Source organism: Rhodanobacter denitrificans, assembly GCF_000230695.2.
GTDB lineage: Bacteria > Pseudomonadota > Gammaproteobacteria > Xanthomonadales > Rhodanobacteraceae > Rhodanobacter > Rhodanobacter denitrificans.
On sequence record NC_020541.1, the window covers coordinates 341,703 to 396,144 of the forward strand.

Below are 54,442 nucleotides of genomic sequence, written 5' to 3' on the forward strand. Positions count from 1 at the left end.
ACGACAAGCGCCGGGGCCTTATCTTGAGACTGCGGGGACATGGGCTGCACCGAGGGGGTTAGCCCTTATTATAGCGGGCTACGTCCCGTCGTCCGGCCCTGCCGGACGGCACACACCGTTTCCGGAACCCGCCCCATGGCCGACCACTTCCAGCTCCGTCTCCTCGACAGCCGCATGCTCGCGCCCGCGGTGCGCCACATGGTGTTCGAGCGCGTCGACGGCCAGCCATTGGTGTTCCAGCCCGGGCAGTTCCTGCAGGTGCATTTCCACTACGACGACGGCACGGCAACCAAGCGCAGCTATTCGATCGCCACCACCGGTGACGGCAGCTCGCCGGGCGCGTCCGTGACCGTCGGGCGCATCGAGATCGCGGTGAGCTACGTCGACGGCGGCGCCGCCACCAAGCTGCTCGGCGAGCTGCCGGTCGGCGGGGTGATCGATGCCAGCGGCCCTTACGGCCGCTTCTGCCTGCAGGAGGCCGACACCCACCCGCGCTACCTGCTGCTGGCCACCGGCACCGGCGTCACCCCCTACCGCGCCATGCTGCCGCAGATCGAGAAGCTGCTGGCGCAGGGCGGCCGCGACGTGGTGCTGCTGTACGGCGCGCGCAACGAGGGCGAGCTGCTCTACGGCGAGGAGTTCGAGGCGTTCGCCAGCACCCACCCCGGCTTCGCCTTCCATGCCTGCCTCAGCCGCGAGGCCCGCGTGCTGCCCCGCCCCACCGATCGCTACGGCTACGTGCAGAACGTGCTGACCGAACTGGCCCCGCATGCCGAGCGCGACATCGCCTACCTGTGCGGCAACCCCAACATGGTCGACGCCGCCTTCAACACGTTGAAGGAGTTCGGCCTGCCGGTGCCGCAGATCCGCCGCGAGAAGTACGTTTCCTCGCGCTGATAAAGCTGGCCGCTTTCACGCCGATATGACATCTGGCCACGCCTCACGCCATGAGGGGCGGGCCGATGACGGTGTTTCCCGCGCGCGTCATCTCACGCGCAGCTCACGCGGGTAGGGGTAAATCGACGGTTCGACAGGTGGCTGCGGCGAAGTTCGGCCCCGACCCGCCATTAACGTGACGTCCGTCACGTTTTCCGGCATCGGCGGGCTCAAGCCGGTAAAGCTCGGGCGGAGCGCGCCGAAAGCCACTCAAGGAACCCCGTCATGGCCGGGGCACCTGGAGAGGTGAACGGAATGAAATGGTCAGTCGGTTTGTGGGCGGGGCGTCGCCTTTGCCGGGAAGCCATCCATCGCGCATTCGGTCGCGGAGGACAGGCTGGCGGGTTGGCGCTGGTCCCGATGCTGCTTTCCGCTTTTATGGCAGTCATCGCCCTGGTCTCGTTTCCTTCCGTCGCTGGTCAAGCTACGGCCAGTTTCCGGATCTCGGTGACCGTGGTGGCCTCGTGCAGCGTGCAAACCCAGCCGCTGACCCTGGCGCCCTACACCACTGGCGGTGCGGCCACGGGCACGGCATCGCCTGGCTCCATTGATGTGACGTGTGCGCGGGGTACGCCCGCAGCCGTCTATCTCGAGGGCGACCGCACCATGCGCAGCCAGTCCGGCGTCCGCATGGCTTACGAACTGCGCGCCAACGGCAACCTCTGGCCGGCTGGCGAGGCGATCCATGTCAAGGGGCTTGGCCCCACGGCAATTCACCTGGCCGTTTCGGGCTCGGTGCCCGCTGGGCAGAAGGTCCCGTTGGGCGATTACGAGGATACGGCGGTGGTACGCGTGGTCTATTGATAAGCGCGAATGAGATTTGCCGAGTATCCGTCAGTAGTAAACGTACACTGTGACGGCGTCGAAATAGTCGCCAGGCGTCGCCGAGCCTTGACCTGGCGGAATCTTGCCGCACACGGTAAACATCTGCGACGGCTGGGTGCCGGTTTGCGTATCGGTGCCGTCGGTATTACCCCACTTCGTACTGCAGTTTCCGTGGTACAGCTGGTACGGAACGTAGTCGCTGTGCGTGGGGCCACCGCGCATGCGTCGGGTGGTGCCATCCCAATTCTTGCCATTGTCCAGGCCGACACGATAGCCGGTCTCGTTCACGCAACTGACCGTAAGCGTGGTGGTGGCGGCTGCATTGCTGGGGTCACCGTCGAGTCCGCCGAAGTCCAGGGGATTGGTGGCGACTTGGCAAGTCGGAACCAAGTTGGCCAATACCTGAAAACCGCTGATAGTGCCTCCACCCGAAGCGTTGTTGCAGCCAGTGTTCGCCGGTCCCGTGTCGAAGGCTACGTCGCCGTTGCCGTAAGTAGCGCTGTATGGGCCGGTCTTGTTCGTTGTCCAGCTGATACCTTGGCTACTGTCGATGGCGGCGTAGATCGGTAGCGTGATGGGAGCTGATGTGCCATTGGCAGGCACTGCCACGGTGCCGATGTAAGGCGTGCCCCATTTGCCTGGCGTGTTGTACTTGCTGCCCCAGGCTTGGGTATTGCCGGCATCTTTGTAGAGTTGATAATCGAGCGAGCCGTTTTTCGGTCCGCCCATGGATCGCTGACTGGAACCCCCGGGATTGCCGATACTTATGCACACGTCGATGTTTTGCGGAGCCGATGAGGTGTTCGTGCAGTAGTAGGTCAGGAAACCCGTGGTATTCAGGTTGACGTCGCTGTTGAAGTTACGAAAGTAGGTAAGTCCGGCGGTCGGGTCGGCGTTGCCGAAATTGATGCTGGTCGTGATCGCAGTGCAAGTGATGCCGGGCACGCTGGCCTGTGCGGTGCGCAATGGCGCCATGCTGGCGGGAGCCAGCCACTGGCAGGCGACGAACAGCGCGCCCAACCACAGGTAGATATGGATACGACGGTTCATGGCGCCCCCTTTTTGGCGCAGGTAAGCGGCCCGATCTGCGGGATGCCATCACCCTGCCTACGATAGTCGAATCCGGTGTTGCAGGTGCCGCCTTCGGGCAAGCTGACCTCCAGCACGTTGTGCTTGTCCAGCGTGTCCAGGTATACCGCGCCATCGAAGCCGACCAGCGCCGGGTCGCCGGGCTGGCCGCGCTGGCGCACCTGGCTGCCCAGCGGCAGCGGCTTGCCCGCGTCGTCGCGCAGCAGCACCGAGGCAGCGCGCACCGGGGTGATGCCGAAGTTCACCAGGGTGCCGGCGCGGTCGACGGGGGTGGCGTTGGTGTCCACGTGGCCGATGCGCACGTCGGCCGGCAACTGCATCGGGTCGATGCTGAGTTTGTTGTTCTGGTATGCATTGAGCGGTGTCACCAGCAGCAGGCCATGCCGGTCGGTATGGCCGACCAGATTGTTCTCCAGCTTCACTGGCACGTCGGGGATGCCATCGGTGGAGACCAGCGCGAAGCCGTTGTAGATGCTGCGCGCAGCGAACGCGTGGCCGTCCATCAGCACCAGCGCGCCGCTGGCGCCGGCGTAGGCGCTGCTGTTCCCGCCGAAGTTCACGAGACCGACCTGCGTCTGACCGTAGCGGCCCAGGTAATCCAGTTCGGCCAGGCCGCCATGGCTGCCGTCGCCCTGTTGCGTTTGTGTGCGCCAGCCGAACCCGTCGTCGGTGGGCAGCGAGCGGGAAATGCTGGCATCGAACAGGTTGCGGTTGCCTTGACGCTGCACGCCGGCGCTCATGTAGGTCCGCGCATCGAAGGTCAGGCTGAAGCTCAGGAAGACGCTGCGGTCGCGCGACACGTCCAGGTTCTGGTTGAGGTTCAGGCTGATCGAAGCGCTGCGACCGAGCGACTTGTACCAGTAGCCGCTGGCGTAGCGGCTGGTCTGTTCCAGGTAGCGCAGGTGCACATAGCTGACGCCGAAGTTGCCGAAACCATCGGTGCTCATGCCGGCCTGCGCGCTGGCGCTCAACCGCGGCGACGGACTGCCGTACAGCGCGGCCACGTCGCGGTAGCCGCTGCTGCTGCGGGTACCCTGCACGCCGAAGTTGAAGCGGCTGTTGATCCACTGATAGCCGAGACTCAGCTGCGAGCCGTCGAGCCCGTCATGCTGGCTGCGTGCCATCGAGCCGGACACGATGCCTGCATGGCCGAGCAGCCAATCGCCGCCGACACCGGCGTTGGCCAAGCCTTGCGTGACCTCGGCGTGGGCGCTGGCGGTGAACTGGTCGGTGAGGCCGAGGCGCCAGCTGCCGCTGGCCATCGGGTCGCGGCTGTACGAGAACGACCGCAGGCCGTAATCCTCGCGCACGAAGCCAAACCCGGCCGACCAGTCGGTCAGCCCTTTCTGCAGCAGCTGCTGGGTGTTGTACAGCGAGAAGTCCACCGTGGAGACGCGGCCCAGCGCGTCAGTCAACACCAGCTGGGCATTGCCGGCGCCGCTGATGCCCGGTACCGCGTTGAGCTGGAACGGGCCGACCGGCACCTGGCCGCTGTACTGCTTCATGCCGTTGATGTAGAGCTCCACCTGCGAGGGCAGCGTGGCCTGGCCGAGGAATTGCGGCAGCGGCGCGGTGACGCGATAGGGCTGCAGCGCGAAGTTGGTGCCGAACTGCACGCCGCCGATGCGAGTCGGACGCGACCACGCGGTGGCGCCGGTCAGCGTGTCGCCCACATCCATGGTGAGCATCCGTTCGGGGAACGACATGCTCCAGGTCGTATCCAGGCGAACCGAGCGGCCATGCCAGTCGCCACTCGTACGGCTGGTCTGCGAAAGCCCGGTGCTGCTCAGCGTGCCGGGGCCGCCGAACACACGCAGTTCCGTGTACGCGCTCGCGCTGGCGCCTCCCTGGGTGTCGCGCGTGGCGTAGATGTCGTAGTTGAGCAGCGCGCCGGGCGAGGCGTTGGCGTGGGGAACCGAGGCGCTCTGTGCGTTGAGCACGCTGGTGGACAGATGCAACAGCTTCAGCGGCACGGTCAAGGTCGCAGACTGCTGTTCAGCGTCGTAGCGCACCTGTACGCCCGGCAAGCTGTCCAGGCGGACGGGATCGGGGCTGTCCGTCGGCAGCATGAAACCCAGCTGCTGCAGCGTCGCCCGCGTGGCCCACAGCGTGCCGTCGCGGTAGCCGAGATGCACCAGCCCCCGCTCGGTGCCGTTGATGATCAGGTCGAGGTACAGATCGGTGGCGTCGATGGTGGCCATCGCACCTACCGGATCGGCCGCCAGGGCCGAGCCGTCCCCGCTGTCGGGGCTGCGGACCGCGTCTGCCGCCGTCGCGCGCGTGGCGATGGTCAGCAGGCAGGGCAGCAGTAGCGACTCAGCGAGCGCGATCGGCCAGCGAGAGCGTTTGCGTGGCCTGCGCGCCATTGATCGCTGCCTCCAACGTGCCGTTTTCAGCGAAGACCGAAGCCGGCTGCTTGAGCGGCCAGTGCATGGTGGCGCCGGGAAGGACATAGCCCAGCAGGCCGCCGGCGATGGTCGTGCGCTTGCCCTTGTCACTTACGTAGATGAGTTCGGCCAGCTGCGCGTGGCCGGTGCCGGCGTTGGACACCACCAGTGTCATGCGGTCGCCATCACGCTGCAGCTGCCAGTGCAAGTTGACCGTTGCGGCCGCCTCGCCCTGGGGCTCGACGAACACCGGCACCGAATAATGCAACACGAACTGCAAGCCGCGCTTGCCCGGTGTGTGCACCGGCAGTTCATCGATGGCCAGACGATAGGCAGCTTCCACGGCGCCGTTGCCGGAGGGCGGCGCACCGATCCGGATTACCCGGATCAGCTGCCGGCCGCCCGGCTGAATACCAAGCATCGGTGGGCTGATCACCAGCTCCTGCGAGGGAGTCAGCTGGTCCGCACCATTGACCTGTGTCCAGCGATACACGCGCACCTGCGCGTGTATCTGGTCGGTGCCGGTATTGCTGAGCCACAGTCCGTCGGCATGCTGCGCGGGCTGCAAGGTCAGCGAAACCGGCGCAACCTGCAGGCCACTGGCCCACGCGCCAGCACCGACCAAGGCCAGGCCGGCGCACAGCAGCAGCCTGCACAGCGGGCGATTGATCATCGACTCAGTAAGCCACGCTGACAGTGACGGTGTCGGTGTAGGTATCGGGCTGGACGTTCAGGTTGGTGCCCAGCACCTTGCCGTAAACGGTGTAGTTCTGCGCCGTGCCGTTGCCGACGACGAGGCCGTTGGTGGCGCTCAGCGTGTTGGCGCCGTTGCCCCAGGCGGTGGTGTCGCCGCTGTCCTGATACAGCGCGTAGGCGATGGTGTCGGCGTTGCCAACGATGCCGCCCTTCATGGAACCTGTGCCGTCAGCGCTGTTGGAAGTCGGCGTCAGGTCGACGCTGTAGGCGGTCTTCTTCGAGCAGGTGACGTTGATATTGCTGGCGGACGTGGTGAGGTTGCCGGTCGAGTTGGCGTCGGTGCTGCCGAAGTCCAGCGCGGCACCCGTGGAAACGGTGCAGGCCTTGTTGATCTTCAGCTTGACCTGGAAGGTGCTGGTGGCCGGATTGGTGGCGGCACCGGCGGGGAAGACAAAACCGCCCAGAGCGAATACGGCGGCGGCAAGCAGGGTTTTCTTGAACATCATGACGATTCTCTCCGGGTGGATTTGAGGAACTGGCGCAGGGCCATAAGCAAACGGCATGCCAACATCAACATGTAAACGGTTACGTCAGACACCAGGCCGCTCGCGAGAAGGCGGGATTTGAGGCTGGGCAAGGATTTCCTGTGTTTTGTCAGTCTTCCATGACAAAAATCGGCACTTCAAACTGCGAACTATGTCACTTATTCAATACGCAGTCATCATCCCGTTTTCACATTTCGCGACCGTTTGCGCACCGGCTGGGGCCGTCTTGTAAAGCGTCCTTGACATTTGCCGGGAAGGTTGTCTAACCTGCAATTGTCAAGCTCGCTTGACATGACAGGGGGGATCGCCAGGCGCGCAGGGGCGCCGGCGGTCATCTGGAATCACTGGTGAGGACGGCGGCATGACGCGTTTTACCGAAGGGCGCTACCGGAGCCGGGTAGCACTGGCGATGGTGCTGTATGTCGTGGTGCTGCTGCTGGCGTGGCCGCTCGTTCGCGGCGCCGCCAGCCTGCCGCTGCGGGTCGTGCTGGCACTGCTGCCGACGCTGCCGGTGTTCTACGTGATCTGGCAGATGGCGCAGCGGGTGCGGCACGGCGACGAGCTGGAGCAGCGCACGCACCTGATCGCGCTGGGGGCATCCACGGCCGTCGTGGGCGTGGCCAGCCTGGTCGGCGGCTTCCTGGCGGCGGCGGGCGTCGTGCCGCTGGATGGCTCGATCCTGCTCTGGGTATTTCCGCTCATGGTGGTCGGCTATCAAGTGGCGCGATGGTGGGTGGTGCGCCACTACGGCAACGAACCGGCCTGCGCCGGCGACGAGGCTGGCATCGCGCTGCGCTGGCGCATCCTGCTGGTGGCCGGGCTGATCGCCGTGGTGGGCTGGCTTGCCTGGCGCCGCCACGATGCCTTCGACACCGGATTGTTCGTGGGCATGGCGGCAGCGGCGGTGCTGGTCGTGCTGGTGCAGGGCATCCTCCATTGGCGGCGCCGCCGCGCCGCCGGCGGGCAGCCCCGTGACGCCTGAGCCCTTGTCCGCCGCCACCACGGGAGCCTGCCATGCGCGCCGTCCATAAACGCTACCTGCGCGAATTCCTCCCGGCGATGCTGGCCTACGTGGTGCTGATCGTGCTGTCGGGCTTGCTGCTGTTGGCGGATGTCGGTTCGCAGGTGCGCGGTGGGGCAGTGGCGATCTGGGTGATGCCGTGCCTGTTCGCCACGTTTGGCCTCGCCAGGCTGCTGGTCGTCCGGCGCTACCGCCGCCATGGATAACCACGTACGCGAGCTGCGCAGCGAGCACGGCTGGTCGCAGGCCGATCTGGCCGAGCAACTGGATGTGTCGCGGCAGACCGTCAACGCGATCGAGACCGGCAAGTACGACCCCAGCCTGCCGCTGGCGTTCAGGATCGCGAAATTGTTTGGACGTCCGATTGAATCGATTTTTGACCCAGGGAGCAGCAGGTGAGCATGAAACCCGGAGCACGCATCGGTGCGGCGGTCGCCATCGCGGTGGCGATCTTCGTGGCCAGCCAGAGCGCTCGGCATCGCGAACAGAACAAGGATCAGGGGCCGCCGGCAGCCGCGAGCGCGGCTTCGCCGGCTGTCGCCGTGAAGGTGACGCCGGCCACGCCGGCCACCTGGCAACTGGGTGCCGTCACCCTGGCGGCATGCGAACTGGTGCAGCCGAACAGCGGGCTCAGCACGGCGGCGTGGTGCGCCGAGTTTCCGGTGCCGGAGAACCGCGCCGATCCGCACAGCCGCACGATCAGGCTGAAGCTGGCGGTGCTGCGCTCGCGCGCGCAGGTGGCCAGCCCGGACATGCTGGCCTTCCTCGCCGGCGGCCCCGGCCAGGCGGCGACCGACTCGGCCGGCCTGGTGGCGTCGGTGCTCAAGCCGCTGCTGGCGCATCGCCACGTGCTGCTGCTGGACCAGCGCGGCACCGGCGGCTCGAATGCGCTGGACTGCAAGGCGTCCGCCGAGGCGGCGACGCCCGCCGACGACAGCACGTTCGACGCCGGCAAGCTGCGCGCCGCCGCCGCCGAGTGCCTGAAGCAGCTGGCCGGTCACGCCGATCCGCGCTACTACACCACCACGGTCGCCGCGCAGGACCTGGAGGACGTGCGCCAGGCGCTCGGCGCGCCGCCGCTCGACCTGCTCGGCGTGTCGTACGGCACGCGGATGGCGCAGCAGTACCTCAGGCGCTTCCCGGACGCGGTGCGCAGCGCGGTGCTGGACAGCGCGGTGCCGAACGCGCTGGCGCTGGGCGAGGATTTCGCGCGCAACCTGGACGACGCGCTGAAGGCGCAGTTCGCCCGCTGCACCGCCGAGCCGGCCTGCAAGAAGCAGTTCGGCGACCCGGACCAGACCTTGTACCAGTTGCGTGATGCGCTGCGCGCGAACCCGCACCAGGTCAGCTTTCGCGACCCGCAGAGCTACCAGACGGTGAAGCGGATGCTGGACGAGGACTCGCTGGCCAGCGTCGTGCGCATGTTCGCCTATACGCCGGCCACCGCCGCCTTGCTGCCGCTGTCGATCGACGCGGCCGCCCGCGGCGACGTCGGCCCGCTGCTGGGCCAGGCCAAGCTGCTGTCCGGCGAGCTGTCCGAACTGATGGGCAGCGGCATGCAGTACTCGGTCATCTGCAGCGAGGATGCCGACCTGCTGACGACGCGCCCGCAGGATGCGCAGACCATCCTGGGCACGCGCATGGTCGATGCGCTGAAGGCGGTCTGCTCGGTGTGGCCCAAGGGCACGCGGCCGGCCGATTTCCATGCGCCGCTGAAGACCGCCAAGCCGGTGCTGCTGCTGGCCGGCCAGTACGACCCGGTGACCCCGCCGCGCTACGCCGAGGCGGTGGCGAAAGGCCTGCCGAACGCGCGCGTGCTGACGCTCAAGGGCCAGGCGCACAGCGTGATGGCGGCCGGCTGCACGCCGCAGCTGATCCAGCGTTTCGTCGAGAAACTCGAGCCGAAGACGCTGGACGCGAGCTGCCTGGACCGGCTGCAGCCCACGCCGATCTTCATCGACTTCAATGGAGCCACCCCATGAAAAGACGCTACGTGCTGGCGAACTCCGTGCTGTGGGCTGCGGCCATTCTCGCTGCCGCCCTGCTCAAGGCGCCGAATTTCTATTCCCTTGTCCTGCTTCCGACGCTGGCCACACTGTCGCTGTTCACCGTCGGCCGGGATGCATGTCTCAACCGGAGTGACGTCTCGTGATCGAAGTCAGGGATCTGCACAAGGCCTTCGGCACGGTGAAAGCCGTCGACGGCGTCAGCTTCAGCGCCCGCGACGGCGAGATCACCGGCCTGCTCGGCCCCAACGGCGCCGGCAAGACCACCACGCTGCGCATGCTCTATACGCTGATGACGCCCGACCGCGGCCAGGTGCTGGTGGACGGCATCGACGCGGCCGTCGATCCGCTGGGCGTGCGCCGTCGGCTCGGCGTGCTGCCGGATGCGCGCGGCCTGTACAAGCGGCTCAGCGCACGCGAGAACATCGACTACTTCGGCCGCCTGCACGGCCTGCCGGAGGAGCTGCTGGCGAGCCGGCGCGAGGCGCTGGTGAAGGCACTGGAGATGGACGACATCGCCGACCGCCGCACCGAGGGCTTCTCGCAGGGCCAGCGGGTGAAGACCGCGATTGCCCGCGCGCTGGTACACGACCCGCGCAACGTGATCCTCGACGAGCCGACCAACGGCCTCGACGTGATGGCCACCCGCGCGCTGCGCCAGTTCATGCGGCGGCTGAAGGACGAGGGCCGCTGCGTGCTGTTCTCCAGCCACATCATGCAGGAGGTCGCCGCGCTGTGCGACCGCATCGTGGTGATCGCGCACGGCCGCGTGGTGGCCGACGAATCGCCCGACGCGCTGCGCGCACAAACCGGCGAGAGCAATCTCGAAGATGCTTTCGTGAAGATCATCGGCAGCGAAGAGGGACTGGCGGCATGAGCACGAACCCATCGAAAACCCGGCGTGGCGGCGCCTTCCTCAGCGTGTTCCTCAAGGAAGTGAAGGAGAACCTGCGCGACCGCCGCACCCTGATGAGCGCGTTCCTCACCGGCCCGCTGCTGGGGCCGCTGCTGTTCGTGATGCTGATCAACCTCACCCTGAACCGCGAACTGGACAAGGCCGAGAAGCCGTTGTCGGTGCCGGTGATCGGCGCCGAGTACGCACCGAACCTGCTCGGTGCCCTGAAGGCCGGCGGCGTGCTGCCGGGCGCGCCGGTGGCCGACCCCGCGCGGGCGGTGCGCCAGCAGGACGCCGACGTGGTGCTGCGCATCGCCGCCGATTACGGCAAGGCCTGGCGCAAGGGCGAGCCGGTGCAGGTGGAGCTGTTCTACGACTCCTCGCAGCGCGACGCGAGCGGCTCGGTGGAGCGGGTGAGCCAGCTGGTGGAAAGCTACGCGCGGCAGCAGGGTGCGATGCGGCTGGTCGCACGCGGGATGTCGCCGGGCACGGCGTGGCCGCTGCAGGTGGCCCGGCGCGACCAGGCCACGCCGCAGTCGCGCGCGGTGCTGATGTTCGCGATGCTGCCGTACTTTTTCGTCATCACCATCTTCATGGGCGGCATGTACCTGGCGATCGACCTGACCGCCGGCGAGCGCGAGCGGCAATCGCTGGAGCCGCTGTTCGCCAACCCGGTGGCACGCTGGAAGATCCTGTGCGGCAAGCTGGCGGCGATCTGCGCGTTCTCCGTCGCCAGCCTGCTGATCACCCTGCTCGCGTTCGCCGTGGTGGGGGAGTTCATTCCGGCCGGCAAGATCGGCATGGAGCTGGATCTCGGCCTGCATTTCGCGACTTACGTGCTGCTGCTGATGCTGCCGCTGGTGCTGCTGCTGGCGGCGCTGCAGTCGATGGTGGCGGCGTTTGCCAAGAGCTACCGCGAGGCGCAGACCTATATCTCGCTGCTGATGCTGGTGCCGATCATTCCCAGCCTGCTGCTGTCGTTCATGCCGATCAAGGCACAGGCGTGGATGTACGCGGTGCCGCTCTTGGGCCAGAACCTCGGCATCATGCAACTGCTTCGCGGCGACGGCGTCAGCGCCGCGCAACTCGGCCTGTGCTTCGCCGGCACGCTGGCGGCGGCACTGCTCGCGGTGCTGGCGACGGCGCAGCTGTACCGCTCGGAGAAGCTGGCGATTTCGGCCTGACGCGCAGCTTGTCCCCCGGCCCGAGGCCTGTGCAGGAGCGCACCCTGTGCGCGGTGCTTTCCGTCACGTGATGAAGCACATCGCGTACAGGGTACGCTCCTGCGTCTTTTCCAGGGGTGTCAACGTGGCGGCGCGGTCAGTTCGCGGGCGTCGAGGAAGCCGTCGCGTTTGCGGTCGAGCTGGTGGAACTGCCGGCGCAGGTTGTCCTGGTATTCCATGAGCGTGATCGGCGGGCCGCGGCCACCCGGCAATTCGTCGGTTTCGAGAATGCCGTCGCCGTTGCGGTCCATCGCCTGGAAGCCGCGGCCCATGTACGCCAGGTACTCGGCTTCGCTGACCCGGCCATCGCCGTCGCGGTCGAACATCTGCAGATAGGCCGCCCGGGTGTCTTGGGCCAGCGCCGCCATCGATGCCAGCAGCAGGGCCGCGGCAGCAGCCAGCCGCACGTTCAGCGGTGGCCGCCGTGGATGCCGATGAACTGCAGGAACTCGGCGCGGGTGCGCGCGTCGTCGCGGAAGGTGCCGAGCATCTGGCTGGTCACCATCGACACGCCGCGCTTGTGCACGCCGCGGGTGGTCATGCATTCGTGGCTGGCGTCCACCACCACCGCCACGCCGGCCGGCTGCAGGGTTTCCTGGATGCACTGCGCGATCTGCGCAGTGAGCTTTTCCTGCACCTGGAAGCGGCGTGCGAAGCCGTCCACCACGCGGGCCAGCTTGCTGATGCCGACCACCCGATTGGTCGGCAGGTAGCCGACGTGGGCGCGGCCGATGATCGGCGCCATGTGGTGCTCGCAGTGGCTCTCGAACTCGATGTCGCGCAGCACCACCATCTCGTCATAGCCGTTCACCTCCTTGAAGGTGCGGCGCAGGTAGTCGCCCGGATCGGAGTCGTAGCCGGCGAACCAGTCGCGGTACGCCTTCACCACCCGCTTGGGCGTGTCCAGCAGGCCTTCGCGCGAAGGGTCCTCGCCGGCCCAGCGCAGCAGCGTGCGCACGGCTTCCTCGGCCTGTTCCTGGCTGACGTCGTTCGGGTGGCGCTGCTCGCTCATAAGGGGATCTCGGGTGGCGGGTGGGCCAGTTTAGCGCCCGCGTCGAGGCGACGCAGGTGCAGGCGGGACGGGGGAATCACGCTTCCGCGTCGTCGTTTTCGTCCGGCGCGGGCACGTCGTCGTCCAGCAACTGCCGAGAGACTTCGCCCGGCGCGGTCTCCACGCCGCGCAACCTGCGTTCGATCGCGCGGGTGCGCGCGCCGGTCGCATCGATCTGGTTGCTGGCCTGGTCGAGATTCTTCTTGACCTTGTCCAGTACCGCGCCGAACTTGCCGAACTCGGTCTTGACCGCCCCCAGCAGCTGCCATACCTCGCTGCTGCGTTTCTCGATCGCCAGCGTGCGGAAGCCGGCCTTGAGGCTGGTCAGGATTGCCGCCAGCGTGGTCGGCCCGGCGATCGTGATGTGGTGGTCGCGCTGCAGCGACTCGAACAGGCCCGGCCGCCGCAGCACTTCGGCGAACAGGCCTTCGGTCGGCAGGAACAGGATGGCGAAGTCCACCGTGTGCGGCGGCACCACGTATTTGCTGCGGATGCGCTTGGCCTCCTCGCGCACGCGCCGCTCCAGCGCGTTGGCGGCGTCCGTGGCGGCGGTGGCGTTGGCGTTCTCGTGGGCTTCCTGCAGGCGCTGGTAGTCCTCCAGCGGAAACTTCGCGTCGATCGGCAGCCACAGTGCGGCGCCGTCGATGCCGTTGGGCATGTGGATGGCGTATTCCACCCGCGCGTCGGAGTTGGGCACCACGGCCACGTTGGCGGCGTACTGGTCGGGCGTCAGCAACTGTTCGAGCAGCGCGCCGAGCTGGGTTTCGCCCAGTACGCCGCGCGTCTTCACGTTGCCGAGCACGCGCTTGAGGTCGCCCACGCCGGTGGCCAGGCTCTGCATCTCGCCCAGGCCGCGCTGCACCGCTTCCAGCCGTTCGGAGACCAGCTGGAACGACTGGCCCAACCGCACCTCCAGTGTGCTCTGCAGCTTTTCGTCGACGGTGGCGCGCATCTGTTCCAACTTGGCTGCGTTGTCCTGCTGGATTGCGCCGAGCTTGGCCTCCAGCGTGGCGCGCACCTCGCCCATGCGCTTCTCGTGCTCGGCGCTGAGCGCGCTGAAGCGCTGCTGCTGCTGCTCGCCGAAACGGTTGAGCGCAAGCGTGGTTTCCTCGCGGCTCTTGCGCGCGTCCTCGGCCAGTTGCTGCGCCAGCGTCTGCAGGCCCTGGCTGGTGCCGTCGGTGAGTGCGGCGAGGCGCTGGCCGAAGCCGTCGATGCGCTCAGCCTGCTGCCGCGACATGCCGCCGAGCTGTTCGCCCACGTGGCCGCGGAAGCGGTCGAAGCCCTGCTGCAGTTCCTCGCGGCCGGCGCGCTGTTCCTCGCGCAGGGTGCGCTCGACGCGGGCGCTGTCGTCCTTCAGGGCGTCCAGCTTCGCGCCCAGGCCAGGGTCGCCGCGGCCGCGCAGCAGCGATGCGACCTGCGACAGCAGCATCAGCGCGGCCAGGATGACCAGGGTGATCAGCAGGATTTCGGCAAGCGACATGGAACGTTTCCCCGGGATGATGCGTCCAGTGTACGTCCAGCCGTCTCACCGGCTGCGCCCCTTTCACGCTATCGCTGCCGCAGCGGTGCATCATGGGCCGATCCGTCGGCCCGGGAGAGAAGACATGGAACACATCCACGATTACCTGATCATCGGTGGCGGCATGGCCGCCGATGCGGCCGCCAAGGCGATCCGCGAGGTCGATGCGGCGGCGAACGTCGGCCTCGTCGGCGCCGAGGCGCCGCCGCCGTACCAGCGGCCGCCGCTGTCGAAGGCGCTGTGGAAGGGCGACAAGCAAGTGGCCGACATCGACCTGGCCACCGCGCAAAGCGGCGCGACGCTGCATTCGGGCCGGCGCATCGAATCGCTGGACCGGGTGGCGCGCACGGCGCGCGACGACCGCGGCGACAGCTACCGCTACCGCCGCCTGCTGCTGGCCACGGGAGCCACGCCGCGGCGGCTGCCGTTCGAGGGCGGTGAACGGATCATCCATTTCCGCACGCTGGACGATTACCAGGCCTTGCGCCGCTACGCCCAGCCCGGCGCCTTCATCGCGGTGATCGGCGGCGGCTTCATCGGCGCCGAACTGGCAGCGTCGCTGTGCAGCCTCGGCTGCAAGGTGACCTTGCTGTTTCCCGGCGAGCACCTTGGCGCGGGGCGTTACCCCGATGGCCTGGCGCACTACCTCGACGACTATTACCGCAGCCGCGGCGTGGACGTGCGCAGCGGCGTGCGCGTGCTGGGCAGCAACCCCACCGACGGCGGCGTGGAGCTGATGCTGTCCGACGGCAGCCTGCTACGCGTGGAAGCGGTGGTGGCCGGCCTCGGCGTGACGCCCGACACCGCGCTGGCCGAGCAGGCCGGGCTCACGGTCGACGACGGCATCGTGGTCGACGCCCACCTGCGCAGCAGCGATGCGGACATCTGGGCCGCCGGCGACGTCGCCAACTTCCACAGCCCGGCACTGGGCCGGCGCCTGCGGGTGGAGCACGAGGACGCGGCGGTCAGCATGGGCCGCCATGCCGGCCGCGCGATGGCCGGCGTGGCCGGCGACTACACCACGCTGCCGTTCTTCTATTCCGACCTGTTCGACCTCGGCTACGAGGCGGTCGGCCTGCTCGACACGCGGCTCTCCGTGGTCGAGGACTGGCGCGAGCCGAACCGCGAGGGCGTGGTGTATTACCTCGACGGCGGCCGCGTGCGCGGCGTGCTGCTGTGGAACACCTGGGACCAGGTCGACGCCGCGCGCGCGCTGATCGCCGAGCCCGGCCCGTTCGATGCCGCCTCGCTGCGAGGGCGTTTGCCGCGCACCACCTGAAACATGCGGTGTGCCGCAGGCGCATCCACTTGATTGCGTCAGGTGTGTTCTGTCTGAAACATGGCTAAGGTCGTTTGTACGATCCGATCCCGTGCCAGAAGGTCTGTGGTTGAGTGCACCCCGCCTGGAACCACGACAAGTCGCAGGTTGCCGAGCACACCCGCAGCTCGCAAAGTCGAGAGCGGAGTCTCGCTATCCGCTGTCCCCTGGAATATGACGGCCGGCATATCGTGCGTGCTCGACAGTGCCTCAGCGAGCGAGTAGTCATGCGCAACGAGCTTTGATACCGGCAACCGAGCCAAGGGCGCCAGATACCACCGTGCGTTTAACCTGAGGCGTATCGCCGACGAGAACGAGGGTGCAGTGCTCTCGAGGATGAGCCCGGTGGGATGAGATTTTCCGGCGGCATAAGCGGCGACCATGGAACCCAGGGAGCGGCCATAGACCACGACTCGGTGATGCGGGCAAGTGGCTTTGGCATAAGCAATTACCCGAGTGGCGAGTTCCATAATCTCGGGCAGATGAGGTTTGCCGGGAGCGCCATTCTGCCCCGGGTAGGCGACGGCCAGAACGCCGATACCTTGGGCAGAAAACGCAGGGAAAAGATTCTGCTCGTATACGGGAATGATGCCGTGCTGGCCGGGAAAGAAAACGACGCAACCCACCCTTGCGGCTCCGTAGCGTCGGACCAACATGGCATTGCCGTCGTCACCGCTGATGCGCAGGAACTGTGGTGCATTCGGCTGCGCTGAGGAATCAAAGTGTTGCAGCACCAATGGCTCAAGTCCGAACCGCAACAAACTTGCCCCCGCACCGAAGTAGACAGGTATGCATGCTGCAACCGTGATGAGAAGCGTGCGGATCCACATGGCCTGGCGTGTATCTGATCCCTCGATGAAACTGTTGGGATATCTGCCGCGGTGCGGATTCACTCCACCCGGCAGAACACCGCCTTCAGGTAGCGCCCTTCCGGCACGTCGGTGCGGAACGGGTGGTCGGCGCCGGCGCCGCGCACTTCCAGCACCTGGATTTCGCGGCCGGCGTTGAGCGCCACCCGGCGCAGCATCTCCAGGAACTCGCCTTCGCCGACCAGGCCGGTGCACGAGCAGGTCAGCAGCAGGCCGCCGGGCGGGATGATGTCCAGCGCCATGCGGTTCATCGCGAAGTATTTCTTCAGCGCGTCCATCACCTTGCTGCGGTCGCGGGTGAGCTTGGCCGGGTCGAGGATCACCGCGTCGTAGCGCTCGCCGCGGGCCACCGCCGCGCGCACCCAGTCGAAGATGTCGGACTGCTCGAAGCTGACCTCGACGCCGTTGGCGGCGGCGTTGGCACGGGCGACTTCCAGGATGCCCGCATCCAGATCCACGCCGACCGCCTCGCGCGCACCGGCCGCCATCGCGTGCACGGCAAAGCCGCCGGCGTTGCAGCACAGGTCGAGCACGCGGCGGCCCTTGGCGAGTTCCGCGAAGCGCCTGCGGTTGTCGCGCTGGTCGGCGAAGAAGCCGGTCTTGTGGCCCAGTCCGGGCGCGGCGTGGAAGCGCAGCCCGTGCTCATGCACCTCGAACGGTGCGGGCACCTCGGGGCTGCGGCAGTCGAACGACTCCTGCTTCTGCACGTGCGATTCGGCGAACCAGTACAGCTGCGCGCCGGGGAAGTGGGTGAGCAGGGCGGCGTGGATCGCCTCGCGGAAACGCCACATGCCGGCGGCGAAGTATTCGATGACGAGGACGTCGGCGTAGCGGTCCACGATCAGGCCGGAGAGATCGTCGCCCTCGCTGTGCACCACGCGCCAGGCGTCGCTGACGGCGTCGAGCTGCAGCCAGTCGCGACGCAGCTGCACCGCGCGGGCGATCCGCGCGGCGATCCAGCCGGCGTCGATGTCGGCATCCGGATGCGTATCCAGCAGCCGCAACGCGATGCGCGCGTGGCCGTTCCAGAATGCGCGACCGACGAAGCGGCCCCTCGCGTCGTGCACCTCGACCAGGCTGCCCGGCGGCAACTTCGCCTCCGGCTTGTGCACTTGTGCCGACCACACCCACGGATGACCGGGGCTGCGATCGGATTTCAGGCGGACGATGGGCAGCGCGGCAGGTGTATTCATCCGTGCATGATAGCTGCTGCCCTGCGCCTCCCCCGCGAGGCAGGGGGCGGGAAGGGCGGCTCGGGCTGGCGGAGAAGATCAGGAGCCCTCCGCCCCGACCCTCTCCTGCGTTGCCCCAAAGGGACTTCCTTCAGTCGCAGGGGAGGGAGCAGATAGCGTCAGCGCAGGCGCAGGACCAGCCAGGAGAGCAGCGCGAGCAGGTTGATGCCCAGGCGCGACACGGACGGGCCGGCGACCGCGAGCACGAAACCCTGGCTGCCGAAGTGCCAGTCCAGGCCCAGCCGCGGCGCGGCCTGCAGCGTGGCGAACACGTTGACGAAGGCGCCACAGTGCAGGCCGTAGCTGAACACCGGCAGCGCGATCAACGGCAGCTGCAGCAGCTGTGCCCAGCGCGACATGCGCACGCCGTGTTCGCTGCCGGCGACCAGCTGGATCCCCGCGGCCAGCACGAAGCCGTACAGCGCCAGGCCGAGCAGCGCGAGCAGGCTGTCGTGCGCGCCGAACGGCAGCAGCCGGTGCAGCATCGTCGCCACGCCGTAGAAGCCGCCGGCGATTTCGAGGACGCCGATCAGGCGGAACAGGATGGTGCGCATGCGAGGCCTTGTGCGGGAAAAGACGCAAGCTTAGCCGAGCCGTGCCGGAGCGGTTTGCGCGGAGTCGCGGTTTTCCGCGCAGGCGTGCGGCTCAGGCGATCAGCACGCCGCGCGCTTCCTCAATGATCGCATGCGGCACGAAGCGGGCGCTGTCCTGGGTGATCAGCGAGCGGTCCTCGCGGATGCCGATGCCGCATGCGCGGTCGCCGACCACCCAGCTGCCGATCAGCGGATGGTGGCCGTCGAAATCGGGCAGCGGATGGCAGGCCTGGCGGATGCACGGGCCGTGGTAGGGGCCGTCGGTGGCGAGCTCGCGGTCGTCGTCCAGGTGCATCGCGATGTTGGCGCCCTCGCGCGAGTGCAACGGCTTGCGCACCCAGCCGCGCGGCAACTCACCGCCGGTGTTGAACTCGGCCGGCAGCAGGTTCGGGTGGCCTGGGTGCGCTTCCCACAACAGCGGCAGGATGCCCTTGTTGCTCAGCAGCGCCTTCCACGGCGGCTCGATCAGCTGCAACCCGGCACGCGGCAGGTAACTGCCGAACGATTCGCGGAACAGGTCTTCCAGCGGGTACAGCTTGAACAGGCAGCCGATCACCTGGTCGTCGAGGTCGGTGAAGCGACCGTCCTCGGAGAGGCCGATGTCCTCGATCGCCAGCAGGGCACCGTCGATGCCGGCCTGCAGCGCGCAGTCGCGCAGGTAGGCCACGGTGCCCTGATCCTCGGCCGAGTCGCGCACGGCGGCGAAGTGGAACGGCCGCGCGATGCGCCGCGCGATCGTGCCGAACGCCTCCACCAGCGACTCCTGGATCGAGTTGAACTGGTCGCTGCCGGCCGGCAGCTGGCCGCGTGCGAGCTGGTCCTCCAGCCACTGCCACTGGAAGAACGCGGCCTCGAACAGCGAGGTCGGCGTGTCGTAGTTCAATTCGTAGAGCTTGGCCGGGCCGCTGCCGTCGTAGGCGAAGTCCATGCGACCGTACAGGTGCGGCTGGCGCTCGCGCCAGCTCTGCGCGATCCAGTCGCGGTACGGCTCCGGGATCGCCAACTGCTGCATGTGCCGTTCGCTGCCGACGATGCGATCGACCATCTCCAGCGCCATCGCGTGCAGCTCTTCGCTGGGCGCCTCGAGGTCCTGCTCGATCTCGCGCAGGGTGAACGCGTAGTACGCCGACTCGTCCCAGTACGGCGCATCGTCGATGGTGTGGAAGCCGAAGCCGCACTCGGCGGCCTTGGCGCGCCAGTCGGGGCGCGCGGCCGTGGCGACGCGGCGCATCAGCCGCCGAAACTGCGGCTGCTGCCGGACGTGCCGAAGCCGGAACGGCTGACCGTGACCGCGCGGTTCGGTGTGGCGTTGACCGGCACCATCGCGGTACCGGCGCCGCCGCGGTAGACGCCGCCGGTGCCGGTGGCCGGGCGCTGCCAGCCGCCGTTGCTGTCGCGGAACGCCGGTGCGCTGTTGAAGCCGTTCGCGGCCACGCCGTTGCGCATCATCTGCGACAGGAAGAAGCCGGTCATCAGCGGGCCGAAGAACGAATGGCTGGCGCCGTCATTGCGTTCGGCGCACTTTTCCTTGCCGTAGCTGGCTTCGCATTCCTCGCGGTTGGCGAAGCGCGGCGCGGTGGCCACCGCGTCCTGTTGCGCCTTGGCGAATGCCTGCTGGCAGGTGTTGCTGTCGTTGGTCTGCGCCACGCAGGCCTCGACCGAGGTGTACAGGCCTTCGCGCGACGCGCTTTCGCTGCGGTCGCAGGCGGTCAGCAACAACGGGGCCGTGCTCATCAGCAGCAGGGCGGCGGTCTTGGATCGCTTCATGGAATGCTCGGTCGAGGGTATCCGGCCAAGCATGCCTGCTTGCGTGCGCGGAAGAAAGTTCTTGCGGCCGCCTGCCGCGGCGGGTCTTCATTCCAGCGCGTCGGCCAGCTCATGCAGGTCGGCGACGTGCTGTTCCCACCAGCGCGGTTCGGCGGCGAACGGGAACGCGGCGGGGAAGGCCGGGTCGTGCCAGCGCGCGGCGATCCAGCCGGCGTAGTGCAGCTGGCGCATCGCGCGCAGTGCGGGAATCAGCGCCAGCTCGGCGTGGTCGAAGTCGCGGAACTGCCGGTAGCCCTCGAGCACGGCGTCCAGCGCGCGCTCGTCGTTGGCGAGCATCCACAGATCCTGCACGGCGGGGCCGCTGCGCGCATCATCGAAATCGACGAAGTGCGGGCCGGCGTCGGTCCACAGCACGTTGCCCGGATGGCAGTCGCCGTGCAGGCGCAGCTGGCGCAGCGGGCCGAGCGCTTCCAGCCGGGCAGCAATCGCTTCGTCCAGCCGCGTCGCGGCGGCGCGGTAGTTCGTCTGCAGCGCGGTCGGCAACAGCGACGAGGCGAGCACCGCAAGCATCGGCTGCTGCACCATCGTGTCGCGGTCGAGCCTGCCGCGATGGACGAACGGCGCACGCGCGCCGATCAGGTGCAGGCGCGCGATCAGCCGGCCCAGCCACTGCAGTTGATCAATCGCTTCCAGCTCCGGCGCGCGGCCGCCGCGACGCGGCGTCAACGCGTAGCGGAAGCCGCCGTGGTGCAGCAGGGTGCGGCCATCGAAGGCGAGCGGCGCCACCACCGGCAGCTCGGCGTCGGCCAGTTCCTGGGTGAACGCGTGCTCCTCGACGATCGCCGCGTCGCTCCAGCGGCCGGGCCGGTAGAACTTCGCGATCACCGGGGTGGCCGGCTCCAATCCATCACGTTCCAGACCCACCTGCCACACCCGGTTCTCGTAGCTGTTCAGCGCCAGCAGCCGGCCGTCCGGCCACAGGCCGCAGGCGCTCACCGCGTCGAGCACCAGGTCGGGGCTGAGGCTGGCGTACGGCGCGGCGTTCAACGCACGCCCATGCCGCGCGCCGGGATCACCGCCATGGTCAGGCGTGCGATGCACACCAGCGCGCCCTGCTCGCTCTCGATGCGGATCTCCCACACCTGGGTGGTGCGGCCGAGATGCAGCGCCTTCGCGGTGCCGGTGACGCTGCCCTCGCGCACGCCGCGCACATGGTTGGCGTTGATGTCCAGGCCCACCGCCAGTTCCTTCGCCGGGTCCAGCGTGAGCATCGCTGCGGTGCTGCCCAGGGTCTCGGCCAGTGCCACCGAGGCGCCGCCGTGCAGCAGGCCGTAGGGCTGGTGGGTGCGCGCGTCCACCGGCATGCTGCCTTGCAGCCAGTCGTCGCCGACCGCGGTGATGCGGATGCCCAGCGCCTCCATCAGGGTGTTGGTGCTCCAGCCGTTGAGGCGGGCCAGGTCGGTGGGTTGTTTCCAGAGGCTCATCGTTGATTCCCGTAAAGCGGGTCCGCATTGTTGTCTGCCGCGTTCGCCGCGACAATGCACCCGGTGCCCATCGTTACCCTGAAATCCTCCGGCCGCCAGTTCCCCGTGGCCATCGGCGAGACCGTGCTGGAAGCGGCGCAGCGCGCGGGCGTGGCATTGCCGTATTCCTGTCGCGCCGGCGTCTGCGGCAGCTGCAAGGCGACCCTGCTGGAAGGGCGCTGCGAGTATCCGCGCAATCCGCCGCTGGCGCTGGATGCCGGCGCGCTGGCGCATCACGCGGTGCTGCCGTGCCAGGCGGTGCCGTGCGGCGACCTGCTGCTGGAGGCGCGCGAGGTGGCCTCGGTGGAGGACATCGCGCGGCGCCAGCTCGGCGTGGTGGTGGCCGCCAAGTGGCGGCTGGCGGCGGACGTGATCGGCCTGCGCCTGCTGCCGGATCGCGGCGAACGCCGGCTGCGGCGGCTGCCGGGGCAGTACCTGGACGTGCTGCTGGAGGACGGCCGGCGCCGGCCGTTCTCGATCGCCAACGGTCCGCAGCGGGACGGTTCGATCGAACTGCACGTGCGCCACGTCGCCGGTGGCGGCTTCACCTCGTGGGTCAGCGACGTGCTCGAGGTCGGCGACCGCCTGCGCGTGGAGGGGCCGCTGGGCACCTTCGTGCCGCGCGAGGATTCCGAGCGGCCGATGATCTTCATGGCCGGCGGCACCGGCTTCGCCCCGGTCAAGGCGATCGTCGAGCACTTCATCGCGCTGGGCACACGCCGGCCGATGCGGCTGTACTGGGGCGCGCGCAGCGCGGCCGACCTGTACCTGCGCGCACTGGCCGAGCAATGGGCGCGCGAGGTGCCGAACCTGGCGTTCCACGCGGTGGTCTCCCACCCCGCACTGGCCGAAGGCCTGCGCACGGGGCTGGTGCACGAGGCGGTGCTGGCGGACCAGCCCGACCTCGCCGGCCACGACCTCTACATGAGCGGCCCGCCGGCGATGATCGACGCCGCGCATCCTGGGTTCCTCGCCGCCGGGCTGCCGGAGGAGCGGCTGTACTACGACTCGTTCGAGTACGCGCCGGACGTGCTGGCGGCGATCATCGCCGGGCGCGCCGGCATCCACGATGACTGATGCATCGATACGGCGAAGAGCGGGTGCGTTCCTACTTGTTGCCCTTGGCCACCGGCAATTGCGCCGCGTGCCAGGCCAGCACGCCGCCACCCAGCGTGTAGACTTTGCCGAAGCCGGCCTTGACCAGGCGCTGCGACGCCTTCAGCGAATGGCCGCGGCCGTCCTTGTCCATCACCACCACCGGCAGTTCCTTCGCCTTGGCCAGGTCCTTGTGTTCGGGGTCGAACTGGCTCATCGCCACGTGGCGGGCGCCGGGCACGTGCATCTTCTCGAACTCGGCGATCGCCGACAGGTCGATCAGCAGCGGGTTCTCGCGGTTGATCAGCAGGGTCAGCCCGGCCGGGCTGAGCTCCTTGATCTTGCTGAACAGCGTGCTCACCTGGATCACGATCAGCGCCAGCAGCAGGATCACGAACAGGGCCGACAAGGCGGCATGGTTGCCGACAAATTCGGGCAGCTTGTGCAGGAAATCGTTCATCGTCAGTCCACAGGTGCCTTGGCCGCACCAGTTCGGGTAAACCGGCGATTATACGGATATGTCGCGGTGTGCGCGGCTCAGTCCTGGGTGATGTCCGGCAGGCCGCTGGTCAGCCACCAGCGCTTGGTCTTCTCGTCGTAGTGCCAGCTCTGGTGATCGACCACGCTGCGCTCGGACTGGGTGTGGACATTGACCAGGTTGATCAGCACGGTCTGCTGCACGTCGAAGTCGCCGCTCGGCACCGGGCCGGCGCCGTCGTCGTACTCGCTCACCCGCACCTGCCGGTAGCGCGCCAGCTGCAGCGGGGTCAACGGGTGGGCGGCGCGCACCGCCGGATCGATGAACTGCGCCGCGCTCTGGAAATCGCCCCAGCGCAGCGTGCTGCCGTAGGCCTTCAGCGTGGTGGTCAACGCGTCGCTGCGGGCCTTGGTGGCGCAGCCGGTCAGCAGCAGCACGGACAGCACGACGAGAATGCTCAGGATGCGGCGCATGGATGACTCCTCCCCGATGGATACCTGCCCATTCTGCCTCAAGCGGGTGCGCGCCACTTCAGCCGCGGCGCTTGGCGACGAAGCGCGCGCTCAGGGTGCAGGCCGGCGCGCCGTGCTGGTCGGGGACCACGCAATCGACGCCGATGCGCGCCTTGCCGCGAGCCTCGAGTGTGCTGAAGAACGTGGCCCAGTCGGCCTCGGCGGCCAGTCGTGCCTCGCTGCGGAAGTCCTGCCACAGCGGAACCAGGTAGCGCACGCTCGACTCGGCGACGAATACGTCGCAGTCGAGGCTGCGCCGGCGCAGCGCCAGCTCCACCAGCGCCCAGCCGCTCAGCGTCATCAGGCTGACCAGGCTGCCGCCGAACGCGCAGCCCTTGTCGTTGACGTTCGGCGCCAAGGGCGCGCGCAGACTCAGGCGGTCGTCGCTGCAATCGGCCAGCTGCAGGTCCATCGCCCGGGCCAGCGGGATTTCGTCGCGGATGAAGCGGATCAGCTGCTGCGCGTGCAGCGTGGCGTCGTTGGTGGTACTCACGCGGTCGGCGGTTGCTGGGGAAGGAAAGCCAGACAGTGTAGGGCCGCCGCTACACTGGGGCCATGACAGTGGCCGGACGCGGTGCGCAGATGCAGCGACAACCCTCCCGAGACCAGCCGAACCTGCGCGGCCGCATCGTGGTGATCACCCGCCCGGCCGGCACCGCGTCGGCGCTGGCGCGCCGGGTGCGCGCGCTCGGCGGCGCGCCGCTGCTGCTGCCAGGCCTGAGCCTGCGCAGCGTGGCGGATACCGTGGCCGCGCGCCGTGACCTGCGCGTGGCGCTGGCGGCGGAGCTGATCGTCTTCACCAGCCCGGCCGCGGTGCGCCACGCCGCCGCCCTGTTGCCGCTGCGGACCAAGGCCGCGGTGCTGGCGGTGGGCCAGGGCACCGCGCGGGCCTTGCGCCGGCACGGCATCGCCACGCCGCTGGCGCCGCAGCGGCAGGACAGCGAGGGCCTGCTCGACCATCCCGGATTGCGCGAACTGCACGGTCGCCGGGTGGCGCTGATCGGCGCGCCCGGCGGCCGCGGCGTGCTGCGCGAACAGCTCGCCGCACGCGGTGCGCAATTGCAGGAAGTGCATGTCTACCGGCGGCTGCCGCCGCGGCTGGACCGGCGTCATGTCGAGGCGTTGCTGCGGTTGCCGAGTTCGGCGCGGGTGCTGCTGTCCAGCGCCGAGGCGCTGCACCACCTGCAGCAGTCGCTGCCGGCGGCGGCGTGGACGCGGCTGTGCGCGGCGATCGCGGTGGCCAGCAGCGAGCGGCTGGCGACGGCGGCGCGCGCGGCCGGCTTCGCCCGCATCGTGCCGGCTGCGTCGGCGCTTTCCGCCGACCTGCTCGATGCGGCGGCCCGCGCGGGCTGAGCCGTTCACGCCGGCGTGCTACGAACGCGCCGGTACGGGCTGCTAGCATGCGCGCATGAGCAACGTCGACCAGCCGAACGCGTCCGCCGCGCCCGAGGGCGCCCGTCCCGATCCCGCCGCCACCGGCGCGCTGCCGGTCGATCCACCCATGCGCGCCTCCCGTGCGGCTCCGGCGCGACCCGCGCCGCGTCGCGGCGGCGGCAGCGTGGCGCTGGCGGTGCTGCTGGCGCTGCTCGCGGTGGCAGCCGCCGGCTACGTCGGCTGGCGCCAGTGGCAGCAGGCGCAGGGCGGCGCCGCCGAGCAGCGGAACGTCGCCAGCCTGCAGCAGCGCGTGGCCACGCTGGAAACCACGCTGACCGCGCTGGATGACCAGCGCGGCAGCCTGAACCAGCGGCTGGACGACGCGGCCCAGGTCAACCGTTCGCTGCGCGAGGAGCTGCTCGGCCAGGCCGAGCGCACGCGTCATCTCGAGGACGCGTTGGCCAAGCTCGCCGAGAAGAGCCTGAGCGGCCGCGACGGCATGCTGCTGGACGAGGCCGAATCGCTGCTGCGCATGGCCGGCGAACGCTACACGCTGTTCCATGACGCGCAGGGTGCCGCCGCGGCGTATACGCTGGCCGACCAGACCCTGGCCGCGGTCAACGACGGCGCGTTCAGCGGCCTGCGCCAGAGCGTCAACGCCGAGCGCGAGGCGCTGGTGAAGAGCCAGCCGGCCAGCCAGGCCGGTGCGCTGCAGCAGCTGGTGGCGCTGCGCGGGGCACTCGCCACGCTGCCGCTGAAGCCGCTCGACAGCGGCGCGACCGAGGCCACCGACGCCTGGTCGCGCATCCGCCGCGCGCTCGCCGGCGTGGTCAGCGTGCAGCGCGACGACGGCGCGCCGCTGGCGGTCGCCGATGCGCGCTTCGCGCGCGAACTGGCCGCGCTCGATCTGGCGCAGGCGCAGGCCGCGTTGCTGGCTTATGACGCCAAGGGCTATGCGGCCGCGTTGCAGCGCGTCGATGCCGCGCTGGCCAGCCAGTTCGACGGCCACGCGCCAGCGGTGCAGCAGGCACGTGAGGCCTTGCGGCAGCTCGCCAGCCAGTTGCCGGCGAACGCGCCGGTGCAACTGGGCGCCGCGCTGGGCGAACTGCGCAACCTGCGCGCGGTGCACGCGCTCAGTCCCGCCCCGGGCGGCTCCGCGCCGAGCGGCGGAGCCCGGCCATGAGGCTGTGGTACGCCATCGGCCTGCTGGTCGTCGCCGCCGCGCTGGCCGCGTTCGGCTGGCACTGGGTGGCCGAGGATCCGGGCTACGTGCTGCTGCGCCTGCGCGGCTGGCGGGTGGAAACCACGGTGGTGGCGGCGCTCGTTATCCTGCTGCTGGCATGGGCGCTGCTCACCGTGTTGTGGCGGCTGGCACGTTGGCCGTTTGGCGCGTTCTCGCGGCGGCACCGGCGGCTGAGCCAGCGGCGTCTGGGCGCCGGCCTGATCGCCCTGATGGAAGGCCGCCATGGCGACGCCGAGCGCGACCTCAACCGCGCCGCGCGGCTGGACAGCCTGCGCGGCCCGGCCCTGCTGGCCGCGGCCGAGGCCGCCGCGCGCCGCGGCGAGCATGGCCGCGCGCTGGAAGCCTTGAACCAGGCCGCGCAATCCGCACCGCAGGCGGCCCGCGTGCTGCGCGCCCGCGTGCTGCGCCGCGAGGGTCGGCCGGCCGAGGCGCTGGCGCTGCTCGCGCCTGAATCGGACAAGGGCACGCTGACCCCGGGCGGCTGGCGCGAGTTGGTGCAGGCGGCGCTGGCGAGCGGCGATGTCCGGCGCGCGCGCGAGGGCCTGGCGCCCCTGCAGAAGAGCGGCGCGCTGGGCAACCGCGCCTATGCCGCGCTGGAAGTGCAGGTGCTGGTTGCCACCCTCAACGCCGCTGCGGATGGCGCCGGCCTCAACACCTTGTGGTCGCAACTGCCGAAGACGCAGCGCCGCGTGCCCGCGGTGATCGACGCCTACGCCCGTCGCGCCGCCGCGTTCGGCCTGACCCTGCCGGCGATGGACGAAGTGGAATCCGCGCTGCGCCGCGAATGGTCGCCGCTCTTGATCGAAACCTACGGCACCCTGGCCGGCGACGACGTCGAGGCGCGCCTGCGCCGTGCCGAAGGCTGGCTCGACGCGCACCCGAACGACGCGAACCTGCTGCTCACGCTCGGCCGCATGTGCGTGCGGTTGAAGCTGTGGGGCAAGGCGCGGCAGTACCTGCAGCGCTCGCTCGCCCTGGCGCCGAGTGCCGGTGCGTGGGAAACACTCGGCGACGCCTCGGCCGGGCAAGGCGATGCCGAACAGTCGCAGCGCTGCTATCGCAACGCGTTTGCCATGATGCGCGGTGAAACCGTGCGCCCACCGTCAGGCCAGGCCAGTGGCGTGATCGACACCACTGCCATCGCGTTGGAGGAGCGCGACGAGCATGGGGTGCCGCGGATGCGTGAGTAAGCGAGATGCTTGGTTTCGCGTGATTCCCATGAGGGATGCCGACCCTTGCTCGGCTGTCGGGAGCTCGAACCGTCGCGGGTCGCAGGAAGCACTGCCGCCGTAAGGACCGCGAACTTCCATCCGCCATGCCGGTCCCATGCCCGACCTCCACCGGAGCAGCGCATGGAACACGTACGGATCGGACGCCTGGGCACGGTCTTCCTGGCCGGCCTGTTGATCGCTACTTCCGCCATGGCCGAGTCGTCCGCGCCGCCGACCACGCCAGACAACTACGCCAGGCCGGGCCAGCGTGTCGCCATCGGCCAGAAACGCCATCTCGACCTGCGCTGCAGCGGCAGCGGGCCGGTGACGGTATTGCTGGAGTCCGGCTCGCATGCCGACTCGCAGAGCTGGTTCCGCGTACAGCCGCTGCTGGCGGCGCACGCGCGCGTGTGTTCCTACGACCGCGCGGGCTACGGTTTCAGCGACGCTGGCCCGCTGCCGCGCGGTCTCGACGCCGACGTGGCCGACCTGCACGCGCTGATCCGCGCGGTAGGCCTGCAGGCGCCGCTGGTGCTGGTGGGGCATTCGCTGGGCAGCAACATCGTGCGCCGCTACGCCAGCGAGTATGCCGGCGAGGTCGCCGGCATGGTGCTGGTCGATCCGCCCGCGCAGGACCTGGGCCGTTTCATGCCGGCGCAGTGGCTGAAGGATGATGCGACGCTGAACCGGCAGCGCGATGCGTTCATCGCCAGCTGCGAGCAGGGCGCCGAGCGGGGCGCCCTGGCCAAACCGGTACCGGCGCTGGCGCCGTGCATCGGCGCGCCGGCGCCATGGGAAAGCCCCGCCGTGGCGGCGGCCAATCACGCGCACAAGCTGCAGCCGGCGTTCTGGCACACCCTGCGTTCGGAGCTGGCGCAGAACGTGTCGGTGTTCGCGCCGCCGGTGCCGGCGAGCGAATCGCACGGCGACATCCCGCTGGTGGTGCTGCAGGCCGCGGGCACCTATGCCGACGCGCCGGCGGGCATGCGCAAGTCGCTGGAGGCAGCGCGCGATGCGACCCAGCAGCGCATCGTGGCGAGTTCGACCCGCGGCGAACTGCGCAAGGTGGCCGATACCTCGCACGACATCGAGCTGGACCGGCCGCAAGCCGTGGCGGATGCGGTCACGCGGGTGCAGCAGCTCGCGGCGAAGCGCGGCTGACGGCTACAGCGGCGTGAGGTTCGCGTAGGCGGCCACCAGCCACTTGCTGCCGGCGCCTTCGAAGTTCACCTGCAGCCGCGTGTGCGCGCCGCTGCCTTCGGCGCTGATCACCACGCCTTCGCCGAAGCTGGGGTGGCTGACGCGCTGGCCGAGTTTCACCGGCAGCGCTTCCTCCAGCGACGGCGCGACCTCGTGCGGCCGGCCGGTGTACAGCGGGCGGGTGACGTGGACGCGCGGGCGCACCTCGTCGATCAGCTCGGCGGGCATTTCGCCGAGGAAGCGCGATGGCCGCGCCAGCATCTCGGTGCCGTGCATGCGGCGCGATTCGGCGTGGGTGACGATGAGTTTCTCGCGGGCGCGGGTGATGCCGACGTAGGCGAGCCGGCGTTCCTCTTCCAGCCGGCCTTCGTCGTCGACCGAGCGCTGGCTGGGGAACAGGCCTTCCTCCATGCCGACCAGGAACACCACCGGAAATTCCAGCCCCTTGGCCGAGTGCAGCGTCATCAGCTGCACGCAATCGTCCCACGCCTCGCCCTGGTTCTCGCCCGCTTCCAGGGTGGCATGCGACAGGAACGCGGAGAGTTCGCCGAGCCCCGCGTCGATGTCCTCGGCGGTGCGCTCGAAGCGGCTGGCCACGTTGATCAGCTCGTCCAGGTTCTCCACCCGCGACTCGGCGTTGCCGCGCGAATCTTTCTCATAGAAATCGCGCAGGCCGGTGTGGGTGATCGCGTGGTCGATCTGTTCGGCCAGGGTGAGCGCGTCCTTTTCGCCATTGGGCGTGGACGGCTGGAAAGCATGGGCCATGGCGTCGATCATGCCGAGGAACGCCTTCACCGCGTTCTTCGCGCGGCCGGCCAGCTCGCTGCCGCCGGCCAGTTCGCCGAGTGCCGCTTCCCACAGCGAGGTGTTCTCGCCGCGGGCGCGGCGGCGCAGCACGTCCAGCGTGCGCTCGCCGATGCCGCGCGGCGGCGTGTTCACCGCGCGCTCGAACGCGGTGTCGTCGTGGCGATTGGCGGTGAGCCGCAGGTAGGCCAGCGCGTCCTTGACTTCGGCGCGCTCGAAGAAGCGCTGGCCGCCGTAGACGCGATACTTGATGTTGCGCTGGGCCAGCTGTTCCTCGAAATTGCGCGACTGCGCATTCGAGCGGTATAGGATCGCGCAGTCCTTCGCCGAGCCCTGCTCGTCGATGTACTCGCGGATGCGCTCCACCACGAAGCGCGCCTCGTCCTGCTCGTTGTAGGCGGCGTACAGCGCGATGCGCTCGCCGTCGTCGCCGGCCGTCCACAACTGCTTGCCGAGGCGGCTGCCGTTGCGCTGGATCACGCTGTTGGCGGCCTTCAGGATGGTCGAGGTGGAGCGGTAGTTCTGTTCCAGCTTGATCGTGTGCGCGCCGGGGAAGTCGCGCAGGAACTGCGCCATGTTCTCGACCTTGGCGCCGCGCCAGCCGTAGATCGACTGGTCGTCGTCGCCGACCGCGAAGACTTTCCCGGTGGCGCCGGCGAGCACGCGGATCCACGCGTACTGCAGCGTGTTGGTGTCCTGGAATTCGTCGATCAGCAGGTGCCGCCAGCGCTGCTGGTAGTGCTCCAGCACGGCCGGATGCTTCAGCCACAGCTCGTGCGCGCGCAGCAGCAGCTCGCCGAAGTCGACCAGGCCGGCGCGGCGGCAGGCGTCCTCGTAGGCCTGGTAGATGCGCACGAAAGTGTGCGTGACCGGATGGTCGCGGTGCTCGATGCCGTCCGGCCGCTTGCCCTCGTCCTTCCACTGGTTGATCTGCCAGCAGGCCTGGCGCGGCGGATACTTCGCGTCGTCCAGGCCCAGTCCGGCGATCACGCGCTTGACCAGTCGCAGCTGGTCGTCGGCGTCGAGGATCTGGAACGCCTCCGGCAAGCCGGCCTCGCGCCAGTGTCGCCGCAGCAGCCGGTGCGCGATGCCGTGGAAGGTGCCGACGGTGAGGCCTTGGGTACCGCCGGGAATCAGCGCCTCCAGCCGCGCACGCATCTCGCCGGCGGCCTTGTTGGTGAAGGTGACGGCGAGGATCGCCCACGGCGGTACCCGCTCGGCCTGGGTCAGCCAGCCGATGCGGTGGGTGAGCACGCGGGTCTTGCCGGAGCCGGCGCCGGCCAGTACCAGGTAATGGCCGGGCGGGGCGCAGACGGCTTCGCGTTGGGCGGCGTTGAGCGGGTCGATCAGGTACGAGACATCCATCGCGCCCATTGTAGTGGGCGCCAACAAAAACCGCCGCGGCGGCGGCGGTTTTCGGGGTGGCAGCGGTGCGGCTCAGCGCTTCTGCAGGAAGCCGCCGACCGCCAGCAGCGCGCCGACCACGATGCCGGCGATGCCGATCCATTGCGGTACGCCCTTCTCGTGGGTGGCGGTGATCCTGGCCGAGCCGACCTGCAGCAGGGTGTCGGTATCCTGGTAGGAGGCATGGCCCGCCACCACCCAGATGCCGGCGGCGACGAGGATGATGCCAACAATGATCAGGCCTGCGCGCATGGTGTTCCCCTTGGTGGATGTGGGGCGAGTATGCCCGGTGCCGCCGTGCATGGGATGTACAAGCCGCACGGATCGCGGGCAAAAAAAGCCCCGGAGGCTAGGGGGAGCCTCCGGGGCGGGGCAGGCGCGAAGACCCAGGGGAGAGGTTCGCGCCTGTGGCGGCCCAGGGAGGTGGACTCGCCGCGGATGCCGTTGCGTGCATCCGTGGAGTTAGTGCGTGATTTGCCGAGAAAGTTGCAGGGTTTCCGAAGAAATTCATGAGCGGTTCATGCTCATGAAACCTTAACGGCCAAGTCGTTGTTGCGTATGAAGGCGACCGTCGGCCGACGATCTCAATGCGCCTCGTCCCAGTTCGCACCCACGCCCACGTCGACCAGCAGCGGCACCGCCAGTTCCGCCGCGCCGGACATTCGCGCGACCACCGCCGTGCGCACCGTGTCGACCGCGTCGGCGCGCACCTCGAACACCAGTTCGTCGTGCACCTGCATCAGCATGTGGGCATCGTCGCGGTCTTTCAGCCACGCCGCCACGGCGATCATCGCGCGCTTGATGATGTCGGCGGCGCTGCCCTGCATCGGCGCGTTCACCGCGGCGCGTTCGGCGCCCTGGCGCAGTGCCTGGTTGCGCGCGTTGAGGTTCTCCAGGTACAGCCGGCGGCCGAAGATGGTCTCCACGTAGCCGTCGTGGTGGGCGCGTTCACGGGTCGCTTCCATGAACGCGTGCACGCCGGGGTAACGGGCGAAGTAGCGCGCCATGTAGTCGCCGGCCTCGGCGCGGTCCACGCCGAGCTGGCGCGCCAGGCCGAATGCGCTCATGCCGTACATCAGGCCGAAGTTGATCGCCTTGGCGGCGCGGCGCTGGTTGGCGCTGACCTCTTCCGGTTTCAGGCCGAACACCTCGGCGGCGGTGGCGCGGTGCACGTCGCCGCCCTCGCGGAAGGCCTTGAGCAGGCCCTCGTCGCCGGACAGGTGGGCCATGATGCGCAGCTCGATCTGTGAGTAATCCGCCGCCATCACCCACCATCCCGGCGGCGCGATGAAGGCCTGGCGGATGCGCCGACCTTCCTCGGTGCGCACCGGGATGTTCTGCAGGTTCGGATCGGACGAAGAAATCCGCCCGGTGGCCACCGAACCCTGGTGGTAGCTGGTGTGCACGCGGCCGGTGCGCGGGTTGACGATGGCGGAGAGCTTGTCGGTGTACGTGCTGCGCAGCTTGGCCAGGCCGCGGTAGTCGAGGATCAGCCGCGGCAGTTCGTGGGTGTCGGCGATCGCTTCCAGCGCTTCCTCGTTGGTGGACGGCTGGCCGGTCGGCGTCTTCAGTTTCGCTTCGAGGTGCAGTTCGTCGAACAGCACCGCCTGCAGCTGCTTGGGCGAATCGAGGTTGAACTCGCGCCCGGCCAGCGCATACGACTGCTGCTGCAGTTCCAGCATGCGCCTGCCCAGCTGCTGGCTCTGCCGGCGCAGCTCGTCGCCGTCGATCAGCACGCCGCGGCGTTCCATCTCGGCCAGCACCGGCACCAGCGGGATCTCGATCTCCTCGTACACGCGGCGCAGCGCGGGCACGCTCTCCAGCTTCGGCCACAGCGCGTGGTGCAGGCGCAGGGTGACGTCGGCGTCCTCGGCGGCATAGCGGCAGGCGGTGTCCAGGTCCACCTGCGAGAACGAGATCTGCCGGGCGCCCTTGCCGGCGACGTCCTCGTACTTCACCGTGTCGTAGCCGAGGTACTTCTTCGCCAGCGAGTCCATGTCGTGGCGCGTGGCGGTGGCGTTCCACACGTAGGATTCCAGCATCGAGTCGTGCTTCAGCCCCTGCACCGCGATGCCGTAGTGCGACAGGATGTTGATGTCGTACTTCGCGTGCTGACCCAGCTTAGGCCGCGTGGCGTCCTCGAAGATCGGTTTGAGCGCGCGCAGCACGTCGTCGCGGTCGAGCTGCGGCGGCACGCCGGGATAGTCGTGGCCGAGCGGGAGGTAGCAGGCCCGGCCCGGCTCCACCGCGAAGCTCAGGCCCACGATGTCCGCGCGCATCGCATCGAGGCTGGTGGTCTCGGTGTCGAACGCGATCAGCTCGGCGCCGCGCAATTCTTCCAGCCAGGCGTCGAACCGTGCCTGCGTGGTGACCAGCTCGTATTCGCCGGGGCCGGAAAATTCCGTCTGCAGGAGCGCACCCTGTACGCGATGGCTCTGATGCTGTTCGGCGCGAAGAGCGTCGTGCACAGGGTGCGCTCCTGCTGGTTCCGCCGCGGAATCCAGCTCCTTCAGTGCCGCCTTGAACTCGTAGCGGGTGTACAGCTCGCGCAGCTGTTCGACGTCGGCCTCGCGCCGGGCCAGGTCGGTGGGGCCGAACTCCAGCGGCACGTCGGTCTTGATCGTCGCCAGCTGGCGCGACAGCGGCAGCTGCGGCAGCGTGGCGCGCAGGCTTTCGCCGATCTTGCCGCCGATGCGGTCGGCATGTGCGATTACGCCGTCCAGCGAGCCGTATTCGCCCAGCCACCTGGCGGCGGTCTTCGGGCCGCACTTGGGCACGCCGGGGATGTTGTCGATGGCGTCGCCGGTGAGCGCGAGGAAGTCGATGATCTGCGCCGGCATCACGCCGAATTTTTCCATCACGCCGGCGCTGTCCAGCACCGTGTTGCTCATGGTGTTGACCAGGGTGACGTGCGAACCGACCAGCTGGGCCATGTCCTTGTCGCTGGTGGAAACCTCCACTTCGATGCCCTGCGCCTGTGCCTGCAGGGCCAGCGTGCCGATCACGTCGTCGGCTTCGACCCCCCCCACGCGCAGGATCGGGAAACCCAGCGCGGCCACGATCGCCAGCATCGGCTCGACCTGGGAGCGCAGGTCGTCCGGCATCGGCGGGCGGTTCGCCTTGTACTGGGCGTACAGCGCGTCGCGGAAGGTGGGGCCCGGGGCATCGCTGACGAAGGCCAGGTAGTCCGGCTTCGCCTTCAGCGTGGCGCGCAGCATGTTGACCACGCCGAACAGCGCACCGGTGGCCTCGCCGCGGGCGTTGGAAAGCGGCGGCAGCGCGTGGAACGCGCGGTACAGGTAGGAGGAGCCGTCGATCAGGATGAGTTTGGGCATGCGGCATTCTCGCATGCACGGCGAAACGCCGCGCTTCACGAACGGCCGGCGAGGGCGCTGTTATGCTGCGTTCCCCGAACGAGGTTGCCGCCATGAAAACCGCTGCCTTGCTGGTTGCCGCCAGCGTCCTGTTCACGTCGAGCGCACTGGCGCAGTCCGCCCCATCGGCGAGCGTGCCGCCGCCGCCCGGGATCGACGACCCGGGCGTGCGGACCGTGGAGTCGCCGGCGCGACCACCCGCCAAGCCGGCGGCCGGACATCGCGCGACCCGTGCGGCGACGTCGCCGTCCGCCCAGTCGCTGAACCTGAAGCCGCAGACGCTGCCGGCGATGCACGACGAAGGCAGCGTGCAGGCTGGCCGGGACCAGGCGCCGCCGGAAGTACGGATCCGCCAGGAAGGCGACAACAGCATCCAGGAATACCGCCGCAACGGCCGCGTCTACATGGTGGTGATCACCCCCAAGAGCGGCATCGCGCAGACCTACATGGTCGATCCGCAGGGCCGGCTGGTCGACGAGCACGGCATGAAGCCGGTAGGGCCGGTGATGTACAAGGTGCTGGAGTGGGGCAAGAGCCGGCCGCCGGCGGAGGGTTCGAGCGGGACGCCTCCGGCCGACGGCGGCCACTGAGCCGTCGCCGCGCGACCCCGGCCCCGTCTACGCCGGGTCGTCCAGTTCCGGATAGTGGCGGAAGATGCCGTTTTCGTTGAACGGCACCCGTCGCGGCGACGCCAGGTAGGCCGCCAGGCGTGGCCGCCCGGCCACCCGCTGTTTCAACGCCTGCAGCAGCGGCAGCTTGTGCGCGAGGCGTTGCATGGCGCGCGGGTACGCATATTCCAGCCCGCTGATCAGCTGGAACAGCGAAAGGTCGACGTAGGAGTGCCCATGCAGGGCATGCTCGCCGCCGCCGCGTTCCAGCACCTGCTCGAAATAGTCCAGGTATTTCGGCAGCCGTGTTTCGCGCAGGTCAGCCGCGCGACGGCGCGCCTCGACGCGCTGGTCCTCGTAGTACAGGCTGCTGGCGATCGGGTGATGCGAGTCGTGCACCTCGGCGACCAGGTCGGCGATGGTCAGCTGCAGCTGGTGGGCGTACAGCCGCCGACTCTCGCTTTCCGGCACCAGGCCGAGCGGCGGGCCAAGATACTGCAGGATGTTTGCGGTCTGCGCGATCAGCAGGCGGCCGGCCTTGAGGAACGGCGGCGCGAACGGCAGCGCACCCTCGTGCACGCCGTCGAGGTAGCGCACGATGGCGTCGTCGCCCTCCTCGCGGGCCACATCGACGTAGCTGGCGCCGGCGTCTTCCAGCGCCAGCCGCACGAACTCGCCGCGGCCCTGGATGCCGGTCCAGTAGTAGAGCTCGTAGCGCATGGCCGTTTCCCCGGACTGGATCCGATGCTGGCACGCACGACTTCTACGGGGCGTGTAGGAGTCCGCTCGTGGGCGATGCCCTGAAAGCCGGGATCCGCAAAAGCAACGGCATCGCCCGCGGGCGGGCTCCTGCATTGGGGGCGCGCGATATCAGTGGCGGAAGTGGCGCATGCCGGTGAACACCATCGCCATGCCGTGCTCGTCAGCGGCGGCGATCACCTCGGCGTCGCGCATCGAGCCGCCGGGCTGGATCACCGCGCTGATGCCCGCCGCGGCGGCGGCGTCGATGCCGTCGCGGAACGGGAAGAACGCGTCGCTGGCCATCACCGAGCCGCGCACGTCGAGCTTCTCGTCGGCGGCCTTGATGCCGGCGATCTTCGCGCTGTAGACGCGGCTCATCTGGCCGGCGCCGATGCCGATGGTCTGGCGATCCTTCGCGTAGACGATCGCGTTGGACTTGACGAATTTGGCCACCTTCCAGGCGAAGATCAGGTCGTGGATCTGCGCCTCGGTGGGCGCCTTGCGGGTGACGACCTTCAGGTCCGCCGCGGCGATCATGCCGGTGTCGGCGCTCTGCAGCAGCAGGCCCGAACCCACGCGCTTGGAGTGCATGCCGGGGTGGGCGGTGCGCAGGTCGCCGTCGGCCGGCAGCGGGATCGCCAGCACGCGCACGTTGCCCTTCTTGTGGAACGCCTTCAGCGCGTCGTCCGCGTAGGCCGGCGCCAGCACCACCTCGACGAACTGGCGCTCGACGATCGCTTTCGCGGTGGCACCGTCCACCTCGCGGTTGAACGCGATGATGCCGCCGAAGGCGGAGGTGGGATCGGTCTGGAAGGCGAGCTCATACGCCTTGCCGATGCCGTCCATGCTCACCGCCACGCCGCAGGGGTTGGCGTGCTTGACGATCACGCAGGCCGGCTTGACGAAGCTGCGCACGCACTCCCATGCCGCATCGGCATCGGCGATGTTGTTGAACGACAGCTCCTTGCCCTGCAGCTGACGGAAGGTGGCCAGCGTGCCCGGCGCCGGATACAGGTCGCGATAGAACGCGGCCTGCTGGTGCGGGTTCTCGCCGTAGCGCAGGTCCAGCAGCTTCACGAAGCGGCCGTTGACCTGGCCGGGGAACGCGGCATGGCCGGCGATGGCGTCCTGCGCATCGTTGAGTTCCAACCCGGACAGGTAGTCGCTGATCGCACCGTCGTAGCTGGACACGTTGTTGAATGCGGCCACCGCCAGCTTGAAGCGGGTGGCGCGGGTGAGGCCGCCCTGGCTTTCGATCTCGGCCAGGGCGTTCTCGTACTGATCCGGCGAGGTCAGCACGCCCACGTCGTTCCAGTTCTTCGCCGCCGAGCGCAGCATCGCCGGGCCACCGATGTCGATGTTCTCGATCGCCTGCTCCAGCGTGCAATCGGGCTTGGCCACGGTCGCCTCGAACGGGTACAGGTTCAGCACCAGCAGGTCGATCGGCACGATGCCGAGTCCGGCCATCACCTGGTCGTCGGTGCCGCGGCGGCCGAGCAGGCCGCCATGCACCTTCGGGTGCAGCGTCTTCACGCGGCCGTCCATGATCTCGGGAAAACCGGTGAGGTCGCTGACCTCGGTGACCGCGATGCCGGCTTCGCGCAACGCCTTCGCGCTGCCGCCGGTGGAAAGCAGCTCGATGCCCTTCGCGGCGAGGCGTCGGCCCAGCTCGATCAGCCCGGTCTTGTCGGAGACACTGAGCAGGGCGCGACGAACCGGGACGAGCTGGGGGGCGGACATGAGCGGGTTACCAGGAGGGGAAAGCCGCTCATTATAGCCGTCCGGATGATGGGCGGCTTCGGGCGGGTTACAACAGGCCGTGCGCAGCCAGCTTCTTGCGCAAGGTGGCGCGGTTGATGCCGAGCGCGCCGGCGGCGCGGCTCTGGTTGCCGTCGTGGAACGCCAGCACCTCGCGCAGCAGCGGCACTTCGACTTCGTGCAGCACCAGCGCGTGCAGTCCTTCGGCGCATTCGGTGTCGCCGATGTCGGCAAGGTAGCGGCGCACCATGCGGGTGACGCATTCGCTCAGCGCACTCTGCCCCTGAAGGCTGGCGCCAGGCGAACCCGTGCCCTGCAACGAGGCCTGTTTCGCGGCCTCGGCAGCAGGCAGTCTTACGGCATTCACGGACATTTTCCCTCACGTGCGAAGCGGCGACTGCATCGGTCGCTGCTCATGGTTATGGCTGGTCTTGCGCGTCGCGGCGTCTATCGCATGCCGTCGGACATGTCGGCGCGAGGGGTCGAGTCTACCCGCGCGAGCCGACAATTTTAAGTACCGCAGGCGCCATTATTCGAAACCGATCTCGAACGCCACCGCGTTGTCGCCCGGATCTTCCACCTCCAGCAGCAGCACGGCGCTGCCGCCGGGCGCCAGGCCGTGGCGCAGGACCGCGGCGTCGTCCAGGTACTCCGCCGGCTGCAACCGGCGCATCGCGATGCGCTGGCCCTGGGCATTCGACAAGGTGATCGCCAGCACCGGCCAGGGCTGGGCGAAGCCGGCGTCGTTGCGCACGCTGGCGCTGATCATCAGCGCACCGGCGACGCTGGGATGGGCCTGCACGTTGCTGGCCAGCAGGCGCAACTGCTGCGGCGCGGCGACCAGCGGCAGTTCGCAGCCGAGCATGGCACAGCTGCCGCGCAGCCAGTGGTTCACGAGCGGCTGGCGGATCAGTTCGTCGCGCTCGGCCCAGGCCAGCTGGACGGCCAGCAGCAGGGTGAGCAACAGGCATGCCGTGATCCACGGCCAGTGTCGCTCGCCGGACGAGCGCGGCTGCCGCCGGTTGCGTCGGGCCGCCCGTTCGTGCTGGTGCGTGCGCGGCTCGCGGGCGAAACGCGGGGCGAAGACCAGTTGCGAAAAATCCCCGACGGGCGGCCGCGGTGCGGCGGCCACGACCATCTCGTCGGCGACGACTGCCGGCGGGCCGGGGCGCGGGCGATAGACCACCAGGTCGAGCCGTGGCGGCTGCAGCGCGGGCTGGTTGAGCGGCAGCTCGACAAAGGGCTCCGGCGGGAGCTGCTCGGCGAGTGTGGCGAGACTGTCGAAGCCGGCTTCGCAGTGCCCGCACACGACGTGGCCGTGCGCCTGCGCCAGCGTCTGCGCGTCGAGCGAAAACACGGACAGGCATTCGGGACACTGGGTATACATGCGGGCCGTTGCGGATCGATACGCGGCAAGCTTAGCAGGGTGGTCGCGGCGGCTTCAGGGCCTGCCTGAAGTCGCCGCGACCCCGGCAGCGGGAGCCGGCGCGCGCGCTCAGCCGCGGCGCCGACCGCTGATGCGCACCCAGTCCCCGCGCGTGTCCACGTGCAGTTCGTCGAACCACTCGGCATAGCGCGCCAGCAGTTCGTCCTGCTGGCCGGCGAGGATGCCGGAGATGGCGAACGGTGCGCCGGGCTTCGCGGCGGCAGCAAAGCGGGGCGCCAATGTGCCGAGCGGGCCGGCGAGGATGTTGGCGATGAACACGTCCGCGGCCTCGACCACGTGATCCTCTGGCAGGAACAGCGCGAGGCGCTCGGCCACGCCGTTGCGCTCGGCGTTGTCGCGTGAGGCGATGAGCGCCTGCGGGTCGTTGTCGACGCCGACCGCACTGGCCGCGCCGAGCTTCAGCGCGGCGATCGCCAGGATGCCGGAGCCGCAGCCGTAGTCGGTGAGGGTCTTGCCGGCGAGGTCCAGGCCGTCCAGCCATTCCAGGCACAGCGCGGTGGTCGGGTGGGTGCCGCTGCCGAAAGCCAGGCCCGGGTCGAGCCGCACGACGACGCGCTCGTCATCGATGGGTGGCTCGATGTTCCACGGATAGATCCACAGCCGCCGACCGAACGGCATCGGCTTGAACTGGTCCATCCACGCGCGCTCCCAGTCCTGGTCGGCGAGCTCGGCGAAGTTCAGCTGGTCGGGTTCGAGCCACGGCAGCAGTTCGCCCAGCGCGGCGGCGAGGCCGCGCCGGTCGGCGTGTTCGTCGAACAGCGCGTTCAGCGTGATCGTCGGCCACAGCGGCAGTTCGCCCACGCCGGGCTCGAAGATCGCTTGCTCGTCCGGCGTCTCCGCGTCGGCGTCGCGCAGCGTGATCGACAGCGCGCCGAGGTCGTCCAGCGCTTCTTCCGCGCGGGGCTGCTGTTCGGTGCGAACGACCAGGGAGAGTTCGAGGAATGGCATGAGGCGTATTCGATAGGCCGTGGGAGCGCACTCTGTGCGCGATGGAAGAGCATCGCGCAAAGGGTGCGCTCCCACAGAGAGGTCAGGTGCCGGCGGCGGCTTTCTCTTTCTGCTCGGCCATCCGCTTTTCGAGGTAGTGGATGTTCTGCCCGCCGTGCTGGAAGCCGACGTCGGCCATGATCCGCTGCTGCAGCGGGATGTTGCACTTGACGCCCTCGATCACCGTCTCGGCCAGTGCCAGGCGCATGCGCGCGATCGCGGTGTCGCGGTCGGGGCCGTGCACGATCAGCTTGCCGATCATCGAGTCGTAGTTCGGCGGGATGCGGTAGCCGTCGTAGAGATGCGTGTCCACCCGCACGCCGGGGCCGCCGGGCGCCTCGAAGCGCTTCACCGTGCCGGGGCTGGGCAGGAACGTGTCCGGATCCTCGGCGTTGATGCGGCACTCGATCGCGTGGCCGGTGATCTTGATGTCCTCCTGGCGGATCGACAGCTTCTCGCCGCCGGCGATCAAGAGCTGCTCGCGCACCAGATCCACGCCGGTGATGAACTCGGTCACCGGGTGCTCGACCTGGATGCGGGTGTTCATCTCGATGAAGTAGAAGCGGCCGTTCTCGAACAGGAACTCGAAGGTGCCGGCGCCGCGGTAGCCGATGCGCAGGCAGGCGTCGACGCAGACCTTGCCGATCGCCGCGCGCTGCTCGGGCGTGATGCCCGGCGCCGGCGCTTCTTCCACCACCTTCTGGTGACGGCGCTGCATCGAGCAGTCGCGCTCGCCCAGGTGGATCGCGTTGCCCTGGCCGTCGGCCAGTACCTGGACCTCCACGTGGCGCGGATTCTCCAGGAATTTCTCCATGTACACCTGGTCGTTGCCGAAGGCCGCCTTGGCCTCCTGCTTGGTCATCACGATGGAATTGCCCAGATGGGCCTCGGTGCGCACCACGCGCATGCCGCGGCCGCCGCCGCCGCCGGCGGCCTTGATGATCACCGGGTAGCCGATCTCGCGGGCGATCTTGATGTTGGCGTCGACGTCCTCGCCGAGCGGGCCGCCGGAGCCGGGTACGCACGGCACGCCGGCCGCCTTCATCGCGCGGATCGCCTCGACCTTGTCGCCCATCAGGCGGATCACCTCGGCGGTCGGGCCGATGAAGACGAAGCCGGACTGCTCCACCTGTTCGGCGAAGTCGGCGCGCTCGGACAGGAAGCCGTAGCCAGGGTGGATCGCCTGGGCGTCGGTGATCTCGGCCGCCGCGATGATCCGCGGGATGTTGAGGTAGCTGTCGACCGACGGCCCGGGGCCGATGCAGATCGATTCGTCGGCGAGGCCGACGTGCTTCAGGTTGCGGTCCACGGTGGAGTGCACCGCCACGGTCTTGATGCCCAGACTGTGGCAGGCGCGCAATACGCGCAGCGCGATTTCGCCGCGGTTGGCGATGACGACCTTCTCGAGCATCCGGGCGGCCTCAGGCAATCACGAACATGGGTTCGTCGAATTCCACCGGCTGGCCGTTCTCGACCAGGATCGCCTGCACGGTGCCGGCCACGTCGGCCTCGATCTGGTTGAACATCTTCATCGCCTCGATGATGCCCAGCGTCTCGCCGGCCTTGACCTGCTGGCCGACCTTGACGAAGGCCGGCGTGCCGGGGGTGGCCGAGGCGTAGAAGGTGCCGACCATCGGCGCCTTCACCACGTGGCCGGCGGGCAGCGCGTTCGCCGGCGGAGCCTCGGCTGCGGCCGCGGCAGCGGCGACCGGGGCGGCGGCCACCGCGATCGGCGCGACGGTCGGTGCGGCGGCGACCGGCGCGGCATTCTTCGGCACGCGCGACAGGCGCACGACCTCCTCACCCTCCTTGATTTCCAGTTCGGCGAGGTTGGATTCCTCGAGCAAGTCGATCAGCTTCTTGATTTTGCGCAAATCCATCGGATCAGCCTTTGGTCAGTCAGGCCACCGCTGCGGTGGCCGGGAGTGAATGGGGTGGGCCGTGCGGCCGGGTTCGGTCAGGGGGCGGGGCTTGCCTGCAGCCGCTGCAACGCCGCGTCCAGTGCCAGCCGGTAGCTGTCGCCGCCGAAGCCGCAAATCACACCGAGTGCGATGTCGGACAGGTAGGAGTGGTGGCGAAACGGCTCGCGGGCGAACACGTTCGACAGGTGCAGCTCGATGAACGGCATCGCCGCCGCGGCGAACGCGTCGCGCAAGGCGATGCTGGTGTGGGTGAACGCGCCGGCATTGCACAGGACGATCGCGGTGCCGTCGTCGCGGCCCTGATGGATGCGCCCGACCAGCTCGTGCTCGGCGTTGGACTGGAACCAGGCCAGCTCGTGCCCGGCCGCGCGCGCACGCTCGGCCAGCTGCTGGTTGATCTCGGCCAGTGTCTCGCGGCCGTAGATGTGCGGCTCGCGTGCACCCAGCAGGTTGAGGTTGGGTCCGTGCAGGACCAGGATTTTCGCCACGGCATCGTCCGGCCAGCGTCCGGAGCTCCCGGAACCCGGCGCAGTGTGCGCGCAGTCGGGAATCTTGTCCAGTTCGCTGCAGATCGACGATGTTTGGCGGAGAAGCGCCGGGTTTCCATCCGTGAGCGTATGTCAACGCCCGGTGGATGCCGGTGCCAGCCAATGCGCCAGCTGCGCCGCCGACAGCGGGCCGGCATGGGTGGCCAAGATGCGCCCATCGGTGTCGATCAATACGCTATATGGCAGCACCTGCTGCGTATTGCCGAGTTTCAGCGACGTGCTTGGCGGGCCCATGTCGCCGATCAAGATCGGGTAATCCACCGCATGTGCGGCCAAAAAGGCGCGAACGTGCGCCGGCTCATCCATCGCGATTCCAATCACGATCGCCTCCTGTTCGCCGAACTTGGCCTGGGCCTCGGCCAGCGCCGGCATCTCGCGCAGGCAGGGCGCGCACCAGCTGGCCCAGAAATTGAGCAGCAGGCGGTGCCCGCGGTAATCGTCCAGCCGATGCGGTTTGCCGTCGAGGTCGGGCAGCACCAGCGGCGGCAACGGCTGGCCGAGCAGAGTCGGCGGCGTCCCGGCAGGCCGCTGGCGGTGTTGCAGGTAGCCGCCCAGTGCGGCGAGCAGCACGGCCAGACCGAGGATCAGCCAGTTGCCGCGACCGAGCATCAGTGCGCCGCTTCGGTCAGCGCCCGCTCGACCAGCGAGCGGGTCAGCACGGTGGAGAGTCGCCTGCCGGGGCCGCCGTCTTTCGGGAACACCACGTACAGCGGCACGCCGGGCGAGTGGTATTGCTGCAGGAACGCGCTGATGGTCGGGTTGACGTCGGTCCAGTCGCCCTTCATGTAGACCGCGCCGGTGCGCTGGAGCAGGTCGCGGAACGCCTGCGTGCCCAGTACCGCGTGCTCGTTCGCCTTGCAGGTGACGCACCAGTCGGCGGTCATGTCGACGAATACCGGGGTGCCGGCTGCGCGCAATTCGGCGAGTTTCTGCGGGCTGTAGGCGACTACGCCGTCCTCCGCCGTGGCCGTGCTCGACGGCGGCGGCACGTGGGCGAGCAGGTACATCGGCACCAGGGTGGCGACTGCCAGCACCGCCACGGCGATCTTGCTGGCCGCCCCGCGCGAGCGGCTGCGCTCGAACCACCACAGCGTCATCGCCAGCAGCACCATCGCCACCAGCACCAGGCCGACCGCGTCGGCGCCGCGCTGGTTGGCCAGCACCCACACCAGCCAGGCGGCGGTGAGGTACATCGGGAAGGCCAGCACCTGCTTCAGCGTTTCCATCCAGCGGCCGGGCTTCGGCAGCAGGCGCGCCAATGCGGGCACGAAGCCGACCGCCAGGAACGGCAGCGCCAGCCCTACGCCCAGCATCAGGAACACCAGCAGCGCCGACAGCATCGGCGCGGCGAACGCATACGCCAGCGCGCTGCCCATGAACGGCGCGGTGCACGGGCTCGCCACCACCACCGCCAGCACGCCGGTGAAGAAGTCGCCGGCCGGGCCGGAGCGCGACGCCAGTGCCGCGCCGGTATTGCCCAGCGAGGCGCCGAACTGCACCACGCCGGACATCGACAGGCCCACCGCCAGCATCACGCAGGCCAACGCGCCGACCAGCAGCGGCTGCTGCAGCTGCGAGCCCCAGCCCAGCGCGTGGCCGGCCGCGCGCAGGGCGAGGATGCCCAGCCCCAGCGCGGCAAAGCTGCACAGCACGCCGGCGGTGTAGAACAGCGCGTGCCGGCGCGCGGTGGCACGGTTCCCGCCGCTCTCCAGTACGCTGACCGCCTTGATCGACAGCACCGGCAGCACGCACGGCATCAGGTTCAGCACCAGGCCGCCGCCGAGCGCCAGCAGCAGTGCGGCGAGCAGGCTGACCTGCAGCGGGCCGTCGGCAAGATCGCCTGGCGGGCGTTCCGGCGCTGCCACCGCGGTGGCCGGCGCACCGCCGTTCAGGTCGATCTGCACTGCGCGCGTCATCAGCGGATAGCACAGGCCGCCGTCCTGGCAGCCCTGGAAGCTCGCCTGCAGCGCGAGCTGCTTGCGGCCGGCCAAGTGGTCGCCTTCCAGCGTCACCGGCAGCTCGACCTGGTCGAAGTACACGGTGACGTCGCCGTAGTGTTCGTCATGATGCGCAGTGCCGGCCGGCCAGGCGGGCTTCAGCGCGAGGCCGGCGGCGTCGGCGAGCTTCAGCGTGGTCTGGTCGCGGTACAGGTAGTAGCCCTTCGGCATCGTCCAGCGCAGCAACAGCTGTTTGGGACCTTGCGCCAGCGCCGCGAAGCGGAACGCCTGCTCGGCCGGCAGCGGCGCGCCGGTCGTGGCTGCGCCCGCATGGCTGCCGAGCCGGTCGAGTGCTGCGCCCAATGCGCTGCCGGCAGCCGGCGTGGCCGCAGCGCCGGCAGCGATGGGTAGCGGCAGGTCGAGGTGCTCGGTATGCGGCGGGTAGCAGATCTTCGGGTCGACCTCGTGGCAGCCCTGGTACTGCACGCTCAGGGTGAGCCGCGTGGTGCCGGCGGCGACGGTATACGGGATGCTGGCGTCGACGCCGTGGTGATAGGTCTCCACGTCGCCGAGGTATTCGTCGTGGTGCTTCTCGCCGTCCGGCAGCTGCGCCTCGCCGAGGGTGACGCCGTCGCCGCCCTTGAACTTCATGCGGCCGCGGTAGAGGTAGTAGTCCGGCGCGATGGTCCAGTGCAGCTTCAGCACGCCGGGTGTGGCGGCGTCGGCGCTGAGTTTGTACGCCTCGGTCACCGGCAGCAGGTTTTCCGTGTCCTGCGCCGGCACGGGCACGGCCCACAGCAGGCCGAGCAGCAAGGCCAGTGCGGGCAGGTGGGCGGTCAGACGACCGGTGATCAGACGCATCGCGATTCCAGGGGCGCAGCAGCGAGAAGGCCATTATGGACCATGCTGGCCGCCCACCCCTCGTTGCGGCCTTATGCCTCCCCGGCGGCCAGTGATGGCGGCGTGCGGCGCGTGCGCACCAGCCCGGTGGTGAGTGCCGTGCCCAGCAGGATCACCGCGCAGCCGCCGAGCATGCGGGTGCTCACCGGTTCGCCGAGCAGCAGGGCGCCCCATAGCACGCCGAACGCCGGGATCAGGTAGGGGATCACCATGATCCGCACCGCGCCGACCCGCGCCAGTACCCAGAAGAACAGCACATAGGCCAGCGCCGTGCACAGCACGGCCAGCCCCGCGGCCGCCAGCCATGCCTGCAGCGGCGGGGCCTGCGCCGGCCACGCCAGCAGCGTCGTCGGCAGCAGCAGGAGTGCGGCGACCATGTGGCTGCCGACCGTCACCACCAGCGGCGTCACCCCGGCCAGCCGCAGGTGCGTGTAGTGCACGGCGTAGCCGTACAGCACGGTGGCAGCGACGCAGGCGAGCAACGCCATGCCCGCGCCCGGCCCCAGTGCAAGGCTGCCCTCGGCCAGCCAGACCACGCCGGCGAAGCCGATCGCCAGCCCGGCGCTGCGCCAGGCATCCAGTCGCTGGCCCAGCCACAGCCAGCCGATCAGGGCGGCGAACATCGGCGTCATGCCGTCGATGATCGAGGCCAGGCCCGCCGGCAGGCTGCGCGTGGCGAAGGTGAACAGCACGAACGGCAGCGCCGAATTGGTCAGCCCGACCACCGCGATCGGCCTCCAGTGTGCGCGCCATTCGGCGAGCCGCGTGCGCGAGGCCAGCAGCGGCAGGAAGCACAGCGCCGCGCCGATCGCGCGCAATCCGGCCAGCGGCAGCGCGCCGAAGGCGCCGGCGCCCATCCGCATGAACAGGAACGAGCCGCCCCACAGGGCGCCCAGCGAGAGCAGCACGGCATAGTCGATCTTCTTCATCTCGGGGGGAGCGGCAGGGGCGGGGATGTCCAGTCTGCCCAGGCGCCACTGACAAGGGCTGTCAGCAGTCTTGCGGCGCCTCGCCGGTCGCAGCGCGCACCCAGTCCAGATAGGCCGCGTGGCCGCGCTGCACCGGCACCGCGACCAGCTCGGGCAACTCGTACGGGTGCAGTTCGAGCAGCCGCGCCTTCAGCGCGTCGAAGCGCGCGGCGGTGGTCTTGATCAGCAGCAGCTCCTCGCTGTCGCGGGTTACGGCGCCCTGCCAGCGGTAGGTGGAATGGACGCCGGGCAGGCGGTTCACGCAGGCGGCCAGCCGTTCGTCCACCAACGCTCCGGCGATCGCCTGCGCGCTGGCCGTGTCGGGGCAGGCGCAATAGCAGAGCAGGACGGCGTTGGGCGCTGCAGGCCGGGTCATCCGTCAAGCCTACCCCGGTTGCAGGTCGATTTCGCCGATCACTCTTGAAAGTCGCAGCCGCCCGCCCAATTAGCTTATCCATCCCGGGTCACGCAGCTCTTGCAGCGGCGTCGCAGACACGTAAAATTGGCACTCATTCACTCCGAGTGCTAACAAGATCGCAGGCCCGGATCTTGAAAGACTTGCCCATCAACCACTTGTAACAGCTGGAGTCATCCATGAGCACACTGCGTCCGTTGCACGACCGCGTCATCGTCAAGCGTCTCGAAGAAGAGCGCGTCTCCGCCGGCGGCATCGTCATCCCCGACAGCGCCACCGAGAAGCCGACCCGCGGCAAGGTCGTCGCTGCCGGCACCGGCCTGATCATGAGCGACGGCAAGGTGCGCCCGATGTCGCTGAAGGCCGGCGACGTGGTGCTGTTCGGCAAGTACGCTGGGCAGGAAATCAAGATCGACGGCGAAGAGCTGGTCTTCCTGAAGGAAGACGACATCGTGGCGGTGATCGAGGGCTGACGCCTTTGGCCGGGCCGGGTCGAGCGCGTTGAAGCGCGCACACCGTACGGTTCGGTGATCCGCTGCAAAACCCCTTTACTTATTTCAAAATTTTTCAAGGAAAAATTTATGGCCGCTAAAGAAGTCCGCTTCGGCGAAGACGCCCGCTCGCGCATCCTCAAGGGCGTGAACACGCTCGCCAATGCCGTCAAGGTCACGCTCGGCCCGAAGGGCCGCAACGTCGTGCTCGAGAAGAGCTTCGGCGCCCCCACGATCACCAAGGACGGCGTGTCCGTCGCCAAGGAGATCGAGCTGGCCGACAAGTACGAGAACCTCGGCGCGCAGATCGTCAAGGAAGCCGCCTCCAAGACCTCCGACGTCGCCGGTGACGGCACCACCACCGCCACCGTGCTGGCGCAGGCGTTCATCCAGGAAGGCCTCAAGGCGGTCGCCGCCGGCATGAACCCGATGGATCTGAAGCGCGGCATCGACAAGGCGGTCATCGCCGCCGTCGGCGAGCTGAAGAAGCTCTCCAACCCCACCGCGAACGACAAGGAAATCGCCCAGGTCGGTACCATCTCGGCGAACTCCGACACCAACATCGGCGACATCATCGCCACCGCGATGAAGAAGGTCGGCAAGGAAGGCGTGATCACGGTCGAGGAAGGCTCGGGCCTGGAGAACGAGCTGGACGTGGTCGAAGGCATGCAGTTCGATCGCGGCTACCTGTCGCCGTACTTCATCAACAACCAGCAGAGCCAGCAGGTCGAGCTGGACGATCCGTACATCCTGATCCACGACAAGAAGGTCTCCAACGTCCGCGAGCTGCTGCCGGTGCTGGAAGCCGTCGCCAAGGCCGGCAAGCCGCTGCTGATCGTGGCCGAGGAAGTGGAAGGCGAGGCGCTGGCCACGCTGGTGGTCAACACCATCCGCGGCATCGTCAAGGTCGCCGCCGTCAAGGCGCCGGGCTTCGGTGACCGTCGCAAGGCGATCCTCGAGGACATCGCCATCCTCACCAACGGCCAGGTCGTGTCCGAGGAAGTGGGCCTGTCGCTGGAGAAGACCACCATCGGCGACCTGGGTCGCGCCAAGCGCATCGTGATCACCAAGGAAAACACCACCATCATCGACGGCGCCGGCGAGGCGGAGAAGATCCAGTCGCGCATCAAGCAGATCAAGGCGCAGATCGAGGAGACCTCCTCCGACTACGACCGCGAGAAGCTGCAGGAGCGCGTGGCCAAGCTGGCCGGCGGCGTGGCGGTGATCAAGGTCGGTGCCGCCACCGAAGTCGAGATGAAGGAAAAGAAGGCGCGCGTCGAAGACGCTTTGCACGCGACCCGTGCGGCAGTCGAGGAAGGTGTGGTCCCCGGCGGCGGCGTCGCGCTGATCCGTGCGCTGAGGGCGGTCGAAGGTCTGAAAGGCGACAACACCGACCAGAACCTCGGCATCGCGATCACCCGCCGCGCGCTGGAAGCGCCGCTGCGCGCGATCGTCGCCAACGCTGGCGAAGAGCCGTCCGTGGTGCTCAACAAGGTCAAGGAAGGCAAGGGCAACTTCGGCTACAACGCCGCCACCGGCGAGTTCGGCGACATGGTCGAGATGGGCATCCTGGATCCGACCAAGGTGACCCGCACGGCCCTGCAGCATGCCGCGTCGGTCGCTGGCCTGGCGATCACCACCGAGGCGATCGTCGCCGAGCTGCCGAAGAAGGAAGAGCACAACCACGGCGCCGGCGGCATGGGCGGCGGCATGGGTGGCATGGGCGGCATGGATTTCTGATCCGGCCGCAGCCGTTCGCCCTGAGCGTAGCCGCGCAGCGGCCAAGTCGAAGGGCACGCGACAAGAAAAACCCCGCCTTGGCGGGGTTTTTCTTTTGCCTTGCCGGCATGGACGAGATGCCGTACCGATGGCAGTGGGCTCAGTGGCCGTGGGTGTTCGCGTTGCCGCTGACGCCGGCGTTGCCGCTGGCGTTGACGCCCTTCACCGCGTCGCCGACCGAGCCGGCGGCGCGGTCGGTGGACTGGATCGCCGTATGCGCGGCGTCGCGCACGTCGCCACCCACGCCCTGGCCCATCTCGCCGGCCTTGCCGGCGGTGGCGGCGGTGTCGAGGCCGGCGCCGGCCTCGACGTTGGCGTTGGCATCGGCATGCGAGTCGTCGGCACCCGCTCCGATCGTGCCGTTGGCATTCGCGTCGGCGTCGGCGTCGGCGTGGTCGTCGGTGCTCGAGCGGCTCGTGTCGACGGCCTTGCGGGTGTGGCGTTTCAGGCGGGAGTCGGTGCGCTGTAGGCGCCGTTCGGTCTGCGCGGTGGTCTGGTCGACGGCGTGCAGGGCGCTCGGCGCCGCGGCGCCGACGTGGGCGCTGGCACCGACCTGAGCGGCGCCGCCGAGATGGGCCTGGGCGAAGGCGGATGCGGTGAATACGCTGGCACCGATGACGAGGACGGAAAGCATGGTCTTGCGCATGGGATGAGCCTCCACGATAGGGGAAAGGCCGCCGGGCACGCCCCTGCACGCTGCTCCGCGGGCACGTCGAACCTAGGCGTCGCTGGCAGACTGTCGTCTGAACACGGGGTCGCGGTCTTCAGCTGCCGGACAGTTCGCTGAACGGCAATCCCGACGCCAGCGCTCGTAACCGGCGCGGATCGCCGCGTGCGGGCTGGAGGGACAGTTCGCTGAACGGCAATCCCGACGCCAGCGCCGGGTTCCGCGCGTCACCGGACGGCAGCGGATGACGGCCCCGGCGCGGCGTCGCCATGGGCAAGGGCGCCGGTCGCCGCCGGCGCCGCCGGCCGCGGCAACAGGCTGTCCAGTTTGTCCTTCATGCGCAGCTGGTCGATGCTGGCCATGGCCTGGTCGAGTTGCTGCTGCGCGTCGCCCTCGGCCAGCGGCGGCGCACCGGAGGCCTCGGTGAGCGCGGCCAGCTGCGGGCCGACCAGTTCGGTCAGCGCGAAGTACGGATCGTCGTGGATGCCGACGTGCGCCAGCAGCTTGCCGGGCAGCAGCCATGACGCCGTGTCGGTGGTGCGGCGCTTGCCCGGGTGCTTCGGGTCGACCAGCAGCCACACGCCGGCCTGGCCCAGCATGTCGCCGCCGTCGACGAAGCCGGCGATCTGGTAGCTGTTGCTCAGCGCGGGCAGGTGGTCGCCATAGAACAGCACCACGCTGGGCCGCTGGCGCTGGGCCAGCAGCTTCACCAGCCGGCCGAGTTCGGCGTCGGCGTGCTTCAGGTGGTAGAGGTAGGTCTGCAGCTCCAGCTTGTCGCGGCCTTCGATGCCCTCGGGCACCGGGATCGCGTCGCGTTCGGCGATGCGGGCCGGCTCGACGTCGTACGGGCCGTGCGCCTCGATGCTGATGGCGAAGATGAACTGCGGTGGGCCGTCGTCCTTCAGCTGGGTCATGATCTCGTCGGTCATCGCGCTGTCGGCCATGTACTTGCCGTCGTTCGCCGCGATGGGCGGGAACGACGACTGCGACACGAAGCGGTCGAAGCCGATCGCCTTGAACGCGGCGGTGCGGTTCCAGAACGCCGGGTCGTTGCCGTGCAGCGCCAGCGTCGAGTAGCCATGCCGGCTCAGCGTGCGCACCAGCCCCGGCAGCGCCTTGTGGCTCATCTGCAGGTAGGGGAACTGCAGGTTGTCGAAGTAGCGCAGCGACAACCCGGTGAGAAACTCGAACTCGGTGCGGATGGTGCCGCCGCCGAAGGTGGGCACGTGCAGCTTGCCGCTGCTGCCGTGTGCGGCGAGCCGGCGCAGGTTCGGCGCGAAGTTGCTGTGCTCGTAGCCGCGCATGATGCTCGGGTCGAAGAACGACTCGCTCTGCACCACCACGATGTCGGGCAGCTCGCCAGCGGCGCCCGGCGCCTGCATCGACTGCAGCAGGGCCGGCGTGGACTGCTCGATCAGCCGGGCCGCCTCGGCGCGGTCGGGCTTGTGCTCGCCCTTGCCGTATTCGAGATGGAACAGCATCAGCGCACTGACCAGGCCGGAATGGGTGGTGGTGGAGATCGTCGACCACGGTTCCAGCCACAGTGTCTTCGCGTTGTAGACCTTCGCCCAGGCGGGTAGGCCGACCAGCATGCTGGCCAGCGCCAGCGCCTGCACGCTGCCGCCGAGCAGGCGCGCGCCGCGCGTACGGCGCGCGAACAGCGGTGGCTCCAGCCGCCACGCGGCGACGATCAGCGCCACCGCGGCGAGCAGGCCCAGGTACGGCCACGGGCTGTGCGGCAGGTAGCCGGACAGGATGTGCATGCCGCCCTTGTGCAACTGGCCGACGATGCGGAAATCGTCCGGCAGCAGCGGCGTGCCCAGGTTCGCCACCTTCAGCACGTTCACCGCGTACAGCAGCCCCTGCAGCAGGAACGCGAGCGCGAACGACAGCAGCGCGCGGCGGCTGATCGCCAGCAGCAGGCCGGCCAGCAGCAGGCCCGGCCAGGCGTTGGCCAGCGGATAGCGCGCCTGGTCGAACAGGCGCAGCGGGGTCACCCCGATACCGCCGTCCAGCAGCCCGGTCAGCAGCACGAAGGCCAGCGCCAGCAACAACAGCAACCCGACGCGGGGAACGACGACGCGCCAGTGTGCGAGTGGGTGGGCGGAGTTCAAGGGCATGGCAGTGCCGCGTTTGCTGTCATGGTCTGGACGGGTCAATGTAATGGCATTCGCATGAACAGCGGGTAGGTGCCGGTGGTCCGCCGGCGTGGTCCCGGCAGGCGCCCGGCATGCGGCACAATGGCAGGATGAGCCATCCCGAATCCGCCGCGCTGCAGGCGCTGATCGACGACCGCTACGGCGACCTGGCTGCCCGCTGCCGCGCCGCCGGGGTGCCGCTGCATGACGATGCCGGCGTGGCCGAGCGGATCCGGCGCACCCTGCTGGCCAGCGATTTCGCGTTCGACGTGTGGTGCCGCCAGCCGCAGCTGCTGGCGCCGGCCGGGCTGGAGCGGCTGCGCTCGGGCAGCGATGCCAGCGCGCGCAGCGACGCCCTGAAGCTGCCGGCGGACGAGGCCGCCTGCATGACCGTGCTGCGCCGCTTCCGCCATGCCGAGGCGCTGCGGCTGGTGTTTCGCGACGTCAACGCCCTGGACGAATTGCCGGAAACGCTGTCGGCCACCAGCGTGCTGTACGAAGTGCTGCTGGAGCTGGCGCTGGGCTGGTCCGAACGCGCGCTGGCCGCGCGCTACGGCGCCAGTCGCGACCACGACGGCGCGCTGCAGCGGCTGCTGGTGATCGGCTTCGGCAAGCTCGGCGGCAGCGAGCTGAACTTCTCCTCCGACATCGACCTGGTGTTGGCCTACCCGCAGGGCGGCCACAGCGACGGCGCACGCGCGCTGGACAACAGCGAGTACTTCGTGCGGCTCGGGCGCCAGCTGGTGCGCCTGCTGAACGAGCCGACCATGGACGGCATCTGCGCACGGGTCGACCTGCGCCTGCGCCCGTTCGGCAACGCCGGGCGGCTGGCGCTGTCGTTTGCCGCGATGGAGCAGTACTACCAGAACGAGGGCCGCGACTGGGAACGCTACGCCTGGATCAAGGCGCGCCCGGTGGCCGGCGACCGCGTCGCCGGCAAGCAGCTGCAGGAGCTGCTGCGCCCGTTCGTGTACCGCAAGTACCTGGACTACACCGCGTTCGCGGGGCTGCGCGAGATGAAGGCGCTGATCGGCGCCGAGGTGGCGCGCAAGGACCTGGCCGACAACCTCAAGCTCGGCGCCGGCGGCATCCGCGAGATCGAGTTCATCGTGCAGCTGACCCAGCTGATCCGCGGCGGCCGCGAGCCCAGCTTGCGCGTACGCGGCCTGCTCGGCGCGCTGACTGCGTGCGAGGCGCGCGGCCACATCGGCGCGGCACGCGCGCGCATGCTGCGCGAGGCGTACGTGCTGTTGCGCCGGGTCGAGAACCGCGTGCAGATGCTGCGCGACGCGCAGACCCACGATATCCCCGCCGACGCGCTGAGCCGCGAACGCATCGCGTTGAGCCTGGACTATCCCGACTGGGACAGCCTGCATGCGGCGCTGGTGAAACAGCGCGCCGTCGTCAGCGAGGAATTCGCCGCCGTGCTGATGCCGCAGGGCGGCCGCGCTGCCCGCGTGCCGGCCGCCGACCTGGTGCTGTGGCAGCGCGCCTGCGACGAATCGCTGGAGGCCGCCACGCTGGAAGCCTCCGGCTTTGCGCCCGGCGACGAGCTGGCCGATGCCCTGCTGAAACTGCCGCAGGCCGCGGCGGTGCGCGCGATGTCGCCGCGCTCGCGCGAGCGCCTCGACCACCTGATGCCGCAACTGCTCGACGCCGCCCGCGCCACCACCGCGCCGGTGCCCAGCCTGCTGCGATTGTGCCGACTGATGCAGGCGGTGGCGCGGCGCTCATCCTATCTCGCGCTGCTGGAAGAGCAGCCGCCGGCACGCCGCCGGCTGGTGCGGCTGTTCGCTGACAGTGCGTTCCTGGCCGAGCGCGTGATCGCGCAGCCGCTGCTGCTGGACGACGTACTCGATCCGCGCATCGATCAATTGCCGTTCAAGCGCGCCGACATCACCGCCGAGATCGCGCGCGTACTGGGTACGCTGGAGGAGCGCGAGGCCGAGGCCGAGCTGGAGCGGATCAACGAGTTCAAGGCGTCCACCGCCTTCCGTCTCGGCCTGGCATTCAACGACGGCCGCGCCGACGCGGTGGCCACCGCGCGCCGGCTGGCCGCGCTGGCCGAGTCGGTGGTGGGCGCGGTGCTGGCGCTGGCCGAGCGCGAGCTGGTGGCGCAACACGGTCGCCTGCCCGGTGAAGGCTCGGGTTTTTCCGTGCTGGGCTACGGCAGCCTCGGCGGCGAGGAGCTGGGCTTCGCCTCCGACCTGGATCTGGTGTTCGTGTACGACGGTCGCCGCGCGCACGCGCTGAGCGACGGTGCGCGGCCGATCGAGGGCTCGCGCTGGTACCAGCGCCTGGCCCAGCGGGTGATGAACTGGCTCACCGTGCTGACCCGCGGCGGACGCCTGTACGAAGTCGACACCCGCTTGCGCCCGGACGGCTCCAAGGGCCTGCTGGTCAGCAGCCTCGACGCGTTCATGGCCTACCAGCAGAGCCGCGCGTGGACGTGGGAGCACCAGGCGCTGCTGCGTGCGCGGCCGGTGGCCGGCGACGGTACGCTCAACGCCGAGCTGGCCGCAGTGCGCCGCGCGATCCTGGCGGTGCCGCGCGAGCGCGCCACCGTGCTGGCCGAGGTCGCCAGCATGCGCGCGCGCTGGCGTGCCGAGCGCGACCGCTCCGACGAGCGCCGGCTCGACCTCAAGCAGGGCCACGGCGGCCTGCTCGACATCGAATTCGCGCTGCAGGGGCTGGTGCTGGCGCATGCGGCCGCGCAGCCGGCCCTGCTCGGCGTCACCGCGAACGCCGGGCTGATCGAGGCCTGCCGCGTCGCCGGGCTGCTCGACAACGACCAGGCGGCGGTCCTCGGGGTGGCCCACGCCGACCTGCTGCGACGCGCGCTGGCCTGCACGCTCGACCTGCGCTCGCGCATCGCGCCGCGCGATGCCGAGCTGGCGCAGTTGTGCGCCAGCGTGCGCGAGGTCACCGACGCGCTGGGCTTTGCGT

Annotated in this window: 54 protein-coding genes (2 of these 54 only partly in view); 19 read left to right on the plus strand and 35 right to left on the minus strand. The window is 69.1% G+C overall.

Annotated features, from left to right (window positions below; genetic code table 11):
• Positions 1–41, minus strand: partial view of an ABC transporter ATP-binding protein gene (locus R2APBS1_RS01420; RefSeq protein ID WP_015446572.1) — the beginning only. It extends 925 nt beyond the left edge of the window; 41 of the gene's 966 nt are visible here — the first part of the coding sequence; the start codon lies at positions 39–41; its stop codon lies beyond the left edge, outside the window.
• Positions 42–135: 94 nt separating this feature from the next.
• Here R2APBS1_RS01420 and R2APBS1_RS01425 point away from each other — a divergent pair, with 94 nt between their 5' ends.
• Together R2APBS1_RS01425 and R2APBS1_RS01430 are read left to right on the plus strand one after the other, a co-directional pair.
• Positions 136–897 (plus strand): FAD-binding oxidoreductase, encoded by a 762-nt coding sequence (locus R2APBS1_RS01425; protein WP_015446573.1) that lies wholly within the window; start codon positions 136–138, stop codon positions 895–897.
• 294 nt (positions 898–1,191) lie between these two features.
• Positions 1,192–1,740 carry a spore coat protein U domain-containing protein gene (locus R2APBS1_RS01430; protein WP_015446574.1) on the plus strand — a complete coding sequence of 183 codons (549 nt, stop codon included), beginning with the start codon at positions 1,192–1,194 and terminating at the stop codon, positions 1,738–1,740.
• A 30-nt stretch (positions 1,741–1,770) separates the two neighbouring features.
• On the opposite strand, the gene R2APBS1_RS01435 is transcribed toward R2APBS1_RS01430, so the two are convergent.
• From R2APBS1_RS01435 to R2APBS1_RS01450, 4 genes are read right to left on the minus strand one after another with little or no spacing between them, the layout of a single operon-like run.
• The gene (locus tag R2APBS1_RS01435) at positions 1,771–2,811 is read right to left on the minus strand and encodes a Csu type fimbrial protein (protein WP_015446575.1); all 1,041 of its coding nucleotides are present in this window, start codon (positions 2,809–2,811) and stop codon (positions 1,771–1,773) included.
• Positions 2,808–5,216: a fimbria/pilus outer membrane usher protein gene (locus R2APBS1_RS01440; protein ID WP_015446576.1), complete on the minus strand. Its 2,409-nt coding sequence runs from the start codon at positions 5,214–5,216 to the stop codon at positions 2,808–2,810. Before R2APBS1_RS01440 ends, R2APBS1_RS01435 begins: the two co-directional genes overlap by 4 nt.
• Entirely contained in the window at positions 5,167–5,910 is a 744-nt protein-coding gene (locus R2APBS1_RS01445) for a fimbrial biogenesis chaperone (RefSeq protein WP_015446577.1), read from the minus strand. The genes R2APBS1_RS01440 and R2APBS1_RS01445 overlap by 50 nt, the downstream gene beginning before the upstream one ends.
• A gap of 4 nt (positions 5,911–5,914) precedes the next feature.
• Entirely contained in the window at positions 5,915–6,439 is a 525-nt protein-coding gene (locus tag R2APBS1_RS01450; RefSeq protein ID WP_015446578.1) for a Csu type fimbrial protein, read from the minus strand.
• A 400-nt stretch (positions 6,440–6,839) separates the two neighbouring features.
• On the opposite strand from R2APBS1_RS01450, the gene R2APBS1_RS01455 reads away from it, so the two are divergent.
• Genes R2APBS1_RS01455 through R2APBS1_RS01480 form a run of 7 tightly spaced genes read left to right on the plus strand, consistent with a single transcriptional unit; the run spans position 6,840 to position 11,584 of the window.
• A complete protein-coding gene (locus tag R2APBS1_RS01455) occupies positions 6,840–7,460 on the plus strand; it encodes a hypothetical protein (protein WP_015446579.1) in 621 nt (206 codons plus the stop codon).
• A gap of 32 nt (positions 7,461–7,492) precedes the next feature.
• Positions 7,493–7,705 (plus strand): hypothetical protein, encoded by a 213-nt coding sequence (locus tag R2APBS1_RS01460; RefSeq protein WP_015446580.1) that lies wholly within the window; start codon positions 7,493–7,495, stop codon positions 7,703–7,705.
• On the plus strand, positions 7,698–7,898 hold the full coding sequence (locus R2APBS1_RS01465; RefSeq protein ID WP_015446581.1) for a helix-turn-helix transcriptional regulator: 201 nt from the start codon (positions 7,698–7,700) through the stop codon (positions 7,896–7,898). Before R2APBS1_RS01460 ends, R2APBS1_RS01465 begins: the two co-directional genes overlap by 8 nt.
• 2 nt (positions 7,899–7,900) lie before the next feature.
• The gene (locus tag R2APBS1_RS01470; protein ID WP_015446582.1) at positions 7,901–9,481 is read left to right on the plus strand and encodes an alpha/beta hydrolase; all 1,581 of its coding nucleotides are present in this window, start codon (positions 7,901–7,903) and stop codon (positions 9,479–9,481) included.
• Positions 9,478–9,651: a hypothetical protein gene (locus R2APBS1_RS19975; RefSeq protein ID WP_015446583.1), complete on the plus strand. Its 174-nt coding sequence runs from the start codon at positions 9,478–9,480 to the stop codon at positions 9,649–9,651. The genes R2APBS1_RS01470 and R2APBS1_RS19975 overlap by 4 nt, the downstream gene beginning before the upstream one ends.
• Complete coding sequence (locus tag R2APBS1_RS01475; protein WP_007514002.1) at positions 9,648–10,382, plus strand: ABC transporter ATP-binding protein; 735 nt, start codon at positions 9,648–9,650, stop codon at positions 10,380–10,382. Before R2APBS1_RS19975 ends, R2APBS1_RS01475 begins: the two co-directional genes overlap by 4 nt.
• Positions 10,379–11,584, plus strand: coding sequence for an ABC transporter permease (locus R2APBS1_RS01480; RefSeq protein WP_015446584.1), 1,206 nt, complete (start codon positions 10,379–10,381; stop codon positions 11,582–11,584). The genes R2APBS1_RS01475 and R2APBS1_RS01480 overlap by 4 nt, the downstream gene beginning before the upstream one ends.
• Positions 11,585–11,703: 119 nt before the next feature.
• On the opposite strand, the gene R2APBS1_RS01485 is transcribed toward R2APBS1_RS01480, so the two are convergent.
• From R2APBS1_RS01485 to R2APBS1_RS01495, 3 genes are all read right to left on the minus strand, one after another.
• On the minus strand, positions 11,704–12,030 hold the full coding sequence (locus R2APBS1_RS01485; protein ID WP_027489590.1) for an EF-hand domain-containing protein: 327 nt from the start codon (positions 12,028–12,030) through the stop codon (positions 11,704–11,706).
• A gap of 2 nt (positions 12,031–12,032) precedes the next feature.
• Positions 12,033–12,635 carry a GTP cyclohydrolase I FolE gene (gene folE, locus R2APBS1_RS01490; protein WP_015446586.1) on the minus strand — a complete coding sequence of 201 codons (603 nt, stop codon included), beginning with the start codon at positions 12,633–12,635 and terminating at the stop codon, positions 12,033–12,035.
• Positions 12,636–12,711: 76 nt separating this feature from the next.
• Positions 12,712–14,154 (minus strand): DNA recombination protein RmuC, encoded by a 1,443-nt coding sequence (locus R2APBS1_RS01495; protein WP_015446587.1) that lies wholly within the window; start codon positions 14,152–14,154, stop codon positions 12,712–12,714.
• Between the two features lie 124 nt (positions 14,155–14,278).
• On the opposite strand from R2APBS1_RS01495, the gene R2APBS1_RS01500 reads away from it, so the two are divergent.
• Positions 14,279–15,472 (plus strand): NAD(P)/FAD-dependent oxidoreductase, encoded by a 1,194-nt coding sequence (locus R2APBS1_RS01500; RefSeq protein WP_015446588.1) that lies wholly within the window; start codon positions 14,279–14,281, stop codon positions 15,470–15,472.
• A 38-nt stretch (positions 15,473–15,510) separates the two neighbouring features.
• On the opposite strand, the gene R2APBS1_RS01505 is transcribed toward R2APBS1_RS01500, so the two are convergent.
• The 7 genes from R2APBS1_RS01505 to R2APBS1_RS01535 all read right to left on the minus strand — a co-directional run bounded on the left by R2APBS1_RS01505 (position 15,511) and on the right by R2APBS1_RS01535 (position 21,456).
• A complete protein-coding gene (locus R2APBS1_RS01505) occupies positions 15,511–16,341 on the minus strand; it encodes an alpha/beta hydrolase (RefSeq protein ID WP_041676650.1) in 831 nt (276 codons plus the stop codon).
• A gap of 59 nt (positions 16,342–16,400) precedes the next feature.
• Positions 16,401–17,573 (minus strand): class I SAM-dependent rRNA methyltransferase, encoded by a 1,173-nt coding sequence (locus R2APBS1_RS01510; protein ID WP_015446590.1) that lies wholly within the window; start codon positions 17,571–17,573, stop codon positions 16,401–16,403.
• Between the two features lie 158 nt (positions 17,574–17,731).
• Positions 17,732–18,166, minus strand: coding sequence for a hypothetical protein (locus tag R2APBS1_RS01515; protein ID WP_015446591.1), 435 nt, complete (start codon positions 18,164–18,166; stop codon positions 17,732–17,734).
• A 91-nt stretch (positions 18,167–18,257) separates the two neighbouring features.
• The gene (locus R2APBS1_RS01520) at positions 18,258–19,436 is read right to left on the minus strand and encodes a glutathionylspermidine synthase family protein (RefSeq protein ID WP_015446592.1); all 1,179 of its coding nucleotides are present in this window, start codon (positions 19,434–19,436) and stop codon (positions 18,258–18,260) included.
• The gene (locus tag R2APBS1_RS01525; RefSeq protein WP_015446593.1) at positions 19,436–19,972 is read right to left on the minus strand and encodes a DUF1190 domain-containing protein; all 537 of its coding nucleotides are present in this window, start codon (positions 19,970–19,972) and stop codon (positions 19,436–19,438) included. The genes R2APBS1_RS01520 and R2APBS1_RS01525 overlap by 1 nt, the downstream gene beginning before the upstream one ends.
• Positions 19,973–20,059: 87 nt before the next feature.
• Entirely contained in the window at positions 20,060–21,019 is a 960-nt protein-coding gene (locus R2APBS1_RS01530) for a serine/threonine protein kinase (protein WP_015446594.1), read from the minus strand.
• Positions 21,016–21,456: a hotdog fold thioesterase gene (locus R2APBS1_RS01535; protein ID WP_015446595.1), complete on the minus strand. Its 441-nt coding sequence runs from the start codon at positions 21,454–21,456 to the stop codon at positions 21,016–21,018. The genes R2APBS1_RS01530 and R2APBS1_RS01535 overlap by 4 nt, the downstream gene beginning before the upstream one ends.
• Positions 21,457–21,510: 54 nt before the next feature.
• Between R2APBS1_RS01535 and R2APBS1_RS01540 the strand changes: the two genes are divergently transcribed.
• Positions 21,511–22,572, plus strand: a complete 1,062-nt coding sequence (locus R2APBS1_RS01540; RefSeq protein ID WP_015446596.1) for a 2Fe-2S iron-sulfur cluster-binding protein — start codon at positions 21,511–21,513, stop codon at positions 22,570–22,572.
• Between the two features lie 31 nt (positions 22,573–22,603).
• Here the strand turns inward: R2APBS1_RS01540 and R2APBS1_RS01545 are convergent, their stop codons facing one another.
• From R2APBS1_RS01545 to R2APBS1_RS01555, 3 genes are all read right to left on the minus strand, one after another.
• Positions 22,604–23,050: a rhodanese-like domain-containing protein gene (locus tag R2APBS1_RS01545; protein ID WP_015446597.1), complete on the minus strand. Its 447-nt coding sequence runs from the start codon at positions 23,048–23,050 to the stop codon at positions 22,604–22,606.
• A 77-nt stretch (positions 23,051–23,127) separates the two neighbouring features.
• The gene (locus tag R2APBS1_RS01550; RefSeq protein ID WP_015446598.1) at positions 23,128–23,541 is read right to left on the minus strand and encodes a hypothetical protein; all 414 of its coding nucleotides are present in this window, start codon (positions 23,539–23,541) and stop codon (positions 23,128–23,130) included.
• Between the two features lie 58 nt (positions 23,542–23,599).
• A complete protein-coding gene (locus tag R2APBS1_RS01555) occupies positions 23,600–24,073 on the minus strand; it encodes a YiiD C-terminal domain-containing protein (protein ID WP_015446599.1) in 474 nt (157 codons plus the stop codon).
• An 89-nt stretch (positions 24,074–24,162) separates the two neighbouring features.
• On the opposite strand from R2APBS1_RS01555, the gene R2APBS1_RS01560 reads away from it, so the two are divergent.
• The 4 genes from R2APBS1_RS01560 (at position 24,163) to R2APBS1_RS01575 (ending at position 28,569) form a co-directional block, all read left to right on the plus strand.
• Positions 24,163–24,933: a uroporphyrinogen-III synthase gene (locus R2APBS1_RS01560; protein ID WP_015446600.1), complete on the plus strand. Its 771-nt coding sequence runs from the start codon at positions 24,163–24,165 to the stop codon at positions 24,931–24,933.
• Between the two features lie 55 nt (positions 24,934–24,988).
• Positions 24,989–26,137 carry a uroporphyrinogen-III C-methyltransferase gene (locus R2APBS1_RS01565; protein WP_015446601.1) on the plus strand — a complete coding sequence of 383 codons (1,149 nt, stop codon included), beginning with the start codon at positions 24,989–24,991 and terminating at the stop codon, positions 26,135–26,137.
• Positions 26,134–27,387, plus strand: coding sequence for a heme biosynthesis HemY N-terminal domain-containing protein (locus tag R2APBS1_RS01570; RefSeq protein ID WP_015446602.1), 1,254 nt, complete (start codon positions 26,134–26,136; stop codon positions 27,385–27,387). Before R2APBS1_RS01565 ends, R2APBS1_RS01570 begins: the two co-directional genes overlap by 4 nt.
• 162 nt (positions 27,388–27,549) lie before the next feature.
• Positions 27,550–28,569 (plus strand): alpha/beta fold hydrolase, encoded by a 1,020-nt coding sequence (locus R2APBS1_RS01575; RefSeq protein ID WP_015446603.1) that lies wholly within the window; start codon positions 27,550–27,552, stop codon positions 28,567–28,569.
• A 3-nt stretch (positions 28,570–28,572) separates the two neighbouring features.
• Here R2APBS1_RS01575 and uvrD read toward each other — a convergent pair whose 3' ends face one another.
• From uvrD to polA, 3 genes are all read right to left on the minus strand, one after another.
• Complete coding sequence (gene uvrD, locus R2APBS1_RS01580) at positions 28,573–30,777, minus strand: DNA helicase II (protein WP_041676842.1); 2,205 nt, start codon at positions 30,775–30,777, stop codon at positions 28,573–28,575.
• Between the two features lie 72 nt (positions 30,778–30,849).
• A complete protein-coding gene (locus tag R2APBS1_RS01585; RefSeq protein WP_007514121.1) occupies positions 30,850–31,068 on the minus strand; it encodes a hypothetical protein in 219 nt (72 codons plus the stop codon).
• Positions 31,069–31,400: 332 nt separating this feature from the next.
• Positions 31,401–34,151, minus strand: a complete 2,751-nt coding sequence (polA, locus tag R2APBS1_RS01590) for a DNA polymerase I (RefSeq protein ID WP_015446605.1) — start codon at positions 34,149–34,151, stop codon at positions 31,401–31,403.
• Between the two features lie 92 nt (positions 34,152–34,243).
• Between polA and R2APBS1_RS20410 the strand changes: the two genes are divergently transcribed.
• Positions 34,244–34,780 (plus strand): DUF2782 domain-containing protein, encoded by a 537-nt coding sequence (locus R2APBS1_RS20410; protein WP_015446606.1) that lies wholly within the window; start codon positions 34,244–34,246, stop codon positions 34,778–34,780.
• A 27-nt stretch (positions 34,781–34,807) separates the two neighbouring features.
• Here the strand turns inward: R2APBS1_RS20410 and R2APBS1_RS01600 are convergent, their stop codons facing one another.
• The 12 genes from R2APBS1_RS01600 to cutA form a co-directional block, all read right to left on the minus strand.
• Positions 34,808–35,518, minus strand: coding sequence for a glutathione S-transferase (locus tag R2APBS1_RS01600; RefSeq protein WP_007514129.1), 711 nt, complete (start codon positions 35,516–35,518; stop codon positions 34,808–34,810).
• Positions 35,519–35,668: 150 nt separating this feature from the next.
• The gene (purH, locus tag R2APBS1_RS01605) at positions 35,669–37,279 is read right to left on the minus strand and encodes a bifunctional phosphoribosylaminoimidazolecarboxamide formyltransferase/IMP cyclohydrolase (protein ID WP_015446607.1); all 1,611 of its coding nucleotides are present in this window, start codon (positions 37,277–37,279) and stop codon (positions 35,669–35,671) included.
• Between the two features lie 67 nt (positions 37,280–37,346).
• Complete coding sequence (locus R2APBS1_RS20460; RefSeq protein WP_015446608.1) at positions 37,347–37,670, minus strand: helix-turn-helix domain-containing protein; 324 nt, start codon at positions 37,668–37,670, stop codon at positions 37,347–37,349.
• Positions 37,671–37,826: 156 nt separating this feature from the next.
• Entirely contained in the window at positions 37,827–38,684 is an 858-nt protein-coding gene (locus R2APBS1_RS01615; protein ID WP_015446609.1) for a zinc-ribbon and DUF3426 domain-containing protein, read from the minus strand.
• 108 nt (positions 38,685–38,792) lie between these two features.
• The gene (gene prmA, locus R2APBS1_RS01620) at positions 38,793–39,692 is read right to left on the minus strand and encodes a 50S ribosomal protein L11 methyltransferase (RefSeq protein ID WP_015446610.1); all 900 of its coding nucleotides are present in this window, start codon (positions 39,690–39,692) and stop codon (positions 38,793–38,795) included.
• An 82-nt stretch (positions 39,693–39,774) separates the two neighbouring features.
• A complete protein-coding gene (accC, locus tag R2APBS1_RS01625; RefSeq protein WP_007514140.1) occupies positions 39,775–41,142 on the minus strand; it encodes an acetyl-CoA carboxylase biotin carboxylase subunit in 1,368 nt (455 codons plus the stop codon).
• 10 nt (positions 41,143–41,152) lie between these two features.
• Positions 41,153–41,611, minus strand: a complete 459-nt coding sequence (gene accB, locus R2APBS1_RS01630; protein ID WP_015446611.1) for an acetyl-CoA carboxylase biotin carboxyl carrier protein — start codon at positions 41,609–41,611, stop codon at positions 41,153–41,155.
• 77 nt (positions 41,612–41,688) lie between these two features.
• On the minus strand, positions 41,689–42,141 hold the full coding sequence (gene aroQ, locus R2APBS1_RS01635) for a type II 3-dehydroquinate dehydratase (RefSeq protein ID WP_007514145.1): 453 nt from the start codon (positions 42,139–42,141) through the stop codon (positions 41,689–41,691).
• Positions 42,142–42,273: 132 nt separating this feature from the next.
• Complete coding sequence (locus R2APBS1_RS01640; RefSeq protein WP_015446612.1) at positions 42,274–42,810, minus strand: TlpA family protein disulfide reductase; 537 nt, start codon at positions 42,808–42,810, stop codon at positions 42,274–42,276.
• Positions 42,810–44,999: a protein-disulfide reductase DsbD family protein gene (locus tag R2APBS1_RS01645; protein WP_015446613.1), complete on the minus strand. Its 2,190-nt coding sequence runs from the start codon at positions 44,997–44,999 to the stop codon at positions 42,810–42,812. Before R2APBS1_RS01645 ends, R2APBS1_RS01640 begins: the two co-directional genes overlap by 1 nt.
• A gap of 71 nt (positions 45,000–45,070) precedes the next feature.
• Positions 45,071–45,967, minus strand: coding sequence for a DMT family transporter (locus R2APBS1_RS01650; protein WP_015446614.1), 897 nt, complete (start codon positions 45,965–45,967; stop codon positions 45,071–45,073).
• Positions 45,968–46,028: 61 nt separating this feature from the next.
• Positions 46,029–46,382, minus strand: a complete 354-nt coding sequence (gene cutA, locus R2APBS1_RS01655) for a divalent-cation tolerance protein CutA (RefSeq protein WP_015446615.1) — start codon at positions 46,380–46,382, stop codon at positions 46,029–46,031.
• Positions 46,383–46,600: 218 nt separating this feature from the next.
• On the opposite strand from cutA, the gene R2APBS1_RS01660 reads away from it, so the two are divergent.
• Both R2APBS1_RS01660 and groL read left to right on the plus strand, forming a co-directional pair.
• Positions 46,601–46,894: a co-chaperone GroES gene (locus R2APBS1_RS01660; protein WP_007514157.1), complete on the plus strand. Its 294-nt coding sequence runs from the start codon at positions 46,601–46,603 to the stop codon at positions 46,892–46,894.
• 108 nt (positions 46,895–47,002) lie between these two features.
• The gene (groL, locus tag R2APBS1_RS01665; RefSeq protein WP_007514159.1) at positions 47,003–48,652 is read left to right on the plus strand and encodes a chaperonin GroEL; all 1,650 of its coding nucleotides are present in this window, start codon (positions 47,003–47,005) and stop codon (positions 48,650–48,652) included.
• Positions 48,653–48,791: 139 nt separating this feature from the next.
• On the opposite strand, the gene R2APBS1_RS20620 is transcribed toward groL, so the two are convergent.
• Entirely contained in the window at positions 48,792–49,337 is a 546-nt protein-coding gene (locus R2APBS1_RS20620) for a hypothetical protein (protein ID WP_015446616.1), read from the minus strand.
• 248 nt (positions 49,338–49,585) lie between these two features.
• Positions 49,586–51,478 carry an LTA synthase family protein gene (locus R2APBS1_RS01675; protein ID WP_015446617.1) on the minus strand — a complete coding sequence of 631 codons (1,893 nt, stop codon included), beginning with the start codon at positions 51,476–51,478 and terminating at the stop codon, positions 49,586–49,588.
• 128 nt (positions 51,479–51,606) lie between these two features.
• On the opposite strand from R2APBS1_RS01675, the gene glnE reads away from it, so the two are divergent.
• Positions 51,607–54,442 carry the 5' portion of a bifunctional [glutamate--ammonia ligase]-adenylyl-L-tyrosine phosphorylase/[glutamate--ammonia-ligase] adenylyltransferase gene (gene glnE, locus R2APBS1_RS01680; RefSeq protein WP_041676651.1) on the plus strand. The gene runs 8 nt beyond the window's last position, so the window shows 2,836 of its 2,844 coding nt (coding positions 1–2,836); its start codon is at positions 51,607–51,609; its stop codon lies beyond the right edge, outside the window.

Bases quoted from the DNA above. Each gene is read 5' to 3' on its own strand.
- R2APBS1_RS01645 (WP_015446613.1), bottom strand. From the start codon at position 44,999: ATGCGTCTGATCACCGGTCGTCTGACCGCCCACCTGCCCGCACTGGCC.
- R2APBS1_RS01510 (WP_015446590.1), bottom strand. From the start codon at position 17,573: ATGAATACACCTGCCGCGCTGCCCATCGTCCGCCTGAAATCCGATCGC.
- R2APBS1_RS01425 (WP_015446573.1), top strand. From the start codon at position 136: ATGGCCGACCACTTCCAGCTCCGTCTCCTCGACAGCCGCATGCTCGCG.
- R2APBS1_RS01585 (WP_007514121.1), bottom strand. From the start codon at position 31,068: ATGCGCGCAGGCCTGATCATTGTTGGCATCATCCTCGTCGCCGCCGGC.
- R2APBS1_RS01515 (WP_015446591.1), bottom strand. From the start codon at position 18,166: ATGCGCACCATCCTGTTCCGCCTGATCGGCGTCCTCGAAATCGCCGGC.
- R2APBS1_RS01435 (WP_015446575.1), bottom strand. From the start codon at position 2,811: ATGAACCGTCGTATCCATATCTACCTGTGGTTGGGCGCGCTGTTCGTC.
- prmA (WP_015446610.1), bottom strand. From the start codon at position 39,692: ATGCCATTCCTCGAACTCTCCCTGGTCGTTCGCACCGAACAGCAGCCC.
- R2APBS1_RS01560 (WP_015446600.1), top strand. From the start codon at position 24,163: ATGCAGCGACAACCCTCCCGAGACCAGCCGAACCTGCGCGGCCGCATC.
- R2APBS1_RS01660 (WP_007514157.1), top strand. From the start codon at position 46,601: ATGAGCACACTGCGTCCGTTGCACGACCGCGTCATCGTCAAGCGTCTC.
- R2APBS1_RS20620 (WP_015446616.1), bottom strand. From the start codon at position 49,337: ATGCGCAAGACCATGCTTTCCGTCCTCGTCATCGGTGCCAGCGTATTC.
- accC (WP_007514140.1), bottom strand. From the start codon at position 41,142: ATGCTCGAGAAGGTCGTCATCGCCAACCGCGGCGAAATCGCGCTGCGC.
- R2APBS1_RS01505 (WP_041676650.1), bottom strand. From the start codon at position 16,341: ATGTGGATCCGCACGCTTCTCATCACGGTTGCAGCATGCATACCTGTC.
- R2APBS1_RS01650 (WP_015446614.1), bottom strand. From the start codon at position 45,967: ATGAAGAAGATCGACTATGCCGTGCTGCTCTCGCTGGGCGCCCTGTGG.
- R2APBS1_RS01450 (WP_015446578.1), bottom strand. From the start codon at position 6,439: ATGATGTTCAAGAAAACCCTGCTTGCCGCCGCCGTATTCGCTCTGGGC.
- R2APBS1_RS01570 (WP_015446602.1), top strand. From the start codon at position 26,134: ATGAGGCTGTGGTACGCCATCGGCCTGCTGGTCGTCGCCGCCGCGCTG.
- R2APBS1_RS01495 (WP_015446587.1), bottom strand. From the start codon at position 14,154: ATGTCGCTTGCCGAAATCCTGCTGATCACCCTGGTCATCCTGGCCGCG.
- R2APBS1_RS01460 (WP_015446580.1), top strand. From the start codon at position 7,493: ATGCGCGCCGTCCATAAACGCTACCTGCGCGAATTCCTCCCGGCGATG.
- folE (WP_015446586.1), bottom strand. From the start codon at position 12,635: ATGAGCGAGCAGCGCCACCCGAACGACGTCAGCCAGGAACAGGCCGAG.
- R2APBS1_RS01465 (WP_015446581.1), top strand. From the start codon at position 7,698: ATGGATAACCACGTACGCGAGCTGCGCAGCGAGCACGGCTGGTCGCAG.
- R2APBS1_RS01550 (WP_015446598.1), bottom strand. From the start codon at position 23,541: ATGCGCCGCATCCTGAGCATTCTCGTCGTGCTGTCCGTGCTGCTGCTG.
- R2APBS1_RS01445 (WP_015446577.1), bottom strand. From the start codon at position 5,910: ATGATCAATCGCCCGCTGTGCAGGCTGCTGCTGTGCGCCGGCCTGGCC.
- polA (WP_015446605.1), bottom strand. From the start codon at position 34,151: ATGCCCAAACTCATCCTGATCGACGGCTCCTCCTACCTGTACCGCGCG.
- R2APBS1_RS01545 (WP_015446597.1), bottom strand. From the start codon at position 23,050: ATGAACGATTTCCTGCACAAGCTGCCCGAATTTGTCGGCAACCATGCC.
- purH (WP_015446607.1), bottom strand. From the start codon at position 37,279: ATGTCCGCCCCCCAGCTCGTCCCGGTTCGTCGCGCCCTGCTCAGTGTC.
- R2APBS1_RS01600 (WP_007514129.1), bottom strand. From the start codon at position 35,518: ATGCGCTACGAGCTCTACTACTGGACCGGCATCCAGGGCCGCGGCGAG.
- R2APBS1_RS01540 (WP_015446596.1), top strand. From the start codon at position 21,511: ATGCACCCGGTGCCCATCGTTACCCTGAAATCCTCCGGCCGCCAGTTC.
- cutA (WP_015446615.1), bottom strand. From the start codon at position 46,382: ATGACCCGGCCTGCAGCGCCCAACGCCGTCCTGCTCTGCTATTGCGCC.
- R2APBS1_RS01480 (WP_015446584.1), top strand. From the start codon at position 10,379: ATGAGCACGAACCCATCGAAAACCCGGCGTGGCGGCGCCTTCCTCAGC.
- R2APBS1_RS01525 (WP_015446593.1), bottom strand. From the start codon at position 19,972: ATGAAGCGATCCAAGACCGCCGCCCTGCTGCTGATGAGCACGGCCCCG.
- uvrD (WP_041676842.1), bottom strand. From the start codon at position 30,777: ATGGATGTCTCGTACCTGATCGACCCGCTCAACGCCGCCCAACGCGAA.
- R2APBS1_RS01615 (WP_015446609.1), bottom strand. From the start codon at position 38,684: ATGTATACCCAGTGTCCCGAATGCCTGTCCGTGTTTTCGCTCGACGCG.
- R2APBS1_RS01520 (WP_015446592.1), bottom strand. From the start codon at position 19,436: ATGCGCCGCGTCGCCACGGCCGCGCGCCCCGACTGGCGCGCCAAGGCC.
- R2APBS1_RS20410 (WP_015446606.1), top strand. From the start codon at position 34,244: ATGAAAACCGCTGCCTTGCTGGTTGCCGCCAGCGTCCTGTTCACGTCG.
- R2APBS1_RS01575 (WP_015446603.1), top strand. From the start codon at position 27,550: ATGGAACACGTACGGATCGGACGCCTGGGCACGGTCTTCCTGGCCGGC.
- R2APBS1_RS01565 (WP_015446601.1), top strand. From the start codon at position 24,989: ATGAGCAACGTCGACCAGCCGAACGCGTCCGCCGCGCCCGAGGGCGCC.
- groL (WP_007514159.1), top strand. From the start codon at position 47,003: ATGGCCGCTAAAGAAGTCCGCTTCGGCGAAGACGCCCGCTCGCGCATC.
- R2APBS1_RS01535 (WP_015446595.1), bottom strand. From the start codon at position 21,456: ATGAGCCTCTGGAAACAACCCACCGACCTGGCCCGCCTCAACGGCTGG.
- R2APBS1_RS01440 (WP_015446576.1), bottom strand. From the start codon at position 5,216: ATGGCGCGCAGGCCACGCAAACGCTCTCGCTGGCCGATCGCGCTCGCT.
- R2APBS1_RS01640 (WP_015446612.1), bottom strand. From the start codon at position 42,810: ATGCTCGGTCGCGGCAACTGGCTGATCCTCGGTCTGGCCGTGCTGCTC.
- R2APBS1_RS01430 (WP_015446574.1), top strand. From the start codon at position 1,192: ATGAAATGGTCAGTCGGTTTGTGGGCGGGGCGTCGCCTTTGCCGGGAA.
- accB (WP_015446611.1), bottom strand. From the start codon at position 41,611: ATGGATTTGCGCAAAATCAAGAAGCTGATCGACTTGCTCGAGGAATCC.
- R2APBS1_RS19975 (WP_015446583.1), top strand. From the start codon at position 9,478: ATGAAAAGACGCTACGTGCTGGCGAACTCCGTGCTGTGGGCTGCGGCC.
- R2APBS1_RS01455 (WP_015446579.1), top strand. From the start codon at position 6,840: ATGACGCGTTTTACCGAAGGGCGCTACCGGAGCCGGGTAGCACTGGCG.
- R2APBS1_RS01675 (WP_015446617.1), bottom strand. From the start codon at position 51,478: ATGCCCTTGAACTCCGCCCACCCACTCGCACACTGGCGCGTCGTCGTT.
- R2APBS1_RS01470 (WP_015446582.1), top strand. From the start codon at position 7,901: ATGAAACCCGGAGCACGCATCGGTGCGGCGGTCGCCATCGCGGTGGCG.
- R2APBS1_RS20460 (WP_015446608.1), bottom strand. From the start codon at position 37,670: ATGTCCGTGAATGCCGTAAGACTGCCTGCTGCCGAGGCCGCGAAACAG.
- R2APBS1_RS01500 (WP_015446588.1), top strand. From the start codon at position 14,279: ATGGAACACATCCACGATTACCTGATCATCGGTGGCGGCATGGCCGCC.